The following is a 57,671-nucleotide window of genomic DNA, read 5'->3' on the forward strand; positions in this document are numbered from 1 at the left end:
CTTGCCGCGGTGCTGCACTACGCCAACTACTGGAGCCTGTTTCCCGGCGCGTTCCCGGCCTGGGGAAACATGAACTCGCCGCTGGGCATCACGTGGTCGCTGGCCGTCGAAGAGCACTACTACCTGATCTATCCCTTCCTGCTGGCCTGGCTGTTGCCGCGTCCCGGGCGGCTGATGGCGCTGCTGGGCGCGCTGATCGTGGCGGTGCTGGCCTGGCGCTTGTACCTGGCGCTGCATGTGGGCCTGGACGCGCTGCCGGCTTACCGCATCTACAAATCCACCGATACCCGGGTGGATTCCATCCTGTATGGCGCGCTGTACGCGTTGCTGTGGTCGCGCTGCGACCGCTTCGCCAGGATGGCGGGCACGTGGCCGCTGTTCGCGCTGGGCCTGGCGCTGATGCTGGTCTCGCTGCTGCTGCGCGACCCGGTGTTCCGCGAGACCTGGCGCTACAGCCTGCAGGGCGTGGCGCTGGCCGCCATGTTCGCCTGGCTGGCGCTACGGCCCAGCCGGGGCAGCCGGCTGCTGTCGCATCCCCTGCTGGTCTACATCGGGCGCATCAGCTACTCCCTGTATCTTTACCACTGGCTGGCGCTGGTCTGCGTCGAACAATTCATGCCAGAGTCGCCATTGCCGGCCAGGATGGCGGCGGTGAGCCTGGCATCGTTCGGCGCGGCGCACCTGTCGTATCGCTACGTCGAACGGCTGGGCCAGCGCTGGCGGCGCCGCTTCGGGCTATAGCGGTGCACGCCCCGCACCCGGCCGGCGACGGCATCCACCGACCGCATGGAGAACCGACATGGACATGACGCGAGCACTGATCCGGCGCGGCGGCCGCTGGCTGGCGCGGCACAGCCACCACGCCTGGCTGGCCATTCCCGACGGCCCGCCGGTGGTGAGCATCACCTTCGACGACGTCAACGCCTCCGCGTGCGACACGGGCGCGGCCATCCTGCAGCGCCATGGATGCCTGGGCACCTTCTACGTGGCGGGCGGGTTGACGGACGGCTCTGAACAGTCGCGCGCCACGCACAGCGTGGCGCAGCTGCGCACGCTGCGCCAGGGCGGCCACCAGCTGGGCTGCCACGGCTGGTCGCACCGGCACGCCACCCGCCTGCCGTTGGCGCAGTGGCAGGCCGAGCTGAAGCGGAACCACGATTTCCTGCGGGAGATCACCGGCGACGACGAGCCGCTGGACTTCGCCTATCCCTTCGGCGATTACGGCTACGGCGTGAAGCAGGCGTGCGCCGCCGTGCGGCGTTCCAGCCGCATCACGGGGGGCGGCATGCACCACGGCCGCGCCGACCTGAACCTGCTGGGCAGCTATCGCCTGTACGGCGAAGACATGGCCGCCGCCCGCTGGCGGGCCTTCCTGGATGGCGCCCGGCGCGGCAGCTGGGCCATCCTGAACACGCACGGCGTGGAGGCCGACTGCGGGCACTACGGCAGCACGCCCGAGGCGCTGGAAGGCGTGATCCGCTATGCGCAGGACAAGGGGTGCACCGTGCTGCCGGTGGGGCAGGCCATCGCGCACCTGCGTGCGCGACAGGCCTAGTGCGTGGCGGCCGGGATCGGCGGCAACCCCTTCGCGCGGCGCACCAGCCGCCGCAGCCAGGCCTGCCGGCGCGCCCACGCCTTGGCCTCGGAGGTGGCCAGGAAGACGCGGCCCGCCAGCGTCACCGCGTAAGACCACTCGTACAGCGCCAGGCTGTGGTCGGCCCAATCCTTCTTGTAGGCCTCTTCGCCCACCGTCAGGTCGAACACCTGGTAGCCATGCGCGATGCTCCATTCGATCATGGCACCCATGAGAGCGCGCCCGCACGAGTACCGCATCCAGTCGCCCGCGGCATAGGTCGGCAGGATCCAGTAATACCGCCCCCGATAGCTCGCGCCCCAATGCGCGGCCACCACCACGTCGCCGGCTTGCATGCCGTTGAGGACGACGTCCGCGCCCGTATCCGGGTCGAACGACAGCGTGCGGTAGAAGTCCAGATAGCCGGGCTCGCCGAAGAGGTCGCGGCTGCCCGACTCGCGCCAGCGCCGTGATTTCTGCTCGGCCAGCGCCTGCAGCACGGCCGGCCGCAATGCCGCATCGACCACCGGCGTGAAATGCACGGGCGCCTGCGCCTCCAACTGCCTGAGCAGCCGCCGCATGTCGCCCAGCTTCTTCGAGGACAGCCGCTTGCGGAACGCGTCCATATCCGAAGGCAGGCGCGCCGCGTAGGCGTTCTCGGCATGAATGGCGCCCGCCAGCGTGGTCATGGGGTTGACGATGTCGCCAGGGCCTTCCAGGCGCGCGGGCATGCGCCGCAGCGTCACCAGGTCCACACCGCGGATGCTGCGCACGATGGCGCGCCACAGGGCCTCGAACGCGCCGGCGGGCCAGGCCGCGACGACGTCCGGCGCCAGCACCGGCGCGCGGTAGTCGGTCACGACATCCCCCAGGAAGTCCAGCACGCGCAGCCGCGAGCGGCAATAGATGGCCAGCGGCCACAGCGCCACCGTGCGGCCGGCGGCATCGCGCAGGTCCACGATGCGCGGCTGCACCCCTTGCGCGCGGCCTATCGTGTTCTGCCACGTGTCGTTCCATTCCCACGTCTGGAACACGTACCCCCGGCCATCGCGCAGGGCCTGGCGCCAGGCGTCGCGCGCGGGCGCCAGCGATTCATGGACGCGCAGCGTATAGCCGCGGAACGGATCGCCGGCCAGTGCGGGAAAGGCGAAGGCGGCCGTCAATGTCCATACTCCTGGTACTGGCGGCCGCCGAGCGCCGTGAGCTTGCCCGCGTTGGCCGAGGCCGTGCGCAGCCACTGCACGGCCCGCGTGCGCGAGACCGGCAGGCAGGCCAGGGCCAGCAGGCCGGCCAGCGCGGCCTGGCCCGCGGCGCGCGCCGCCAGGTAGGCCCCGCGCATGGCGCGCCTGCCGCCGCGCAGCCGCTTCAGCTCCGCGCGCATGTACGTCTGTCCGCCGCGATAGGCGCGCCGCAGGATCCAGCCCAGCGTCGCCCGGTCGGCCGGCACGTCCTCTTCCACGGGAGCCTCGTCGCACCAGACCAGCGTGGCGCCGCGGTCCAGCAGCGCGCCGAACATGACGGTGTCCTCGCCGCCGGTGCGGCCGTAGGCGGGATCGAAGGGGCCGTCCAGCGCCATCATCGCGTCGCGGCGGATCAGCACGTTGCCCGTGCGCGCATCGCGCGTGGTGATCGGCGTGCCCGTGCGGTGGCGCGGCCGGTCGAAATAGCCGCCCTCGCGTATCCACCGCGGCGTGTCCTGTCGATAACGCGGAAGTACCGGGCCGAACACCGCATCGGCGCCGTATTGCGCCTGCGCCTGCAGCAGGCATTGCAGCCAGCCGGGCACGGGCTCTTCGTCGTCATCCACGAACACCACCCACGGCGCCCGCGCCGCATGCACCGCGGCGTTGCGCGCACGGGCGATGTTGGGCTCGGCGACGTGCACGGCCGTGATCACGATGTCATCCCGCGCCTGCCACCTGTGGAGAACCGCTTGCGCGGAATGCGCGGGATCGTTGTCGACGACCACGACCTGCAGGCGCAGCGTCCCGCGCTGCTGGGCGGCCACCGCCTGCAGCAGGCGTTCCAGCAACTGCGGACGCTTGAAGGTGCAGATGCAGACACTGATGTCCACGGCGTTTCCGGTTTCGCTCACTGGAATATCTCCGTGCTGCGCACTCCGTATTCGCCCTTGAGGCGGCTCGGCGGGCTCACTGGGGCGTCTCCGTGCTGCGCAGCGTGCGCCAGTAGAACCACCAGTTCAGGAACAGGCTGACCACTTCGACGAATGCCAGCGAGAGGATCGCGCCTTCGGTGCCGTACAGCGGGATCAGCACGTTCATCGACGTCAGGATCAAGGTCAGGCTGACGAACGCGATGGTCAGGGTATTGTCGTAGCGGTCGGCGCTCATCAGAGCGGCGGTGCCGATCCAGCGCGCCGCGTTGATGGCGAAGTACGCGCCCCAGATCAACACCAGTGCCTGCACGTTGGCATATTTCTCGCCCAGCACGTGATGCTGCAGCCAGGGCAGGGCCAGCCACAGAACCAGCACGTACGAGATCGTCAGCAGCTCGATGCCGACCACCGACCCGAACAGCAGCCGGCGCAGCCGGGCGCGATCGTGCCCGGCCAGCAGGCGCCCGATGAGGGGCCGCGCCACGCGCGACCAGGCCTGCACGCTCAGCGAGATCGGCATCAGCAGCAGCCGCGACGCATTCAGGTCGGCCGTCGCGGTCGCCCCCAGCCACGCCGCCACCACGTACAGGTAGCTGTAGTTGATGACCCAGGCCAGTATCGAGCCGGGCAGGCCCAGCCGGCCGCGCTTCCACGATTCGCGCACGGCCTCCGGATAGCTGGGCACGGCGCCTGGGCCCGGGACGGGGTGACGCGGCGCCCCCAGCAGCGCAACGAGGTTGCCCGCGCCCAGCACGGCGAACACCGCGGGAATCGTCAGCCAGCCGGCCCAGATCAGCACGCCCGTGCACGCCAGCACCGCCACGCCATAGCGCAGGTCCAGGGCCAGCACGCGGCGCGACGCGCCCTCGATGAAGAGCGTGCTGCGGCGGTACTCGCGCGTCGCATTGGTCTTGACGTACAGCGCGAAGCCCAGTCCCAGCCACAGGGGTTGCGCCAGGTCCAGCAGGCCCGCCACGCCCGCGCAGGCCACGCCGAACAGCACGGCCACCCACGTGCCCAGGCGGCTCTGGAAGCGGTCCATGTGCGCCATCATCGTGGCGCGCTGGTCGTCGGGATAGCGCGAGGCCAGGGTGGTCAGCGGATTGGACACCAGCGCCTCGGTGATGCCGGCGGCGAACAGGCCCGCCACGTACAACTGCGCGTAGGTGCCGTAGTCTTCCTTGGCCACCAGGCGGATCAGGATCAGGCCCACCGCGAGGTTCAGCATGCTCAGCCACGCCTGGTCGACGATGGACACCATGGCGCTGAACCACAACCGTGGGCGGGGCGAGGCAGTCGGCATGAAAGCCCTATTTTCCAGGCTTCGCGGCTGGGCAATCGGGCGTTCCCGCCGCCCCGGCTTCAGCCGTGTCGGTCAGCACGATCTCGTACCAGGGACTCAGTGCGCCGGCCGGCCCCGCCGACAGGTTCGCGGCGACGGCATTGCCCTGCTTCTGCATCAGCGCGGCATCCAGCGGCGCCATGCGCCTGCCCTGGCCATCCAGCGGGTAGAGCGCCGCCACCGGCGCGGCGCCGGCCAGGCGCACGCACAGCAAGGGACGCGAGATCCATGCCGGCGCATGGCCGTACAGCGTGCCGGACGGCTGGTCGAGCTTGCCGGGATCGGGTTCCAGCGTCCATTGTCCGCGCATGTTCTTGTAAGGCTGCACCTGCTTCGGCCGCGCGGGGATCGACCCCGGCTGCGATCCCACGGTGGGCCCGCCCACCGTCAGCAGCAGATGGCGCGACCGCGCCAGGGGCTGCTCGTCCAAGGGCGTCAACAACAGTTGCGCCGCGGCGTCCGGCGCCGTGGCCAGGCTGCGCGCCTGCAGCCCCGCGGGCCCGCGCCACTGTGCATCCAGACCGCCGAACAGGCCGCGCACGTTCGGCGCGTCCATCGTCAGATAACCGCGCTGCGCATCATGCTCGACCTGCACCGGCTGCGCGGCCGGCTGCGGCCTGGCGGGCGGCGCCATGGCCCGCGCCTCGGTGTCCATCACCACGCGATAGCGCCACGCATCGGCGGGCACCACGCCGGCCTGGGCGAGGGTCTTCTCCAGGCCTTCGTACACGTCGGACGCCGCGATGGCCGCTCGCGTATCGGCGGGCATCGGCACGTCCAGCTGCGTGCGCAACGGCGCGATCCACTGCTGGCGGAAGATCTGCGCGCTCTGGCCGGCCAGCGCGTACTTGCCCCACTCGCCGCGCAGCGTGAAGTTGGACGGCGCGGTGGACCAGGTCGAGCCGTCCAGGTAATCGAAGAAGAACAGGCCGTCCCAATCCTGCAGCGCGGCCACGGACGACACGATGGGCAGCACCTCGGCGGCCCGCTGGCTGGGATAGGGCAGGTTGAATTCGCTGAGCACGAACGGCTTGCGCCGGTCATGGCGGAACGACAGCGCCAGCAGCTTGTCCATCTCGTCGCCGGTGTACGACACATTGCGGATAAACCAGTCCGATTGCTCGCTGCCGGGCGTCGGATAGGTGGGATGATCGACGTAGCGGTGTTCGTCGATATAGTCCATGCCGGCCTGCGAATCGAAATTCATCACGCCGCCGTAGTACATCTGCGTACCCGTGACGGGCACGCGCGCGTCGGTCGCGTCGTGCACCACGGCGCGCATGCGGTCGAAGTACGCGCGATCGGTATCCGCCAGGAACGCCAGGAAATCCCGCAGCCGCAAGGCCTCGCCGGTGGGCTTGCCGTCATCCGGCATCCATTGCTTCAGCTTGGCCTGCGCGCGGTTCACCAGGGCGCCGAACGTGCTGCTGGCGCGCTCGGTGCTGTCGCGCGACACCAGTTCCAGCGGTTCCGAGCGGTCGGCGCTGCACGTTCCCCAGGCCTTGCACGCCGCGCCGATGCTGCCGTAGCGCGTGGCCGCCCAGCGGTTCCATTTTTCGCGCAGCACCGGCGCGTAGGCACTGGGCAACGCATACTCGACCCATTCCTTGCGGGTCCACGCGGCCATCAGCGACGCCTCGTTGCTGATCTCCACCATGGCCAGCGCGGGATTGTTCTTCAACCCGGCGGCGTCGATCACCTTGCGCGCATAGGATTCCTGCAGCTCCACCATCCGCGGATGGTAGACGTGCACCGACTCACCGATCGGCAGGCGATTGGACGGAGAGTCGAAGTTGGGCACGCCATCGACTTCCGGACGGAAGCGGTAGCTGACGTACAGGTTGAGGTTGACGTACAGGCCTTCGCGCGCAAGCACTTCGATGAAGTGGCGCAAGCGGTTCGCGGCCACTTCGTTCAGCGTGGGATACGGGTCGGGGGTGAGGATGCCGCGCGGCTTGTCCGTGTCGCGTCCCGGTGCGAAATCCATGTGATGCAGGCGCACCGCATTGAAACCGGCCTTGCGCAGCTGCCGCGCTAGGCGCACGGCGTCCTGGTCCGACGGAAAATTGGTGGCGAAGCTCAGGCTGATGCCGAACAGGCGCACCCGCTGGTCATCGGCCGTGCCTGGCTGGCCATCCGCGCCTACACGAAAGAAGTGGCCATCGCGTACGAACAGACGATCCGCCGGGCCCAGGGGATGGTTCAGAGCCGAACGGTCCGGCGCGCCCGCCAACGCCTCTTCGTCGATGGCGAACGTGAACTGCCGCGCGGTGTCGTCGACCTGGGCCTGAGCCTGCACGGCCACGGCGGCCGTGGCCGCCATCCATGCGCCCATGACCGCGAGACGGCGCAAGCCCCGCGCCAAGGTTCGTCGCCACGGCGCGATCATGCCCGTCCTTCGCCCGCGCCGACGGCGGTGCCCTGCGCATGGCGATGCAGGCGCAGGCGCGAGGAAACGATGATGGAGGAACAGATCAGCCACACGTACTCGAACTGCACGCCGCGGAACAGGATGCTTTCGGAGATGTTGCCAATGAGCACCAGCACGAAGAAGGCCCAGTGGAACGCGGCTTCGCCCCGGTCCACGCGCATCAGCCGCATCAACTGCCTGGCATGCACGAGGATGAAGCCCACCATGAGCGCCACGCCGATGATGCCCAGTTCGTTCAGCATGTCGAGGTAGCCGCTGTGCGCCTGCAGCGGAATGAAGTGCATGGCGTCGTAGATGTATTGCGAAGGACCGCCCACGCCCAGCCAGAATGCGCCATAGCCGATGCCGTGCCACGGGTGGCGCGCCACCTCCATCAGCACCAGCTGCCAGATCTCGGTGCGGCCCGTCAGGTCGGTGCTCTTGTTAAGCAGCGATGCCACCGGGCCCGCGATTTCTTCCCAGCGCGGCAGGCGGCCTTCCACGGAATAGAAGAAGTGCAGCAGCAGCATCAGCGCACACGCGGCGCCCAGCACGAGGATGATGCTGACGTGGCTGTTGGCAAGATAGCGCCGCGCCAGGTACAGGTAGAGGAACGATCCCATCGACGCCGTGATCAGCGACGTCGTGCTCCTGGCCAGCACCAGCATCAGCAGCGTGAACAGGATCGCGCCCACGCAGAGGCGCCAGTCCAGGCGCCGGATACGCAGTTCGCGCAGCCACAGCACCACGGTGAAGGCGCTGACGACGCCCAGCAGGTTCTTGTGCCAGAAAATGCCGCGCCACGCCGCGCCCAGCTCATAGTCCACGCCGACCTGCGGAACCAGCAGCGACACGAAGAAGCAGATCACCAGCAGGGGCGTGAACGTCGCCATCACCGTGGTGGCGAACTTCGACATGTTGCTGACCGGCGGCGCGATGGCCAGCCCTACCATGATGAAGCCCATGATCTGCACCACGCGCTTGAACGTGGTGACAGGGTAGGGCGACCACAGGATGGAACATGCGCTCCAGGCCAGCATCAGCAACAGGAACGGATTGACGGCGCGCAGATTGCGCCATGCGGTCTCGCGGTTCATCCACAGCAGCCAGGCGGCGATCAGGTAGACGCTGCCGAACACGACCGGCAGCTGCCAGGTGCCTTCGGCATAGCTGGTGTCCAGCACCGTGGAGGTCGCGAACAGGTTGGTGGTGCGGATGAGCGGAAAGCCGACGCTGAGCGCGATGATCAGCGTGATCAGCAGGCCCTGCAATGCCTGTCCGTTCAGGCCCTGCGCCACGGCGGGACGCGGCGGGACGTGCAGCACGGGCTTGCCGCTCAGCGTCGTCTCAGCCATCTGGCCCACCAGGATGTCCGGGCCGATCCGGCCTGCGGGCTGCCGTAGCTGTTGTAGACCGATCCCACCAGTTGCGCGCCCGCGCGCCGCATGCGCTCCTGCGTCTGGCGCAGGTCGGCCATCAGCGTCGCGTCCTGCCGGACCACCAGCATGCACACGTCGGTCTGGCTGGCGATGATCTGCGCGTCGGCCGACCGGTTGGCGGCCGGCGTATCGACCACGATCACGTCGAAGTCGTCCCGGAACCGGTCGATAAAGCGCTGCAGGGCCGGCGCCCCCAGGATTTCGGTCGGGTTGGGCGGCGTGGGCCCGCAGGAAAGCACGTGCAGCAGCGGAAAGCCCGGCACGCTCTGCCCCGGCGCGTGCGCCTCGCGGCCGGCCAGCATCGTGGACAGGCCGGCGCCGCCCTTCAGCTTGAACAGCTCGGAGCCCGCGCCGCCACGCAGATCCGCGTTGATCAGCAGCACGCGCTGGCCGGACTGCGAGTAGGCGACCGCCAGGCTGGCCGCCACGTACGACTTGCCGTCGCCATCGTTCGGGCTGACCACCGCCAGCGAGAAATGCTTGCGCGAATTCAGGCGCAGCGAGATCTCCGCGCGGATCTGCCGGATGGCCTCGGCCTCGCGGCCGAAGGGATTGTGCGCGATGGCCAGGCTGGTATGCAGCGTGGGGTGCGCCATCAGGGCGGTCGCGTAGTTGAACTGCTCGGACAGCGCGTTCTGCATGTCGCGCTCGGTCACGAAGCCCAGCCGGATCGCAGCTTCGCCGAAACGCAGGCCGGATTGCTGTTGCAGCTCGATGGTGCGTTGCACCTGTTCGGGCGTGAGCAGGCCGGCGCTGACCAGGCGTTCGCCCATCTTGCCGCCGCCGGCGGAAGCGCTTGGCGCAGGCGATTCGGACGCGGGGGCCTCGGGAGGCGCGCCATTCGCTTGCGATGCGGGCTCGAGCACGGCGGAGCCGGCGGGCATCGCCGGAGCAAGAAGCTCGGACGCCGCCGCGGCGGGCTCGGCGCGATTCGCGGGCGCGGCCGAGGCGTCGGACGGCGCACTGGCCGGGCAGACCGGAAGCGGCGCGTAGTCCACGGGCTGCGCATCCGGCGCGGAGCTGGATGCGGACGGCGGCGTCGCGGAGGGCAGCGTCGCAGACGCCGGCGCCGCTGCCGTGAACGGATCCTCATTGGCCGGCCGTGCCACCGCCGATTCAGGCGGCCGGGCAGGGATCTGGGGCGCGACCTGATCGCGCAGCAGGCTTGCCGGCTGCCAATCGACGAACGGCGACTGGGCCTGCCGCGCGGCCCGCGGTTCTGCCGAACCGGACGGATCGCGCGGCCGCGCCGAGTTGTTGAGTTTCGTCATGCCCGCATTCCCGCAGGCTCGGCCTCGGCGAAGCCTATCCGGCCCACCAACGGCATGGGGTCGCCCTGCTCGACGTCGCGCGCGCAGCGTATGCGGCGCGTGCGCAGTTCGAGCAGCAACGCCAGCATCACGCCGGCCGCCGCCCCCACCACCATGCTCAACAGCACGCTCTGTGTCTTGCGCGGCTTGGAAGGCCTGGTCGGCATTTCCGCGGCGCGCAGGATCGACAGGTTCGGCGTGGTGACGTTGCTGGCCATCAGAAGGCTGTCGTACTTCTGCAAGGCGGTGTTGTAGACCTGCTCGACGCCCGCCAGCTGCCGCTGGTAGGCCACCAGGCGGTCGCGCTGCGCCAGGCGTTCGATGACCTTGGCGCGCTGCGCATCGATGTCGCGCTGCAAGGCCTCGATCTGCCCCTGCAGCCGGGCCGGTTCGTCGCGTTCGGCGGCAAGCGCGGCACGAGCCTGCCGCGCGATGTTGCCCTGCAATTGCTGGCGCTCGGCCATCAGTCCCAGCATGGTCGGGTGGTTGGCGCCGATGGAGCCGCGCACTTCGCCGATCTGCCGATTGACGATGTTCAACGCTTCCTTCATGTCGTTCAGGGACAGCAGCTGCGCCACCTGCGGCAGGTCTTCCGGGCGCATGCCGGCCTGCAGCAGGCGGTCGTTGGCCTGGCTGCGCGCCTGGGCGGCCTGCAGCTGGTTCTGCAGGGCCAGCAGGTCCGTCGTCATCTGGTTGAGCCGGCGGGCCTCCAGGTCATCGGTCTGCTGGGCATCGATCAGCCCGGTCTCCTGCTGGTAACGCGTCAGCTTCTCCTGGATGTTGTCGACTTCGTTGCGCAACTCTTCCAGCTGGGCGTTGTATTGCTCGCTGCGCTGGCGTGCCGCGCGGGACGCCAGGTCCTGGCTGACCGCGATGTACGAATTCACGATGGCGTTGGCGTAGTCGCGCGCCTTCTCGGGCGTTTCGGCGGAGAAGGCCACGCTGAGCACGCGGCTGGTGCGCTGGCTGCTGACTTCGACGTTGCGCAGGATGGATTCGATCAGCTTGTCGTGCGCCTGGGGATCCTCGGCGCGGTTGCCCTTGGACAGTCCCAGGGTGCGGATCAGGCGCTCGGCGACCGCCTGGCTCTTGATCATGTCGACCTGCGTCTGCATGTAGCTCTCGTCCAGCATCGCGGAGAAGGAACGGCCGTTTACCGGGTCGTTTTCCTTGTAGTCGATGAAGACGTCGGCCGCCGACGTCCAGACCCGCGGGATGGCCAGTACCACGATCACTGTCAGCAGGATCACGCCCAGCGCCACCCCGACGATCAGCCGCAGGCGCGCCGCGAGCATGGCCTGCACCTGCGCCAATGAAAGGAGGCTGGAATCGGAGGACGAGGAATCCACGAGACGGCGGAGCGCCCATGGCGCAGGAAAAGGTCAACGAACGATTCTAACCGGACCTATTCGCACATTCGATGAAAACGGGGAGGCATCCTGCGCACCGTCGTATGGCCGCTGCAGTATCGTGCAGGCCGTCGCGCGGACCGCCTGTGGATAACTGCTATGAGGCCGAGTTGTGCACAGGGTGTGGAGCCGAATTGAACAAACCCGGTTTTCGGCCGCCTGTGGAAAAGTTGTTCAACTTCGACTTATCCCCAGAACAGACTTCGTGCACAAGCAAAAAAGGCTGCAAGCCGATGAAATAGAATCGCTTTTTCGGGTTGATGCAGTTATCCACAGTCCTTATCCATTACCAATCTTTTTATAAAGAACAACATAAGAGAAAACCTAAACCATGCCAGCCAGCCGCCACTCCTCCCTGGGCACACCACCATGCGTATCCTGCTGATAGAAGACGAAGCCGAGCTTGCGCACTGGCTGGCTCGTAGCCTCGCCCGCCATGCGGGCTTCGTCGTCGAATGGGCCAACGACGGCGTCGTGGCCGAGCGCCGGCTCACCCTGGAAGAATTCGACGCGGTCGTGCTGGACCTGGGGCTGCCTGGCATGGACGGCCACAGTCTCCTGTCGCGCATGCGCGCCAGGGACGACCGCACGCCCGTGCTGGTGCTGACCGCGCGCGACTCACTGGCCGAACGCATCGGAACCCTGCACGAGGGCGCCGACGATTTCCTGCCCAAACCGTTCGTCCTGGAAGAGGTCGAAGCGCGCCTGACGGCCCTGATCCGTCGCAGCCGGGGTCGCGAGCATCCGCGCATGGCATTGGGAAACCTGGTCCTGGACACCGCGTCGCAGCGTTTTACCGTGGCCGGCCAGGTGCTGCCGCTGTCTCCGCGCGAACACGCCGTGCTGCGCGTACTGATCCAGCGCAGCGGCGAACCCGTGGGCAAGCAGCAGATCCTGGACCGCATCCAGCCCGACGACAGCGAAGTCAACCTGGAAGCCGTGGAAGTCCTTGTCCACAGGCTGCGGAAGAAACTGGCCGGCACCGGCGTGCAGATCGTCACGCTGCGCGGCATGGGCTACAGCCTGGAGATCGCGGTTGAAAACCCCGCAGACGGCACGCCCCCGTAACCGCACCCTCAAGGCCGTCCTGCTGGGACGGCTGATTCCGGCGCTGGTCTGCGTGATGCTGGCCGCGCTGTACCTGTCCAACCACCAGCTGCGCGACCAGGTCGACCATGCCTACGACCGGTCGCTGTCCGGCGCGCTGCGCTCGATCGACCACAACATATCCACGGCAAGCGGCGGCCTGGCCATGGAGCAGCCTTATCTGCTGCTCGAGTTCTTCCAGTTGACCGCCACGGGCCACGTCTACTACCGGGTCGCCACCGAGGACGGACTGGCCGAGATCGGCAATCCTGGCCTGCCGCTGCCGAGCGAACCCCTGGTATCCGGCGAGCCCCGCTTCTTCTATGCCCAGTACGGCGAAGAGCTGGTCCGGGTGGCCGCTCTGGCGCGGCCGATGGATCCGCCGCTGTACAACGACAAGGGGGGCAGGGTGATCGTCCAGGTCGCCGAAAGCCTGGAAAGCCGCACAGAGGTCCTCCAGAGCGCTTTGGTGACTTCGGTAGGGCGGGACCTTGCCGTGGTGCTGATCAGCGTCCTGGTGGTCATCTGGAGCGTCTTCAGCGCCCTGGATCCCCTGGAACGCCTCAAGGAGGATCTGGAGACCCGTCCCGCGGACGATCTCAGCCCCGTCAGCGCTTCCGGAGTGCCGGGTGAGGTCCGACCCCTGGTCGATGCCGTAAACCTTCACATGGCCCGTTTTACGGACCAGGCGAGGGTGCAGCGGCAGTTCCTGGACGACGCCTCCCACCAGTTGCGCACACCCCTGTCGGTCCTGCGTACCCAGACGGCCTATGCGCTGCGCGAGGAAGACCCCGCCGAAATCCGCGCCGCCCTGTTGGGCATGCAGGAGGGGCTTGACCATGCGGTCCGCACCACCAACCAGATGCTGTCCCTGGCCCGGGCCAAGGACGCCACCCTGGCGGAAGGGGGCGCGGCCTTCGAGTCCGTGAATCTCGTGGAATTGGCGAACACGGTCGTCCGGGCCCTGCTGCCCGCCGCCCGGGCACGCAGGCTGGACCTGGGCCTGGACTTGCCCGACGCGGCCGTCATGGTCAAAGGCCTGGAGTGGCTGCTGCGCGAGGCCCTGAGCAACCTGCTGGACAACGCCATCCGCTACACCCCGGACGGCGGCGAGATCACCGTGCGCGTCGTGCGCGAGGCCAACGCGGCCTGCGTGGTGGTCGAGGACAGCGGCGCGGGCATGTCGCAACTGGACATCGAACGGGCCGGCGTGCGCTTTCGCCGGGGGGCGGCCGGGAAGAACAAGGGTGGCGCCGGACTGGGCCTGGCCATCGTCGGCACCATCATGGAAATCCACGGCGCCAGACTGCTGATCGAGAACCGCCCAGGGCGCGCCGGACTGCGCGTGGCACTAGTGTTTACCCTCGATTCGCCCCGGTTTGGTGCGACGCACCAGAAAAATGCATTGAGTTGAAAGGGTCCGGAAAGGGACGGTTATGTACGGTTGCGCTCCAGCGGGAGGCGAAAGGCCCCTCCGCACGACATACATCTACAAACCTGACGGAGACCGCAAGATGCAGATCCCGCTGAAATCGCGCCTGGGCGCGGCACTGGGCGCGTTCGCGCTGACCCTTCTCTCGCTGGCCTCGTCGGCCCAGGCCGCCGACGAACCCCGCCGTCCCGAATGCATCGCTCCCGCGCAGCCCGGCGGCGGCTTCGACCTGACCTGCCGCCTGGCCACTGAAGGCCTCAAGAGCAGCGGCGCGCTGAAGGCCCCGATGCGCGTGGTCTATATGCCCGGCGGCATTGGCGCCGTGGCCTACAACAACATCGTGGCCCAGCACCCGAACGAGCCCGGCACCATCGTGGCGTATTCGGGCGGCTCGCTGCTGAACCTGGCCCAGGGCAAATTCGGCAAGTACTCGGTCAACGACGTGCGCTGGGTCTCCGGCATCGGCACCGACTACGGCGTGGCCGTGGTGCGCGCCGACTCGCCGTACAAGGACCTCAAGAGCCTGATGGACGCCTTCAAGGCCGACCCGACCAAGATCGTGCTGGGCGCCGGCGGCACCGTGGGCAGCCAGGACTGGATGAAGGCGGCGCTGACGGCCAAGGCCGCCGGCGTGGATTTCAAGCGCATGCGCTTCGTGGCGTTCGAAGGCGGCGGCGAAGCCGTCACCGCGCTGCGCGGTGGCCACATCCAGGCCTACATGGGCGATGCGGCCGAGGCGTTCACGATGCTGGAAGGCGGCGCGCCGATCCGCATCCTGGCCGTGTTCAACAGCGACCGCCTGCCGGGCAAGCTGGCCGACGTGCCCACCGCCAAGGAGCAGGGCTACGACATCGTGTGGCCGATCATCCGCGGCTTCTACGTCGGCCCCAAGGTGTCGGACGCCGACTATCAGTTCTGGGTCGACGCGTTCAACAAGATGATGGCCGATCCCCAATACGAAAAGCTGCGTAATCAGCAGGGCCTGTTCCCGTTCAACAAGACGGGCAAGGAACTGGACGACTACGTCAAGCAGCAGGTCAAGCAGTACACCGAACTGGCCGACGGTTTCGGCCTGATCAAGAAGTAAGACGCGCATCGGCGACGGACGCGCGGCCGCGGGCCGCCGTCCCGTCGCGCGACGCGCACGTGGCCTGAAGGCGCCGTGGGACGGCGCGCGGGCGGCGCTGTGCGCCAACTCCAGGAATACGGATCATGAATGATCGAATTTTGGGCGTCTTCGCCCTGTTCCTGGCCGCCTTCATCACCTGGGGCGGCTGGGACATCGAGGCGCCGTTCTCGTACGAGCCGGTCGGTCCGCGCGCCTTCCCGATGCTGCTGGCCGTCATCATCGCCCTCTGCGGGCTGTGGCTGGTCTTCAAGGGCGGCGCCCGGCACATGGAAACGAACCCTCCCGGCGCCAACGGCCGCATCTTCATGATGGTCGTGTACGCCGCGATCTATGCCGTGCTGTTCCAGTGGCTGGGTTTCGTGTTGTCCACGGCGCTGATGACGGTCTTCGTCGGCCGCCTGTTCGGCGGCGGCTGGGGCAAATGCGCCCTGGGCGGCGCGGTGATGGGCGTGCTGTTCTTCCTGTTGTTCGACAAAGTGCTCGACGTCGTGTTGCCGGCGGGCGTCCTGGGAGGCTTGCTATGAGCCCCACACTCACCATGTTCGTTGCCCCCCGTGGGGGCGTCGGCCTCTTTGCGGCGGCCATGCGGAGGCTGAAATGAGCGGCATCTTCGACCACCTCGCAATCGGCTTCGGCGTTGCGTTCTCGCTGACCAACCTGCTGGTCGCGGCCATCGGTTCCTTCTTCGGCACCATGGTCGGCGTGCTGCCCGGGCTGGGTCCCATCAACGGCGTGGCCATGCTGATCCCCATCGCGTTCGCGATGAATCTGCCGCCCGAGACCGCGCTGATCCTGCTGGCCGCGGTGTACGTGGGCGCAGAGTACGGCGGCCGCATCACCTCGATCCTGCTGAACGTGCCCGGCGAAGCCAGCGCGATCATGACCACGCTGGATGGCTATCCGCTGGCCCGCCAGGGCCTGGCCAGCGTGGCGCTGTCGCTGTCGGCCTGGTCGGCGTTCTTCGGCGCCATCGTGTCGGTCACCGGCATCATCATCCTGGCGCCGCTGCTGGCGCAATGGGCGCTGGCGTTCGGCCCTGCCGAGTACTTCGTGCTGATGGTGTTCGCGTTCTGCTGCCTGACCAGCCTGCTGGGCAAGGAGCCCGTCAAGGGCGTGCTGGCCGCGATGATCGGCCTGTTCATCTCGGTGGTGGGCGTGGACGCCAACTCGGGCGTGTACCGCTACACCTTCGACATGGTCCACCTGTCCGACGGCATCGACTTCGTGGTCGTCGTGATCGCGCTGTTCGCCGTGGCCGAGATGCTGGAAATGCTCGAGAAGGTGGCGGGCGGCCAGAGCGTGGAGGTCAAGCCCAGCGGCCGCAAGCTGTTCAACCTGGCCGAGATGGCGTTCACGTGGTGGAGCGTGGTGCGCAGCGCGCTGGTCGGTTTCGTGGTCGGCGTGCTGCCGGGCGCGGGCGCCAGCGTGGCCGCCGCCGTGGCCTACTCGCAAGAGAAGCGCATCATCGAGAACAAGGACCCCAACGCCAAGTTCGGCAAGGGCGACATGCGCGGCCTGGTCGCGCCCGAAGCCGCCGCCACCGCCTCGGCCATCGGTTCCTTCGTGCCGATGCTGACGCTGGGCGTGCCGGGCTCGGGCACCACCGCCGTGATGATGGGCGCGCTGACGCTCTACAACATCACGCCGGGCCCGGTGCTGTTCGACACCAAGCCCGAGCTGGTCTGGGGCCTGATCGCGTCGCTGTTCATCGCCAACGTGCTGCTGTTCGTCATGAACGTGCCCATGGTGCGCGTGTTCGCCAAGGTGCTGTCCGTGCCGGGCTGGCTGATGGTGCCGGGCATCCTGTGCATCAGCTACATCGGTGTGTATGCGATCAACGCGGGGTCGTTCGATCTGCTGATGGTGGTCGCGCTCGGTACGCTGGGCTATTTCCTGCGCAAGTTCAACGTACCCATGGCGCCGATGGTGCTGGGCGTGGTGCTGGGCGACATGATGGAGCAGAACCTGCGCCGTGCGCTGTCGATGACCAATGGTGAAGTCTCCGTGCTGTACGCCAGCGGCGTATCGCAAGGTCTGTGGATTGCCGCCGTAGCCGTGGTGGGTGTGCCGATGCTGATGCGTGTGCTGCGCCGCAAGCGCAAGCAGGACGCCGCGGGCTGATCCGCCTGGCTGACGTTTGCAGGGGCCGCTGTCGCGGCCCCTTTTTTATGCGTCGATCGTCGTGAGCCAGTGATGCGGCATGGCTCCGCATCCGGTCATCGGGACCGCGCCGATGGCCGCTTTGCCTGTCGACATGGGCAGCTCGGGCGTGGAGCGCGGCCTCCTTGCCGGTATTGGCGATGCTTGAAGTGTCAAGCAGATTGTTCAGGCTTGGACCTTCTTCAGCCGCTCGATGGCGGCGTCCAGCGTGGCGTCGCGCTTGGCGAAGCAGAAGCGTACGATGCGATGGTTGGATTCGGCCGCGTTCGGGTCGCGATAGAACGCCGATACCGGGATCACCGTCACGCCGTGTTCCACGGTCAGCTGCCGCGCGAAATCCGCTTCGTTCTGCTGCGACAGCGCGCCGTAGTCCGCCAGCAGGAAGAAGGTGCCGGGGCTGGGCAGCGGGCGGAACTGCGTGCCTGCCAGGCCCGCCGACAGGCGATCGCGCTTGGCCTGGTAGAACGCCGGAAGGTCGAGATACGGCTGCGGGTCCTGCATGTACTCGGCCAGCGCGAACTGCATCGGCGACGGTACGGTGAACACCATGAACTGGTGCACCTTGCGCAGTTCGGCGCTCAGCTCGCGCGGCGCGCAGCAGTAGCCGATCTTCCAGCCCGTGGTGTGATAGGTCTTGCCGAAAGACGAGATGATGAAGGCGTGCCGGGCCAGCAGCGGCCGGCGCGCCAGGCTGTTGTGCGGCACGCCGTCGAACACGATGTGCTCGTACACCTCGTCGGACACCAGCAGGATGCCCGTGTCGCGCACGATGGCCTCCAGCGCGTCCAGGTCGCTCTCCTGCAGCACCGCGCCCGTCGGGTTGTGCGGGAAGTTCAGCATCAGCAGGCGCGTGCGTGGCGTGATGGCGTCGCGCACGCGTTGCCAATCGACCCGGTAGTACGGATCAGCCTCCGTAGGCGGGCGCAGGGGCACGGGCACGGCCGTGCCGCCGGCCAGGCGGATGGCGGGCAGGTACGAGTCGTAGCAGGGCTCGATCACTACCACTTCGTCGCCGGTATTCACCGCCGCCAGCACCGTGGCCATCAACGCTTCCGTGGCGCCGCTGGTGACCGTGATCTCCGTCTCCGGGTCATAGGCATGGCCGTACAGTGTCTGTACCTTGGCGGCGATTGCGGCGCGCAGCGGGGCCACGCCGGGCATGTACGGGTACTGGTTGTGTCCGTCGGCCATCGCCTTGGACACCAGCCCGCACAGCCTCGGATCCGGGTCGAAATCAGGAAATCCCTGCCCCAGGTTGATGGCCTGGTGCTCGATGGCCAGGCGGCTCATCACGGTGAAGATGGTGGTGCCTACGTCGGGAAGCTTGGAGCGGATCATGGTCTGGGGTGTCGGCGCGATGCGGTAGGCCGGGCAGGGCTTCTCTGGCCCAGGCCGGGGTTGGCAAGAATGATACGTCTTCCCGCCGCCGCCGCCGCGATGCACAACTGCCTGATAGGGGACTGAAAGAAATGCGACATTGGGGTAAACAACCAGTTGTATACCGCCAGGGCCGTGAGTATGCTGCCTCTGCAGTTGACTCAAGCAGTGCGCAAGCTTGGTTGCAGTGTCCAGATTGGCCTTACGCCACTTCCATGGGCGTCCGCCCGCCAGGTGTAGGTCTCAGCGTCCTTGATTCACTTGCATTTCGTTTTCATCATCTGGACGCAATACAAATGGCACAAAAAGGCAAGGTCAAGTGGTTCAACGCTGACAAGGGCTATGGTTTCATCACTCCGGACGAGGGCGGCACTGAAGTGTTCGCCCATTTCTCGGCTATTCAAGGCCGTGGCTATCGCAGCCTGAACGAAGGCCAGGAAGTCGAATACGAGGTGAAAGACGGCCCCAAGGGCCCGCAGGCCGCGGAAATCCGCCCCCTGTAAGCCCCACCGGTTTTCCCGATCCGGTGCTTCGCGTGCCGGTCTTTGACGCCCCACCGCCCATGGCGAGTGGGGCGTTTACATTTGTACAGGTACAAATCCAGGTGCGTCCAGGTGCTGCCAGCACGGCTACACCGCTCGGGCCGTTTCTGTGGATAACTTTATTTTCTCAGGCTGCCAGCCGGTAGCCGGCCACCGTTCGAACACCGCAGGCCATCTCTCGCGTAATACAGTTTTACACATCCTCGATTGTGTTTTGACCACAGTCGGCCGCTGTGAGCATTCTTCTTGGGGATATCAAAAAATGGGATGGAGCCTCAATTGCTGTGTGGTTTCTTCGAATTATGCTGCTCCGCACATAGCGATTATGGCTAATAGTGGGATTTTTCTCATTTTGAGTGTTACCTCGTCCGGTCTGCCTGTCGCCTCCCATATACTTTTTCCACCAGGTTGCTCACATAGATATCCACAATCTTGGCGGCTTTCATCGGACCTTATTTTGGTACATCACGGGGCTTGGCGGGGTGTGGATATCGTTGGGGATTACGGCCACGTTGGGTGTTCAACATGGAGCACCTATGTAGATGGTGTCTTCGGCATTTTGCCCGGCGGGATTCAGATGTGGAGGAGAAAGCTGCCGGGTGTTGGCATGTCAGTTTGCTTACTGAAGTTCGCCAAGATACTGCCGTTCGGAAAGCAATAGTGCGATCGGCTTAGGAGTTACGGCTATACCGCTGCCACAGACGGTTCCACGTGGAACGATACATTTTGTATATATATTGTATCTAGTTGTATTTTATCGGTTCTATCGCGTTTGTGCCCTCTCCAGAGCGCGTGTTGAAGCTGTCAGCTACCGGGCTGTGGATATCTGAAAAGCGAGCTTAGGCTGGCTTGGCGAGTCTGCTTATCAACAGGCAACGTTGGCAACCTGGCGCACGGGTGACCAGTTGTCCCCAGCGAAGCATACAGACTCCCTGGAGCAACGGAGTTATCCCCACCGCCGCAGCTTCGAAGTATTCGATCTTTCCACAGCCTGCGTTGCCGGGGTCATGGAGCGCTGTGGAAAACTCGAACATCGTATCGTGTTGTGCGAATGCCGAGAGGGGCTGGGGGTACGTCTTCGCTGCCGGTTGCAGGCTTTGCTTGGACTGGCGCAGCCTACACCGCTTTTCTCGTTATCCACAGGTGGCCTCAGTCGCTTGGTATTTCACGTGAAATCCCATTTCGGTTGCGTCCTGGTCTAGCCGGGTGAGGGGATCGACCAATGAGGCTGTCGGGTTCGATTCTCGATGATGCATTCCCGGACCGGTGTGCATTGCGACGCGAGGGAGCGAATGGGGGCCAGCGCGCATGCTGTCGCATTCATGTGGGATAGGTCCGTCGCACCGCCAAGCGCCCTGCATGGGAAGCATTGGTGGTTGACCGCTGCGGCCCTACGGCGGCTTGAGATGACGGGGCCTGGCCGGCCGACGCCGGCTGGACGAGGATCGACGACGGGTGAGTCGTCTGGCCGGCGTCACAGCACAGGCGTCGACCTCGCTGCCGTACTCTTCATGGGAGATGCTGCGCCGGAATGTAGGACTGTCATGGCGGCATGGACAGGAGGCCTTTGAGGGACGCTGGGATATCTCTCGTTGGGCAGCCATCCGCAGGCCGACAATACGCGGTGCGTCGCTGGGTTCCCCGCATAGCCTTGCGGTAGGTATTGAAGCCACGCCGTACTCTTGCATATGTGGTGCGAGAATGGGGGTGATGACGTCACCGACGTCCATAGCGGTACTTGTAGCAACGTTCAAAGCATGCCGCTGATGCGGGCACTGCTGTAGCTGGCAGCCCGGCTGCGAAATGCTCGTACCTGGCGTATATAAGCCAGTGGCCGGGGATTGTTTGGCCTGCCAGCTGCTTTGGAGGGGCCGCCCACGGCGAACTAAGGTGGAGTCCTGTCCCACCAGGGAAGGGCGGTTATACGGTCTTAGCAGGAGTCTGCTCATGCCGCTGCCGGATCCGTTCTGTCCAGGCATAAAACGTTGCCTGGTTCTTGATGCCGTCTGGGTCGGTCCCAGCCTGTCTCTCCAGCTGCTTGCGGTGGCCTACAAGCCCATTGTGTGGCGCCTGAACTTGGCCCTCCCAGGCCGATCTGCGCCGAGTTTGGCTCCCCTTTTCATGCTGTCCCGCCGCGGATTGGGTTTGGTCCGGCTCTCGACCTGGGTACTGTCCAATAACATCCGGCTGGTTCCTCAAGTTTTTGACAGCGGTAGCGCTTGCTATCACCGGGCTCCAACGGGGATTAGTTCTGAACAGGTCGTTGCCCTGCGGGCAGGCATACATGCCCAAGCCGGAGTTAGGCACGGATCAGGCCCAGACCGAGCTCAGGCCAAGTGCAACTAGCCCAGAGACAGGTCCAAGCCAGGCCCGAAAGATAGAGCTAAGCCAATACCGACCACGGCCTCAGCGCCTTACCCTGGCCCAGGCCATACCCAACCATGACCTCGATACCGGGCCAAATCCGCGCCCGTTACATCCCAGCCTCAGTCCCAGGCCTCGGCACATGACCAATTCAGACTCAGATCAGGCCGACGTCCGACCCAAGGTTTCCGGTCCGGGCTCGCTTGGCCAAGCCTGCCGTAGGCTAGGCCCGCATCCGAATCCTAATCAATCTGCTGGTCAGGGCTGGGCCAAGTTTGGGTTCGCACTTCGTGTCTGTACGCCCGCAAGGCTCAGGATGGCGAAGCTTTTCAGCTACTTCTCGACAGGCATCAGCTCAGCCTGGATTCTCCGTAGCCAAAAATGCCTGGGATTCACCTGCCGAGAATTAGGGGCCCACAGCTGGGTTGAAGACAGGGTAGCCATGAATCCGCATCGGGAGCTGACATCGCGGTTTAGTGAATTCGCTGGCTCATCAAGGCCGAATTGTCCCTCAGTTGAGAGCTACGCTGGGGCGCATTTGCCTATCAAGGCATGCGGTACACGAAGACAAGAGCTTTCGGTTCGCCCTTGCTCGCCACCTCTACCTTGCGCCCCGGCACCTTGTTGCCCGGGATCGGGACGGCCGGTTGTGTGCATCCGCGTTAAGGGCAGGGTGGCTCTTTCTACCCCTTGCTTACTGCGGGGTGATGCGCATTGTGGTTGGAGATCGAAGCTGAGCCGGGTCCTTTTTCCATGGCAGCCTCTGGGGCACAAGGTGCGTGAATCTTGTGAACCGTAGCCGCTTATAGGTTAGAGCTTGCATAGCCGCCGGACAGTGACGACGGCCTGGCGGACATCTGTTGGACCTATCTGGTACTGCACCTGCCGCTGTCGTAGCCTGATCGCATCGCTCTTCTAAACGGTGGAATCGCACTTACCGTCGTGAAACGTCCGATGTTTCACGTGAAACATCGTAAGCTCGAATCGCTGTGGCGTTGCTGCTCTGCCTCTTCCGAACCTCCGCCGGGCCTCAACCTGACCCTAACCCCCACGGAGTTCGCCCCCTTTCCACGTGCTGCAGACTGTCGTGCGCCATCGCTAGCCCGCGAAGTCACTCGCGGTAAGCGTTGATTGGACCGCCCCTCCAGTCGCGGGCCGGCAGGCTGGCCGAAAACCGAAACGGGCCCGATGAGAATTTGCGTCGAGCGCATGAGTTGAAGGCCAGCAGGTGGGCGGGTGAGGGCACGGCGACAGCGGACCCATACGTCGGCACGCCGATGACGGAATCGCTAAGCACGACTGCTGTAGTCACTTTTGGATGATGGCCGTGGATGGACGTCGCACAGGTCATGAGACTGTGTCCGTCCGCCCATGTGGATCTGCGCATGGCTCTTATCTACAGTAGTTGCAACCGGCTGACCAGCTTTATCTGTCCCTATAATTCCAACCCGATCTCACGGGCCCGTAATGTTTCACGTGAAACACCGCATTCCAAGCCACCGTGTCAAAGTCCCCACGCTGTGCTACAGACATCCATGTTCCACGTGAAACATCAACTCGCTGCGCCTATAATGAGCACTGAGCTCTTTATCTCTGCCCATCATGGATTTCCCCCGCGAATTTGATGTGATCGTCGTTGGTGGCGGTCACGCTGGTACGGAAGCCGCCCTGGCCTCTGCCCGTACTGGCGCAACCACCTTGCTTCTTACCCACAATATCGAAACGCTAGGACAGATGTCCTGCAATCCTTCGATTGGTGGGATAGGGAAGGGTCACCTTGTGAAAGAGGTGGATGCGCTTGGGGGCGCCATGGCCATTGCCACGGACGAGGCCGGCATCCAGTTCCGCATCCTCAACGGTTCAAAGGGCCCAGCCGTTCGCGCGACCCGCGCCCAGGCCGACCGTGTGCTGTACCGCAAGTCCATCCGTACCCGGCTCGAAAACCAACCCAACTTGTGGCTGTTCCAGCAGGCAGTGGATGACCTGATGGTGGAAGGCGACAAGGTGGTCGGCGCCGTGACGCAGATCGGCTTGAAGTTCCGGGCCCGTTCGGTAGTCCTGACGGCAGGGACGTTCCTTAATGGCCTCATCCATGTCGGTTTGCAGAATTACTCCGGTGGCCGCGCTGGCGATCCTCCGGCAATCTCATTGGGCGCACGACTGAAGGAATTGCAGTTGCCCCAAGGGCGATTGAAGACCGGTACTCCGCCGCGCATCGATGGCCGCACCATCAACTACAGCGTCCTGGAAGAGCAACCCGGCGACCTGAATCCGATCCCGGTATTCTCGTATCTGGGCAACGCTGCGATGCACCCGCGTCAGGTGCCGTGTTGGATCACGCATACCAACGAACGCACCCATGACATCATCCGGGGCGGGCTGGACAGGTCGCCGATGTACAGCGGCGTGATCGAAGGGGTGGGGCCGCGGTATTGTCCCTCCATCGAGGACAAGATCCATCGGTTCGCGGACAAGTCTTCGCATCAGGTGTTCCTGGAGCCGGAAGGCCTGGACACGCACGAGGTCTATCCCAACGGCGTGTCTACCAGCTTGCCGTTCGACGTACAGCTCGATCTGATTCGTTCGTTGCCTGGCCTGGATCAGGCCCACATTCTTCGTCCTGGCTATGCCATCGAATACGACTACTTCGACCCGCGCGGCCTGAAGTCGACCTTGGAGACCAAGGCCATCTCCAACCTGTTTTTTGCCGGCCAGATCAACGGCACTACGGGTTACGAAGAGGCGGCCGCCCAAGGCCTGCTGGCAGGCGTGAACGCGGCATTGCTCGCGCAGGGCAAGGATCAATGGACCCCGCGTCGCGACGAAGCGTATCTTGGCGTGCTCGTTGATGACCTGGTAACGCGTGGCGTCACCGAGCCGTACCGCATGTTTACGTCGCGTGCCGAGTATCGGCTCAGTCTTCGTGAAGACAACGCCGACCTGCGTTTGACGGAAACCGGCCGCAAACTGGGCTTGGTCGATGACGTGCGTTGGGACGCTTTCAGCCGCAAGCGCGATGCCATCGAGAATGAATTGCAGCGCCTGAAATCGACCTGGGTCAATCCGCGGTTGTTGCCCGCTGAACAAGCGGAAGCGCTGCTAGGCAAAGCAATTGAACGTGAATACTCACTAACTGATCTTCTCCGGCGTCCCAACGTAAGCTACGCAAGCTTGATGCAGGCTCGCGGGGAAGACGGCGAGTTGCTGGCCGGGCCGGGTCTGGCCGCGGACGAGGTTCTGGCCGAGCAGGTCGAGATCCAGACCAAGTACGCCGGCTACATCGCGCGACAGCAGGATGAAGTCCAGAAGCACGCCGCGCATGAGCAGCAGCCATTGCCCGGCGACCTGGATTACGACGCCGTCACCAGCCTGTCGTTCGAGGTGCGCCAGAAGCTCAAGACGCATCGTCCCGAGACCATCGGCCAGGCGGCCCGCATCTCGGGCGTCACGCCCGCCGCGATTTCGCTGCTGTTGATCCATCTGAAGCGCCTGCAATACAGCGCGCGCAAGCAGGCGGCATGAGTCCGGCAGACACCATCTCCGCCGACGCCTCGAGTCGGCTGACGGCGGCTTGCCAGCAACTGGGGCTGGACCCACAGCCCCGGCAACGGGATACGTTGCTGCGTTACGTCGCGCAGCTGCAGCGCTGGAACCGCACCTACAACCTGACCGCCATCCGCGATGGCGAGCAGATGCTGGTGCATCACGTGTTCGACAGCCTGGCCGTGGTGCCGCCGCTTGCAAGCATCCTGGGCGAGCAGGCCACCATCATGGACGTCGGCTCTGGCGGCGGATTGCCGGGTGCAGTGTTGGCCGCGCTTCAGCCGGGCTGGCAGGTTACCTGCGTGGATGCCGTGGACAAGAAGATGGCGTTCGTGCGGCAGATGAGCGGCGCCCTCGGCTTGCCCAATCTGCAGGCCCGGCATGCCCGCATCGAATCGCTCGATCCCGCCGGCTGCGACATGGTCGTGTCGCGGGCCTTTGCGTCGCTCGAGGATTTCGCGGCCTGGTCCGGCCGCCACGTAAAAGAGGGCGGCGATCTCGTCGCCATGAAAGGCAAGATCCCCGACGCCGAAATCGACGCCTTGCATCAGCATGGCGTGTGGCACGTGCAGCGAATCGAACCGCTGGTCGTGCCCGAGCTGGATGCCCAGCGCTGCCTGATCTGGATGCGCCGCCGCTAAGGATTCACGAAGGAACCCCATGACCACCATTCCGCCCAGCAAGTCCGCCCGCATCTTCTGCATCGCCAATCAGAAGGGCGGGGTCGGCAAGACCACCACCGCCATCAATCTCGCGGCGGGCCTGGCCACGCAAGGGCAACGGGTGCTGCTGGTCGATCTCGACCCGCAAGGCAATGCCACCATGGGCAGCGGCATCGACAAGGGCACGCTGCGCGCGACCCTCTATCAAGTGCTGATCGGCGATTCGTCCATCGAGGATGCGCGCGTGCGCTCCGAGCCCGGCGGCTACGACGTGCTGCCCGCCAACCGCGAGCTGGCCGGCGCCGAGATCGACCTGGTCGAGATGGAGTCGCGCGAACGCCAGCTCAAGGCGGCGATCCTCACCGTGGCCGGGCAATACGATTTCGTGCTGATCGATTGTCCGCCCACCTTGTCCCTGCTCACGCTGAACGGCCTGGCGGCGGCCCACGGCGTCATCATCCCCATGCAGTGCGAATACTTTGCGCTGGAAGGCCTGTCCGACCTGGTCAACACCATCAAGCGCGTCCACCGCAACATCAACAGCGACCTGCGCGTCATCGGGCTGCTGCGCGTGATGTTCGACCCGCGCATGACGCTGCAGCAGCAGGTGTCCGCGCAGCTCGAATCGCATTTCGGCGACAAGGTGTTCAAGACCGTGGTGCCACGCAACGTGCGCCTGGCCGAGGCGCCCAGCTACGGCATGCCGGGTGTGGTGTACGACCGCGCGTCGCGTGGCGCGCAGGCCTACATCTCGTTCGGCGCCGAGATGATCGAGCGCGTGAAGACCATGGACGCTTCGATCTGACCATCATGCCCAGCGACGCCCTGGCCACGCCCGCCCAAGACTCACCATCTGCCGCGCCCATGAGGGACGCGGTGCCGGGGCAGTCGCTGCGCATCGAGGAGGCCGCGCTGAACGCCACCGCCGTGCGCCAGCAGATGCTGTACGACGGCTGGCTGGTGCGCTGGGCGCCATCGCGGGCCAAGCGCATGCGCTGCATCAGCGTGCTGGGCCCATCCACTGGCGAGCTCGACGAGCGTCTGGCGTACTGCGCCGGCTGGTATGCGCGCCATGGCCTCCCCATGCTGTTTCGCCTGACGTCGTTGTGCCCCGATCCCTCGCTGGACGCGGCATTGCAGGCGCGCGGCTTCGTCGCGTACGACGCCACGCGGGTGATGGCGGGACCGGTTCCGGCCGGCCTCTTGCCTTTGTCCACGGCATTGCGCGTGGAACACGTCGACGCGCAGGCGTTCTGCACAGCCGTCGGCGCCATGCGCGGCGCCAGCGCTGTGGACGTCTCCGAACACGCGGCGCGCGTCGCGGCACTGGCTGTGGATACCTTGCCGGTGCTGGCCTACGATGCCGACGGAACGTGCATCGCCGGCGCGCTTGCCGTGTTCGACGGCGGCCTGATGGGCATCTTCGACGTCATCACGTCGGTCCAGCGACGAGGGCAGGGCGTGGCCACGCGACTGATGCATTACCTGATGGCCTGCGCGGCGCGCCGGGGCGTGCGCCAGGCCTATCTGCAGGTCGAGTCGCAGAACGTGGCGGCGCGCGCGTTGTATGCGCGGTTGGGCATGTCCGACCGCTACGAATACTGGTATCGATCGTTGCCTGATGGCGCGGCCGCCTGAGCCCGCCGGGGACCCGTTGAAATAAAAGGAACTGCACTTTATGGCGACCAAAAAACCCAAGGGACTCGGCCGTGGCCTGGATGCATTGCTCGGCGCGGATTCGCCGGCCATCGACAACATAGGCAAGGCGCCCGCGCAGCCCGAAGGCCCGCCCACCGTGCTGCCCGTCACGCGCATGCGCGCGGGCAAGTACCAGCCGCGTACGCGTATGGACGAGGGCGCGCTGGCCGAGCTGGCCGAATCGATCCGCACCCAGGGCATCATGCAGCCCATCCTGGTGCGCGCGTTGCAGAACGAAGGCGAAGGCGAGTACGAGATCATCGCGGGCGAACGGCGCTTCCGCGCGGCGCAACTGGCCGGCCTGAAGGAGGTGCCCGTGCTGGTGCGCGAGGTGCCCGACGAGAACGCGGCCGTGATGGCGCTGATCGAGAACATCCAGCGCGAAGACCTTAACCCGCTGGAAGAAGCGCACGGCGTGCGCCGACTGCTGGACGAGTTCGGCCTGACGCACGAACAGGCCGCGCAGGCCATCGGCCGCTCGCGCTCGGCCACCAGCAACCTGCTGCGCCTGTTGAACCTGGCTTCGCCGGTGCAAACGATGCTGCTGGCCGGCGACGTGGACATGGGGCACGCCCGCGCGCTGCTGGCCGTGGACGCCGCCACGCAGATCCAGCTGGCCAACCAGATCGTGGCCAAGCGGCTGTCGGTGCGCGAGGCCGAGAAGCTGGTGGCCCGCACGCAGAAGGACGCCGAAGCCGCGCCGCGCAAGAAGAGCGCCGGCGCTTCGCGCGATGTGGCGCGCCTGGAAGAGGCGCTGTCCGACCACCTGGGCACGCGCGTCTCGCTGAAGGTCGGCGCGCGCGAGAAGGGCCAGATCGTGATCGACTTCCATGGCTGGGAGCACCTGAATTCGCTGCTCGAGCGCCAGGGCCTGTCCGGAGTGATCGATGCCTGACGCCGCATTGCCGGTCATCGCGCTGCTGGCCACTGGCGGCACCATCGCCGGCGCGCAGACCGGGCAGCCGTCCGGGGCGTATCGCGCGGGCTCGCTGCCCGTCGAGCAACTGCTTGCCGCGGTGCCGGGCCTGGATCGTCTGGCAAACCTGCGGGCCGAGCAGGTGGCCAGCGTGGGCAGTCAGAACATCGGTCTGGACACCTGGACCGTCCTGGGCACGCGCGTCGCCGCGCTGTGCGCCGACGATGCCGTGGATGGCATCGTCATCACGCACGGCACCGACACGCTGGAAGAGACGGCGTACCTGTTGAGCCTGGTGCTGCCCTGGTCCAAGCCGGTCGTGCTGGTGGGCGCCATGCGGCCCGCCACCGCATTGGGCGCGGACGGGCCCGCGAATTTGTACAACGCCGTCGCCCTGGCGGCGCATCCGCAGGCCGCCGGGCGCGGGCCGCTGGTGCTGATGAACGACGAGATCCACGAGGCCGAGTGGGTGCAGAAGATGTGCGCCAACGGGGTGGACGCCTTCGCATCGCCTGCCTGCGGCCGCGCGGGAGCCATGCATGCCGGACAGCCGCATTTCGTGCGGCCGGCGGCCCAGGCGCCCGCGTCCGCGCGCTACGCATTGCCGCAAGGCGAATGGCCGCGCGTGGACATCCTCTACGCCTATGCGGGCGTGGACGGCGCGTTGATCGATTTGGCGGCATCGCGCGCGCGTGGCCTCGTGCTGGCGGGGGTGGGCGACGGCAATGCGTCGGACGCGGCCCTGCAGGCGTTGCAGCGGGCGGCGCAACAGGGGGTTGCCGTGGTGCGCGCGACCCGCACCGGCTCAGGCAGGGTTGGCCGCAACGTCGAGGTGGACGACGATGCCGGCGGTTTCATCGCCGCGGGCGCGCTGAATCCGCAGAAGGCGCGCGTGCTCCTGATGCTGGCGCTGGCGGCGGGCATGGAACCGGCCGCGCTGCAGGCGATTTTCAGCTAAGACAGAAATTTTTTGCTTCAAGAGGCGGAAAACCCCTGACTTGGTTTGACACGCCTTTTTGAAGTGTGCATAATCTCAAGTTCTCCGCTGGAGGGGTGCCCGAGTGGTTAAAGGGGGCAGACTGTAAATCTGTTGGCCTTGCGCCTACGTTGGTTCGAATCCAACCTCCTCCACCAGAGTCTCTTGTAGTTGGCTGCGGTGTCCGTTTGAAGGCAGGTTAGGTTGGCCGCCTCGAACAGATTCCAAGGTAAACAGGCCCAGGTGCAGTCTGCCTGGTTTTTGTTTGCCGTTGTGTTTATCACCGCGGACGGCGACAGGACATTGGTTAAAAGCAGGGTGAACGGGTAACGCCGCGGGTGTAGCTCAATGGTAGAGCAGAAGCCTTCCAAGCTTACGACGAGGGTTCGATTCCCTTCACCCGCTCCAGGTTTTACATGCCCATGTGGCTCAGTGGTAGAGCACTCCCTTGGTAAGGGAGAGGTCACGCGTTCGATCCGCGTCATGGGCACCACAAATTCTCGCTAGTCCTTCTCTTCAAGTCAGAAGCTTCAATCCCAGGTCAGGAGTCAGCCATGGCAAAAGGCAAGTTTGAACGTACCAAGCCGCACGTGAACGTGGGTACGATTGGTCACGTTGACCACGGCAAAACGACGCTGACGGCAGCGATCACGACGGTTCTGTCGACGAAGTTCGGCGGCGAAGCCAAGGGCTACGACCAGATCGACGCGGCGCCGGAAGAAAAGGCGCGCGGCATCACGATCAACACGGCGCACGTCGAGTACGAAACGGAAACGCGCCACTACGCGCACGTTGACTGCCCGGGCCACGCCGACTACGTGAAGAACATGATCACGGGCGCGGCGCAGATGGACGGCGCGATCCTGGTGGTGTCGGCCGCTGACGGCCCGATGCCGCAGACGCGTGAACACATCCTGCTGAGCCGCCAGGTGGGCGTGCCTTACATCATCGTCTTCCTGAACAAGGCCGACATGGTGGACGACGCCGAGCTGCTCGAGCTGGTGGAAATGGAAGTGCGCGAACTGCTGTCGAAGTACGACTTCCCGGGCGACGACACGCCGATCGTCAAGGGTTCGGCCAAGCTGGCGCTCGAAGGCGACAAGGGCGAGCTGGGCGAGCAGGCGATCATGTCGCTGGCGCAAGCGCTGGACACGTACATTCCGACGCCCGAGCGCGCGGTTGACGGCGCGTTCCTGATGCCCGTCGAAGACGTGTTCTCGATCTCGGGTCGCGGCACGGTGGTGACCGGCCGTATCGAGCGCGGCGTGGTCAAGGTCGGCGAAGAAATCGAAATCGTCGGTATCAAGCCGACGGTCAAGACGACCTGCACGGGCGTGGAAATGTTCCGCAAGCTGCTGGACCAGGGCCAGGCTGGCGACAACGTCGGCATCCTGCTGCGCGGCACCAAGCGCGAAGACGTCGAGCGCGGCCAGGTGCTGTCCAAGCCGGGTTCGATCACCCCGCACACGGACTTCACCGCCGAGGTGTACATCCTGTCCAAGGAAGAAGGCGGCCGCCACACGCCGTTCTTCAACGGCTATCGTCCCCAGTTCTACTTCCGCACGACGGACGTGACGGGCACGATCGACCTGCCGGCCGACAAGGAAATGGTTCTGCCGGGCGACAACGTGACGATGACCGTCAAGCTGCTGGCCCCCATCGCCATGGAAGAAGGTCTGCGCTTCGCCATCCGTGAAGGCGGTCGTACCGTCGGCGCCGGCGTCGTCGCCAAGATCCTCAAGTAAGACCGGCTGACGACGAATCCGTCGTTGCCCACATGGATAGGGTGGCCTTTCGGTCCCTCTATCCATGTTTGCTGTAAAAGTAGTATCATGTATGGTTCCGTGACCTGTCAGGCAGCGGCAAGTGCCAAAAACGGCAACTGCTCCAGCCGCGCAGCGCGGTCGGTAGATCGATGGTCCGCAATCGAGGCCGATTGCAGTAAATCAGGAACCATGCAAGCAAGTTCTAGGGGTATAGCTCAATTGGCAGAGCGTCGGTCTCCAAAACCGAAGGTTGTAGGTTCGATTCCTACTGCCCCTGCCACCGATCGGCACCCTCCAGCCAACACGCCGGAGTATGGCGCGAACGCCTGAGAATCGGGTTCGCGTAGCAAAATGTCTACCAATACCAACGTAGAAACCGTAACCAGCACTGCCGACCGGGTCAAACTCGGCTTGGCCGTCCTCGTCATCATTGCCGGCATCGTCGGGTTCTCCGTGCTCAGCGCGCAGCCCCTGGCCGCGCGCGTTGGCGTGTTCATTGGCAGCCTGGTCATCGCCGCAGTCATCGCCTGGTTCAGCGAGCCTGGCCGCCGCACCATCAGCTTCGGCCAAGAGTCGTACAACGAAGTGAAGCGGGTGTCCTGGCCGACGCGCAAGGAAACCATGCAGATGACGGGCATCGTGTTCGCCTTCGTCGCCGTCATGGGACTCTTCATGTGGCTGCTGGACAAGGGCATCGAATGGATCCTGTACGGTCTCTTGCTGGGTTGGAAATAACAAGGACGACGCGATGAGCAAACGTTGGTATGTCGTCCATGTCTATTCCGGCATGGAAAAAAGCGTTCAGAAGGCCTTGAACGAACGCATCGAGCGCGCTGCCCTGCAGACCTCGTTCGGCCGCATCCTGGTGCCTTCGGAAGAAGTCGTCGAGATGAAGGGTGGCCAGAAGTCCATCAGCGAGCGTCGTATTTTCCCGGGCTACGTCCTGGTCGAGATGGACCTCACCGACGAGACCTGGCACCTGGTCAAGAACACCAACCGCGTCACCGGCTTCCTGGGTGGCTCGGGCAACCGTCCCACGCCGATTTCCGAACGCGAAGTCGAGAAGATCCTCTCCCAGATGGAAGAGGGCGTCGAGAAACCCCGCCCCAAGGTGCTGTTCGAAGTGGGCGAGATGGTTCGCGTGAAGGAAGGTCCTTTCGCAGACTTCAACGGCAACGTCGAGGAAGTCAACTACGAAAAGAGCAAGGTGCGTGTGTCCGTGACCATCTTCGGTCGCGCCACCCCTGTCGAGCTCGACTTCAGCCAGGTCGAAAAGACCTGACCTGGCTTTTTCATTAACCCCGGGGAGCCTGGCGCGCACCGCCCGGCGTTCGTACCCGTAAGGAGCAAAGCATGGCGAAGAAGATCGTCGGCTTTATCAAGCTGCAAGTCCCGGCTGGTAAGGCAAACCCGTCCCCCCCGATTGGCCCGGCTCTGGGTCAGCGCGGCCTGAACATCATGGAATTCTGCAAGGCGTTCAACGCCAAGACGCAGGGCCTGGAGCCCGGTCTGCCGATTCCGGTGGTGATCACCGCTTTCGCCGACAAGAGCTTCACCTTCATCATGAAGACCCCGCCCGCGACGGTCCTCATCAAGAAGGCCGCCGGCGTGCAGAAGGGTTCGCCCAAGCCGCATACCGACAAGGTCGGCACGCTGACGCGCGCCCAGGCTGAAGAAATCGCCAAGACCAAGCAACCCGATCTGACCGCGGCCGACCTGGACGCCGCCGTCCGCACGATCGCTGGCAGCGCCCGCAGCATGGGCATCACCGTCGAGGGCATCTGATCATGGCAAAACTGTCCAAGCGCGCCGCCGCAATCGCTCAGAAGATCGATCGCGTCAAGCTGTATCCCGTCTCCGAAGCCCTGACCCTGGTCAAGGAAACCGCCACCGCCAAGTTCGATGAGTCCATCGACGTGGCCGTGCAGCTGGGCATCGACCCCAAGAAGTCCGACCAACTGGTCCGTGGCTCCGTGGTGCTGCCCGCCGGTACCGGTAAATCCGTCCGCGTGGCCGTGTTCGCCCAGGGCGACAAGGCCGAGCAGGCTCGTGCCGCCGGCGCCGACATCGTCGGCCTGGAAGACCTGGCTGAACGCATCAAGGGCGGCCAGATCGACTTCGACGTGGTCGTGGCCTCGCCCGACACCATGCGCGTGGTCGGTACCCTGGGCCAGGTGCTGGGTCCCCGTGGCCTGATGCCGAACCCCAAGGTCGGCACCGTGACGCCCGACGTCGCCACCGCGGTGAAGAACGCCAAGGCGGGTCAGGTGCAATACCGTACCGACAAGGCCGGCATCATTCACGCCACCATCGGCCGCGCCTCGTTCGGCGTGGAACAGCTGCAGACCAACCTGGCCGCTCTGGTCGACGCCCTGCAAAAGGCGCGTCCCGCTGCTGCCAAGGGTATCTACCTGCGCAAGCTGGCCGTCTCGTCCACGATGGGCGGCGGTGCGCGTGTGGAAATCGCTTCGCTGACCGCTGCGACGGCTGCCTAAGCCTCGCATCGACAGCACGTACTGTACTTTGGGCCGTGTCCGGGGGGGAACCTCCGGATGCAGCTGTCAAAGACCGCTGGAGCACCTCGCCCGGGCAGCATCAGGGCAAGGCGCTTAATCCCGAAGCTCGTCATGTTCGGATCCAGCGTAGACGGCGTCCCCAGGAAGAATTCTTTACCCGAAGAACTCGACCAGGCGCCGCATTCGGTTGACGTGCAAGGCTCTTCGCCCCAAGCGTCTTTTGATGGAGTGTTCAAACCGTGAGTCTCAATCGCCAAGAGAAAGCGGTCGTGATCGAGGAAGTGGCAGCGCAAGTCGCCACCGCCCAATCGATCATCATCGCTGAGTACCGTGGTCTGGACGTCGCCTCTGTCACCGTACTGCGCAAAACTGCGCGTGAATCGGGCGTTTACCTGCGTGTTCTGAAGAACTCGCTGGCCCGTCGTGCTGTTGCCGGCACGGCTTTCGAGCCGCTGTCCGAGCAACTTACCGGTCCGCTGATCTATGGCATCAGCGCTGACCCGGTCGCGGCAGCCAAGGTGATCGCTGGCTTCGCAAAGAGCAACGACAAGCTGGTCATCAAGGGCGGTTCGCTGCCCAACAGCCTGTTGAACGCTGAAGGTGTGAAGGCCCTGGCCACCATGCCGTCGCGTGAAGAGCTGCTCTCGAAGCTGCTGGGCACCATGCAAGCCCCGATCGCGCAATTCGTGCGTACGCTCAACGAAGTTCCGACCAAGTTCGCCCGCGGCCTCGCTGCCGTGCGCGACCAGAAGGCCGCCGCTTAAGGCACCTGGTCCGGACCTCGCTGAACGACCAAGCGACAACCAAACCTGGCATTACCCAATTTTGGAGTTCTAAAGAAAATGGCACTTAACAAAGCTGAAATCCTTGACGCCATCGCTGGCATGACCGTGCTCGAACTGTCCGAGCTGATCAAGGAAATGGAAGAGAAGTTCGGCGTGTCGGCTGCTGCCGCCGCCGTGGCCGTGGCCGCTCCCGCCGCTGGCGGCGCTGCCGCTCCTGCTGAAGAGCAGACCGAGTTCAACGTCGTCCTGCTGGAAGCCGGCGCGAACAAGGTCAGCGTCATCAAGGCCGTTCGCGAACTGACGGGCCTGGGCCTGAAGGAAGCGAAGGATCTGGTTGACGGCGCTCCGAAGCCCGTCAAGGAAGCCGTGGCCAAGGCTGACGCCGAAGCCGCCAAGAAGAAGCTGGAAGAAGCTGGCGCCAAGGTCGAAGTCAAGTAAGACCTTGCCGTACGTGCCCGGGGACAGCGAAGTTTGCAGTCCCCGGGCTTTTGCGTTTCCAGGAAGCCCCTGCTGAGGGGATGGATTTCAGAAGGGCTTCCTGGAGTCGTATCACCCCGGGCCGTGGTTGACGGCCCATGCAACCTCGAGTCGGAGTGCTCATGCCTTACTCGTACACCGAAAAAAAGCGCATCCGCAAAAGCTTCGCCAAGCGTGAGGACGTTCAGAACGTACCCTTCCTGCTTGCGACTCAGCTTCAATCCTACCTAACTTTCCTGCAATCGGATACGCCCTCGGCTGAACGGGCCAACGACGGTCTGCAGGCGGCGTTCACGTCGATTTTCCCGATTGTCAGCCACAACGGAATGGCGCGCTTGGAGTTCGTCAGCTATGCGCTGGGCGAGCCGGTGTTCGATGTCAAAGAGTGCCAGCAACGTGGCCTGACCTTCGCGTCGCCGCTGCGCGCCAAGGTCCGCCTGGTGCTGCTGGACCGCGAAGTCAGCAAGCCGACCATCAAGGAAGTGAAGGAACAGGAAGTCTACATGGGCGAAATGCCGCTCATGACGACCACCGGTTCGTTCGTCATCAACGGCACCGAACGCGTCATCGTGTCGCAGCTGCACCGTTCGCCCGGCGTGTTCTTCGAGCACGACCGCGGCAAGACGCACAGCTCGGGCAAGCTGCTGTTCTCGGCCCGCGTGATTCCTTACCGCGGCTCGTGGCTGGACTTCGAATTCGATCCGAAGGACGTGCTGTTCTTCCGCGTCGACCGCCGCCGCAAGATGCCGGTGACGATCCTGCTCAAGGCCATCGGCATGACGCCGGATTCGATCCTGGCCCACTTCTTCGACTTCGACAACTTCGATCTGAAGAGCGAAGGCGCGATGATGGAGTTCGTGCCCGAGCGCTGGAAGGGCGACATGGCCCGCTTCGACATCTCCGACCGTGACGGCAAGGTCATCGTCGAGAAGGACAAGCGCATCAACGCCAAGCACCTGCGCGACATGGCCACCGCCGGCATCCAGTACGTGTCCGTGCCGGAAGACTTCCTGTTCGGTCGCGTGCTGGCCAAGAACGTGGTCGACCCCGACACCGGTGAGATCGTGGCGCACGCCAACGACGAGATCACCGAAAGCGTGCTGGCCACGCTGCGCGCGGCCAACGTGCTGGACATCCAGACGCTGTACACCAACGACCTGGATCGTGGTCCGTACATCTCGCAGACGCTGCGCACCGATGAGACCGTCGACCAGATGGCTGCCCGCGTGGCCATCTACCGCATGATGCGCCCCGGCGAACCGCCCACCGAGGAAGCCGTCGAGGCCCTGTTCCAGCGCCTGTTCTACAGCGAGGAGACGTACGACCTCTCGCGCGTGGGCCGCATGAAGGTCAACAGCCGTCTGGGCCGTGGCGACGACGCCGAAGGCCCGATGACGCTGACCAACGAGGACATCCTCGAGACCATCAAGGTGCTGGTCGAACTGCGTAACGGCCGTGGCCTGATCGACGACATCGATCACCTGGGCAACCGCCGCGTGCGCTGTGTCGGCGAACTGGCCGAGAACCAGTTCCGCGCCGGCCTGGTGCGTGTCGAGCGCGCCGTCAAGGAACGTCTGGGCCAGGCCGAGACGGAAAACCTGATGCCGCACGACCTGATCAACTCCAAGCCGATCTCGGCCGCCATCAAGGAGTTCTTCGGTTCGAGCCAGCTGTCGCAGTTCATGGACCAGACCAACCCGCTGTCGGAAATCACGCACAAGCGCCGTGTTTCCGCACTGGGCCCGGGCGGCTTGACGCGCGAACGCGCCGGCTTCGAGGTGCGCGACGTGCACCCGACGCACTACGGCCGCGTGTGCCCGATCGAAACGCCGGAAGGTCCGAACATCGGCCTGATCAACTCCATGGCGCTGTACGCTCGCCTGAACGAGTACGGCTTCCTGGAAACGCCTTACCGCAAGATCATCGAAGGCAAGGTCAGCGACCAGATCGACTACCTGTCGGCCATCGAGGAAAGCCACTACGTGATCGCGCAGGCCAACGCCGCGCTCGATGACGAAGGCCGTTTCACCGACGACCTGGTGGCTTGCCGCGAAGCAGGCGAAACCATGCTGACCTCGCCGGCCAACGTGCACTACATGGACGTGGCGCCGTCGCAGATCGTGTCGGTCGCGGCCTCGCTGATCCCGTTCCTCGAGCACGATGACGCGAACCGAGCACTGATGGGCGCCAACATGCAGCGCCAGGCCGTGCCCTGCCTGCGTCCCGAGAAGCCGCTGGTCGGCACCGGCGTCGAGCGCACCGTCGCGGTCGACTCGGGTACCACCGTGCAGGCCCTGCGTGGCGGCATCGTCGATCACGTCGACGCCGAGCGCGTGGTGATCCGCGTCAACGACGACGAGAACGTCGCCGGCGAAGTGGGCGTGGACATCTACAACCTCATCAAGTACACCCGTTCCAACCAGAACACGAACATCAACCAGCGTCCCATCGTCGCCCGCGGCGACCTGGTCGCCAAGGGCGACGTGCTGGCCGACGGCGCATCGACCGACCTGGGCGAGCTCGCGCTGGGCCAGAACATGCTGATCGCGTTCATGCCCTGGAACGGCTACAACTTCGAAGACTCGATCCTGATCTCCGAACGCGTCGTGGCCGATGACCGCTATACCTCGATCCACATCGAGGAACTGACGGTCGTCGCGCGCGACACGAAGCTCGGGCCGGAAGAAATCACGCGCGACATCAGCAACCTGGCCGAGACCCAGCTGAACCGCCTGGATGACTCGGGCATCGTCTACATCGGCGCGGAAGTCGGCGCCGACGACGTGCTGGTCGGCAAGGTCACCCCCAAGGGCGAGACCCAGCTGACCCCCGAAGAAAAGCTGCTGCGCGCGATCTTCGGCGAGAAGGCCTCGGACGTGAAGGACACCTCGCTGCGCGTGCCCTCGGGCATGGTCGGCACCGTCATCGACGTGCAGGTGTTCACGCGTGAAGGCATCGTGCGCGACAAGCGCGCCCAGTCCATCATCGACGATGAACTGCGCCGCTATCGCCAGGACCTGAACGACCAGCTGCGCATCGTCGAGAACGACCAGTTCGACCGTATCGAGAAGATGCTGGTCGGCAAGGCCGTCAACGGTGGTCCGCGCAAGCTGGCCAAGGGCGCGGCCGTCACCAAGGAATACCTGGTCGACCTCGACCGCTGGCAGTGGTTCGACATCCGCCTGGCCGACGAGCAGCATGCGGTCATCCTCGAGCAGGCCAAGGAATCGCTGGAGCAGAAGCGCCACCAGTTCGACCTGGCCTTCGAAGAGAAGCGCAAGAAGCTGACGCAGGGCGACGAGCTGCCCCCGGGCGTGCTGAAGATGATCAAGGTCTACCTGGCCGTGAAGCGTCGTCTGCAGCCTGGCGACAAGATGGCCGGCCGCCACGGCAACAAGGGCGTGGTCTCGCGCATCACCCCGGTGGAAGACATGCCGCACATGGCCGACGGCACCCCCGCCGACATCGTGCTGAACCCGCTGGGCGTGCCGTCGCGGATGAACGTGGGCCAGGTGCTGGAAGTGCACCTGGGCTGGGCCGCCAAGGGCGTGGGCCATCGCATCGCCGACATGCTGCGCGACGAGCGCACCGCGCAGGTCAAGAGCATCCGCGGCTACCTGGAGAAGGTCTACAACACGACCGGCTCCGGTGCGCACCTGGAAGAGCTCTCCGACGAGGAAATCCTCGAAATGGCGCAGAACCTGAAGAACGGCGTGCCGCTGGCCACGCCCGTCTTCGACGGCGCCACCGAGGATGAGATCGGCACGATGCTGGAACTGGCGTATCCCGACGACGTGGCCAAGCGCATGCAGCTGACGTCCTCGCGCACGCAGGCGTGGCTGTTCGACGGCCGCACCGGCGAGCAGTTCGAGCGCCCGGTCACCATCGGCTACATGCACTACCTGAAGCTGCACCACCTGGTCGACGACAAGATGCACGCGCGTTCGACCGGCCCGTACTCGCTGGTCACCCAGCAACCGCTGGGCGGCAAGGCGCAGTTCGGCGGCCAGCGTTTCGGGGAAATGGAAGTGTGGGCCCTGGAAGCCTACGGCGCGTCGTATACGCTGCAGGAAATGCTGACGGTGAAGTCCGACGACATCACCGGCCGTACCAAGGTTTACGAAAACATCGTCAAGGGCGACCACGTCATCGATGCCGGCATGCCGGAATCGTTCAACGTGCTGGTCAAGGAAATCCGCTCGCTGGCCCTGGACATGGATTTGGAGCGTAACTGATGAAAGCGCTACTCGACCTCTTCAAGCAAGTCTCTCAAGACGAGCAGTTCGATGCCATCAAGATCGGCATCGCCTCGCCTGAGAAGATCCGTTCGTGGTCTTTCGGCGAAGTCCGCAAGCCCGAGACGATCAACTACCGTACCTTCAAGCCCGAGCGCGATGGCCTGTTCTGCGCCAAGATCTTCGGGCCGATCAAGGACTACGAGTGCCTGTGCGGCAAGTACAAGCGCCTGAAGCACCGTGGCGTGATCTGCGAAAAGTGCGGCGTCGAAGTCACGGTGGCCAAGGTGCGCCGCGAACGCATGGGCCACATCGAGCTGGCCAGCCCCGTCGCGCACATCTGGTTCCTGAAGAGCCTGCCGTCGCGCCTGGGCATGGTCCTGGACATGACGCTGCGCGATATCGAACGCGTGCTGTACTTCGAGGCCTGGTGCGTGATCGAGCCCGGCATGACGCCGCTCAAGCGCGGCCAGATCATGTCCGATGACGACTTCCTGGCCAAGACCGAAGAGTACGGCGACGATTTCCGTGCCCTGATGGGCGCCGAAGCCGTGCGCGAACTGCTGCGCACCATCGACATCGACCGCGAAGTGGAAACGCTGCGCGCCGAACTGAAGGCGACCAGCTCGGAAGCCAAGATCAAGAAGATCTCCAAGCGCCTGAAGGTGCTGGAAGGCTTCCAGAAGTCCGGCATCAAGGCCGAGTGGATGGTCATGGAAGTGCTGCCAGTGCTGCCGCCGGACCTGCGTCCGCTGGTGCCGCTGGACGGCGGCCGCTTCGCGACCTCCGACCTGAACGACCTGTACCGCCGCGTCATCAACCGCAACAACCGTCTGAAGCGCCTGCTGGAGCTGAAGGCCCCTGAAATCATCCTGCGCAACGAAAAGCGCATGCTGCAGGAAGCCGTCGACTCGCTGCTGGACAACGGTCGCCGCGGCAAGGCCATGACGGGCGCCAACAAGCGCCAGCTGAAGTCGCTGGCCGACATGATCAAGGGCAAGAGCGGCCGCTTCCGCCAGAACCTGCTGGGCAAGCGCGTCGACTACTCGGGCCGTTCGGTCATCGTGGTGGGTCCGCAGCTCAAGCTGCACCAGTGCGGCCTGCCCAAGCTGATGGCCCTGGAACTGTTCAAGCCGTTCATCTTCAATCGCCTGGAGATGATGGGCCTGGCCACGACCATCAAGGCCGCCAAGAAGCTGGTGGAAAGCCAGGAACCGGTGGTGTGGGACATCCTCGAAGAGGTGATCCGCGAGCACCCGGTCATGCTGAACCGCGCGCCGACGCTGCACCGCCTGGGCATCCAGGCGTTCGAGCCGGTGCTGATCGAAGGCAAGGCCATCCAGCTGCACCCGCTGGTCTGCGCGGCGTTCAACGCCGACTTCGACGGCGACCAGATGGCCGTTCACGTGCCGCTGTCGCTGGAAGCCCAGCTCGAAGCCCGCACGCTGATGCTGGCCTCGAACAACGTGCTGTTCCCGGCCAACGGCGAACCGTCGATCGTGCCGTCGCAGGACATCGTGCTGGGCCTGTACTACACGACCCGCGAGCGCATCAACGGCAAGGGCGAAGGCATCTTCTTCGCCGACGTGGCCGAAGTGCAGCGCGCCTATGACAACCGCGAAGTCGAACTGCAGACGCGCATCACCGTGCGCCTGACCGAGTACGAACGCGACGACCAGAACGAGTGGCAGCCGGTGCTGCGCCGCCACGAGACCACGGTCGGCCGTGCGCTGCTGTCCGAGATCCTGCCCAAGGGCCTGCCCTTCACGGTGCTGAACAAGGCGCTGAAGAAGAAGGAGATCTCGCGCCTGATCAACCAGTCGTTCCGCCGTTGCGGCCTGCGCGACACCGTGATCTTCGCCGACAAGCTGATGCAGTCGGGCTTCCGCCTGGCCACGCGCGGCGGCATCTCGATCGCGATGGGCGACATGCTGATCCCGTCGGCCAAGGAAGGCATCCTGGCCGAAGCCAGCCGCGAAGTGAAGGAAATCGACAAGCAGTACTCGTCGGGTCTGGTCACGTCGCAAGAGCGCTACAACAACGTGGTCGACATCTGGGGCAAGGCCGGCGACAAGGTCGGCAAGGCGATGATGGAACAACTGGCTACCGAACCCGTGGTGAACCGCCACGGCGAAGAGGTGCGCCAGGAGTCGTTCAACTCGATCTACATGATGGCCGACTCGGGCGCGCGGGGTTCCGCCGCCCAGATCCGCCAGCTGGCCGGCATGCGCGGCCTGATGGCCAAGCCGGACGGCTCGATCATCGAGACGCCCATCACCGCGAACTTCCGCGAAGGCCTGAACGTTCTCCAGTACTTCATCTCGACCCACGGCGCTCGTAAGGGCCTGGCCGACACGGCACTGAAGACCGCGAACTCGGGTTACCTGACCCGCCGTCTGGTCGACGTGACGCAGGACCTGGTCATCATCGAAGACGACTGCGGCACGTCGCAAGGCTACTCGATGAAGGCGCTGGTCGAAGGCGGCGAAGTCATCGAACCGCTGCGCGACCGCATCCTGGGCCGCGTTGCCGCCATCGACATCGTCAATCCGGACACGCAGGAAACCGCCATCGTGGCCGGCACCCTGCTGGACGAAGACCTGGTCGACTCGATCGACCGCCTGGGCATCGACGAAGTCAAGGTGCGCACGCCCCTGACCTGCGAAACGCGCCATGGCCTGTGCTCGCACTGCTACGGTCGCGACCTCGGCCGCGGCGTGCACGTGAACGTCGGCGAAGCGGTCGGCGTCATCGCCGCCCAGTCGATCGGCGAACCGGGCACGCAGCTGACGATGCGTACGTTCCACATCGGCGGCGCCGCGTCGCGTTCGGCCCTGGCCAGCGCGGTGGAAACGAAGTCCAGCGGCAACGTGGGCTTCGCCAGCACGATGCGCTACGTCACCAACGCCAAGGGCGAGCGCGTGGCGATCTCCCGTTCGGGCGAAATCGTGATCAGCGACGACAACGGCCGCGAACGCGAACGCCACAAGATCCCGTACGGCGCGACCGTGCTGGTGGGCGATGGCGAGGCCGTCAAGGCCGGCGCGCGCCTGGCCACGTGGGATCCGCTGACCCGTCCGATCGTGTCGGAATACGCCGGCGCGGTGCGCTTCGAGAACATCGAGGAAGGCGCGACGGTGGCCAAGCAGGTCGACGAGGTCACCGGCCTGTCGACCCTGGTGGTCATCACGCCCAAGACGCGCGGCGGCAAGGTGGCCATGCGTCCGCAGATCAAACTGGTCAACGAGGCGGGCGAGGACGTCAAGATCGCCGGCACCGATCACTCGGTGAACATCTCGTTCCCGGTCGGCGCGCTGATCACCGTGCGCGATGCGCAGCAGGTGTCCGTCGGCGAGATCCTGGCGCGTATCCCGCAGGAATCGCAGAAGACCCGCGACATCACCGGCGGTCTGCCGCGCGTGGCCGAGCTGTTCGAAGCCCGGTCCCCGAAGGACGCCGGCATGCTGGCGGAAGTCACCGGCACGGTCTCGTTCGGCAAGGACACCAAGGGCAAGCAGCGCCTGGTCATCACCGACCTGGAAGGCGTCAGCCACGAGTTCCTGATTCCGAAGGAAAAGCAGGTGCTGGTGCACGACGGCCAGGTGGTGAACAAGGGCGAAATGATCGTGGACGGCCCGGCCGATCCCCACGACATCCTGCGCCTGCAGGGCATCGAGAAGCTGGCGACGTACATCGTCGACGAAGTGCAGGACGTCTATCGTCTGCAGGGCGTGAAGATCAACGACAAGCACATCGAAGTGATCGTGCGTCAGATGCTGCGCCGCGTGCACATCGTCGATCCGGGCGATACGGCGTTCATCCCGGGCGAGCAGGTCGAGCGTTCGGAACTGCTCAACGAGAACGACCGCGTCACGGCCGAGGAAAAGCGTCCCGCGATCTACGAGAACGTGCTGCTGGGCATCACCAAGGCCTCGCTGTCCACGGATTCGTTCATCTCGGCTGCGTCGTTCCAGGAAACCACGCGCGTGCTGACCGAAGCCGCCATCATGGGCAAGCGCGACGACCTGCGTGGCCTGAAGGAAAACGTCATCGTCGGCCGCCTGATCCCGGCCGGTACCGGCCTGGCCTATCACCTTGCCCGCAAGGACAAGGAGACGCTGGAAGCCGCCGAACGCGAGGCCGCCCGCCAGCTGGCCAACCCGTTCGAGGAAGCGCCGGTCACCGTGGGCTCCGAGTCCGACGCGCCGTCTTCCGAAGACGCATCGGGCGACGCCGAATAAGCCTTCGGACGTTATTGCCGCCTCGTCCGGCCCCTGCGGGCCGGACGTCCCGAAAGGGCTGCCGATGCAAGTCGGCAGCCCTTTTTGTTTATGCGCCGGATGCCGGTGCGTTTGCGAATACCGCCACTGGCGTAGCCCTTTTGCACGCTTCGCGGCCGCCGCGGCCGAACTCGTGTCGAATGCTTCCAAGCGTTGATGTTTGCTTACCAGCGCGGCGGCCCGCTTGGTATATTCTTGCCCCTTCGAAGCGCATCCCGACGGCCGGATGTCCGGATGGTTTATCCGTAATGCATGCCCGCGGCGTACCGTCTGAAGCGGCCGGCGCGGCCCCTGTTGCCAGATATTCACGCTCATGTCTGCTACTGCCGGTTATTCGACGCAGCGCAATCCCTTCGCCGGTGCGGCGCCCCTGGCGTATCGTCCGCTCAGCGCCATTGCCGCCACCACGGCCGGCGGCGTGCCGCAGTCCCGCATCAAGCGGGTGCTTGCCGAACTGGTGGCTCCCCTGCAGACCCTGCATGACCAGGGTCTGATCCGCGCCGACATCAGCATGCATTCCGTGGGGCTGGACGAGACCGGCCGCGCGCACCTGATGACGGTCAGCGGCCCGCCGTATACCGCCGAACCTCCCTCGGGCGTGCCCGAGCCCGGCTACGCGCCGCCCGAACTCTATGCCACCGGCCCGCAATGGCCGCGCGGCCCCTGGACCGACGTGTACGCGCTGGCCGCGGTGGCGCATTCGCTGGTGACGGGCATGCGCCCGCCGCCCGCGTCCGAACGCATCAACGACGACGTGTACCGGCCGCTGGCCGATCGCGACCTGCCCAAGTACGACACCGGTTTCCTGCGCGCGCTGGACGTGGCGCTGGCCGTCGATCCGCGCAATCGTCCGCAGACCCTGGAAGAGTTCGCCCAGCTGATGGAAATTCCCGCCGCGCTGGTTGCCAGTTCTGCCGAGCCCCTGCCGCCCATGCCGCCGCCCGCGCCGCCCGCCGTGGTGCATGCCGAGCCGGCCCGCGCCGGCTGGCGCACGCTGCTGCTGGTGTTGCTGGTGCTGGCGGTGGGGGCCGGCGTGGGCGTGTACTGGTGGAACCGCTTCGCCACGCCGCCCAGCAGCCTGATCATCACGCGTTCGGAAGTGGCGCCGCCCGGCAGCCCGCACGCCAATGATCCGTCGCGCGGCGGCCAGCGCGCCGCGGAAACCGCCCCGCCCGCGGTCAACGACGGCGAGCCTCCCGAGCCGCCCGGCCTGGCGACACTGTCGGCGCGGGCGCTGGATGCGCAGACGCGCACGGCGGATGCGCCGGCCGCGCAGCCCGAAGCGGCCCCGCAAGGCGACGAGAAGGACGACGACGCCGAGGTGCAAGAGCCGCCCGCGCCCATCACCTCGCCGGTGCCGTGGGTGCGCGTGCGGGTCAACATCCATCCATGGGGCGAGCTGTGGGTCAACGGCGTACGGCGCGGGGTGAGTCCGCCGTTGAAGGAGATCCGCCTGCCGCCGGGCCAATACAGCGTGGTGGTGCGCAATGCCAACCTGCCGCCCTACCGTGGCACGCTGACCGTGAGGGAAGGGCGTCCGGCCACGCTGTCGCACAGCTTCGACTGAAAAGCCCATGGCGGGCCGCCGCGGTCAGCGCGGACGGGCGATGTCGTCCTCATCGTCCGCCATGTCGGCGGGCAGGCTCAAGGTGAAGGTGGAGCCAGTCCCGTGCCGGCTGGATACCTGCACGCCGCCGCCGTGGCGCGTGGCCACCGTGTGCACGAACGCCAGGCCCAGGCCCGCACCCGCGGTATCCGAGCGGGTCGAGCCCACGCGAGAAAATGCCTGGAACAACCGCGGGACGTCCTCGGGTGCGATGCCCACGCCATCGTCGGCGACGGCCACCACCCAATGGGCGCCGTCAGCGCGCAACGCGGCGCTGACGTGGCCGCCCTCGGGCGTGTACTTGATCGCGTTGTCCAGCAGATTGTTCAGCGCGCGTCGCAGCAGGGCATGATCGCCGCGCACGAAAGCCTGCGGCATGTCCTGCGGCTCCAGGGCGATGCCGCGTGCCCGGGCCAACGCCCATACGTCGTCCATGGCATCCAGCACCAGCGCGGTCAGGTCCACGCGCGTCTCGCCGATCTTCAGCGACTCGGCGCGCGTCAGGTGCACGAAGTCGTCGACCAGGCGCAAGGTGCGATGCGCCTGCTGCTCGACGCGCGACCACGCTTCCCTGCCTTCCTCCGACTGCTGCAGGCCGCGGCTGAGATCCACCAGCGCCAGGATGGAGTTCTGCGGCGCGCGCATGTCGTGGGACACGAAGCGCAAGGTTTCTTCGCGCTTGCGCTCGGCCGCTCGGATCGCCGTGATGTCGCTGAGCGTCACCACGCTGCCGGCGAACGCGTCTTCGTCGTTGCGGATCGGCGCGCATTTCACCAGAAAGCTGCGGCCCGTGTAGTCGCGCACTTCCTGGTCCAGGCTCCAGGGCGCCTCGCGCTCGTCGGGATGCACGTCATGCAGCGCGCGGTTGATCTCGGCGCGCACCGTGGCGTCGGCCACGATCTTTTCCATCAACCACGCCGCGGGCTGGCCGTTGCGCGGCGCGCGCACGCCCAAGCCGCGGAAATAATCCAGCGCCGCGCGGTTGCAGAATTGCAGGCGGCCGCCCGCATCGAACACCAGCGTGGCGTCCGGAATGCCGTCCAGGCTGTCGGCCAGGAAGCGGCGCAGGTTGCGCACGCGGGTCAGGGCCTGGCGCAGCTCGTCCAGCCGGTCCTCCACCGACCAGCTGGTGGCCAGCGCCAGCAGGCGGGCCTCTCCCATGATGGGTGGATATTCCTGCCGCAGGCGCTTGAGCTCGGAGTCCATGTGGCGCAGCACCGCTTCCTGGCCGCGCCAGCTCCATAGCGGATAGCTCAGCGCAAGCCCCAGCAGCGCGGCCGACGGGGCGAACCACAGCTGCAGGTAGCGCAACATCAGGAACGCGCCTGCCAGCACGGCCACCAGCATGACGCCCGTCAGCAGCAACGCGCCGCGCGGCGGCAGATGCCGCAGGGCCAGGCACAGCAGCAGCACGGGCAGCGCGCAGGCGAGGGCGTTGAGCCAGGGAGCCGCGGGCTGTATCACGAGATCCTGCCGTGCTGCCTGCATCATGTTGCCCACCAGCTCCACGCTGGACATGCCGCCGGCCGGCGCGGAGCCCGGCGTCCGGTAGGTGTCGCCGCCGGTCGCCGCGGCGCGGCCCACCAGCACGTACTTGTCCTGGATCCAGGCGGCGGGCACGCGGCCCTGCAGCACCTGCAGGTACGACACCGAGCGCAGGTGGCCAGGCGGGCCCGAATAGGGGATGCCGCCTTCGCCGGAGCTGCCCAGTCGCCGGCCCAGGGTCCGCGCCAGCTCGGTCTCGCCGCCGATCTCCAGCATGGCCAGCGCCAGGTGCTGCCAGCGTTGCTCGCGCAAGCTGGTGCGCCAGACCGCCTGCCGGATGACGCCGTCGGTGTCGGTAGGCACGTTGACGAAGCCCACGCCGGCGGCCGCGCCGGCCAACTGGGACAACGGCTGCTCCAGCGACGTGGGGCGGGGCAGGGGCGTCAGCGATGCCGGCAGCACGACGCGGCCATGGCTGCGCAGGGCTTCGGCCAGCGCGACGTCGCCATTCGGGTCGATGTTGTCGTGTTCGCTCAGGCGGAAATCCAGGCCCACCGCGCGGGCCTCCTGCAGGCGTCCCAGCAGGGCGGCGTGCACGGCCCGGCTCCAGGGCCCGCGGCCCAGCGCCTCCACGGTCTGGGTGTCGATGGTGACCAGCAGGATGTCGTCCGAGGCCGGCCGTGCCGCGGCGATCACCGCGCGGTCGTAGAACGCCTGGTCGAAGCGGCCCAGGCCGTTCATCGAACCCAGCAGCGCTGCGATCAGCGTCAGGAAGCCGACCAGCAGGGGCGCGGAATGGATGCCCAGGCGCAGCCGAGGATTGCCGCCCGGCATCGGCTACCTGGCGTCGCCCGCGGCGCCGGCGTCCTCGGAAGCGACCAGATCGAGCCGGTATCCCAGCGCGTAGGACGAGGTCAGGCGCACCCCGTGTTGGGGACGCAATTGCAGCTTCTGGCGGATGTTGGACAGGTGCGTATCCAGCGTGCGCGAGGTCGCGGGGATCTCGCGGTTCCATACCCGCTCGGCCAGCACGTCGCGCGACAGCAGCCTGCCCAGGTTGCGGAAGAAAAGCAGCGCCAGTTCGTATTCCTTGGGCGCCAGCACGATCTTGCGCCCCTCCAGCTGCACGCTGCGCTCGCCGGGATCGATGCGGTAGGCCGCCACGGCGAACGCCGCGTGGGACGGCATGGCGGGCTGGGCGCGGCGCAGCAGGGCGCCCACGCGTGCCAGCAGCTCGGACGGCCGCAGCGGCTTGGGGATGTAGTCGTCGGCACCCGCCTGCAGGCCGCGCACCAGGTCTTCTTCCTGATTGCGGCTGGTGACGAAGATGACGGGAATGGCGAATCCGAAATTGCTGCGCAACTGGCGCACCACCTCGTCGCCGTCCATGTCGGGCAATTGCCAGTCCAGCACCACCAGGTCGTAGGCCTGGGCGCGCATGGCTGCCAGCAGGTCGAGGCTGAGCTGGAAGCTGTCGCAGTCGTACCCGGCGCCCCGGAGGGTCTGCTGGATGTGGCGGGCCTGGTCGAGATCGTCCTCGAGCGACGCGATCTTCATCGTTTTTGCGCTTTGGTCGGTGCGAGGGAGAGGTCGAAATCGCCGCAGCGATTCGCTTGCTTGCCGCCGATGATAACGCAAGCACTCCGTTACACAGCTGCTTGGTCGATACAAATGTCAATCATTGCAAAGTTGACGGACCTTGACTGGATGTATCACGCAATGACCGGCCACACTGTGTCAATTGCGTTGTACAGGAACCGCATCGACACATGGCCACCGATGCATACGGACTCAGCGAGATCAAAATGAAGCAACTCAGCATTCTGATCATGACCACGGACGAACCCTACCGCCAGCGAGCGCTGGCGGCCATGGGGCAGGCTGGCGTGGTCGCTCGCGGGTGCGCGACGCCGCTGGAGCTGTTCGGCTTGCTGGAAGAGGTCGACTGCCACATCGTCGCGCTGGATCTGTCCGACCTGGGCGAACTGGGCTATGCCGTGATCACGCGGCTGCGTGGTGCGGCGGACCTGGGCATCGTGGTCACTGGGGCCCAGCTGACACTGGAAGCGAGGTTGCGCTGCCTGCAGAGCGGCGCCGACGCCTGCCTGCCGGCGCCTGTCGACGAGCGCGAGCTTGCGTGCGTGACCGTGGCCCTGGCGCGCCGGCTGCTGCCCGCGATCGCGGCCCACGTCGAACCGGGCCCGCCCACCGAGACCGGCCGCTGGGAACTACGCGACCAGGACTGGACGCTGATCGCGCCCGCGGGCGTGCACCTGTCGCTGTCCGCCAACGAGCGCCTGATCGTGCGGGCGCTGCTGGACCTGTCGGGCCGCTCCATCGGCCGCGCCGAACTGGCCGCCCAGCTGGCCAGCGAAGGCGAGGCGGGCCGCACCACCGGCGCCCGCAGCATCGACGTCATCATCAGCCGCCTGCGCCGCAAGGCCGAGCTGGCGGGCGTCACCCTGCCGATCCGCACGGTGTACGGTAGCGGCTATCTGTTCGCCAACCCCTGATCGCCCCCGGGCGCGGCCGCCCGGCCGCGTTGCTTTACCGCCACTTTGACAACAGTGCCCTTTTGAGCTAACCTCTCGGGCTCGCTACTTCATCTGCGCGAAAAGGCTCGCCAGCAGGTATCAGGGTTTACCCTAGCAGGGGTAAAAAGGCTTCCCGGAAGCCCTCCAGAATCTGCAAGACGGCTCATACGTCCCGCGCGCACCAAAACCTGGCTAGAAGCACCTCCCGGCTGCACAACCCGGGAGCGAAATCGACGACAGGCGTGCAGATGAATTGTCATGCTAGTTGTGCAAGATAAGTTCATGCATCCCCGCAAGGCCCGCTCTTTTACGTATGCGACGTTCGAGGCGGTTTAGTGCGTGAACTGCCTCCGTCCAGCGCCACGGCATCCGGCGCCGGAGGAGTCGCCAGTACTCCAAAGTACTTCCAGTGGTACGTAAAAGGGATTTCAAAGGTCATGCCTACCATCAGCCAACTCGTGCGCAAGCCGCGCGAAGTCAGCACCATCAAGAGCAAGAGCCCTGCGCTCGAAAACTGCCCGCAACGCCGCGGCGTCTGCACGCGCGTCTACACCACCACCCCGAAGAAGCCGAACTCGGCTCTGCGTAAGGTCGCCAAGGTTCGCCTGACCAACGGTTACGAAGTCATTTCGTACATCGGCGGCGAAGGCCACAACCTGCAAGAGCACTCGGTGGTTCTGGTGCGCGGCGGCCGTGTGAAGGACTTGCCCGGTGTGCGTTATCACATCGTGCGCGGTTCCCTCGACCTGCAAGGCGTCAAGGACCGCAAGCAGGCCCGTTCGAAGTACGGCGCCAAGCGCCCGAAGAAGGCTTAAGCAGCAAACCGCAGTAATCCGCAACGGCAAGCCGTTGTCGGACAGTGCAAACGTGCCGGCCCGATGCCGGGTGGCGCGGACCGTAAGGGGTCGTCCGAATGGGCGGCCGTGGCCGTGTAGATAGACACGGTTCAACTGAACAGACACAAGGAAGCAAGAAATGCCCCGTCGTCGCGAAGTACCCAAGCGCGAGATCCTGCCCGATCCCAAGTTCGGCAGCGTCGAGCTCGCCAAGTTCATGAACGTGGTCATGCTGGACGGCAAGAAGGCCGTCGCTGAACGCATCATCTACGGCGCCCTCGACCAGGTCCAGAGCAAGACTGGCAAAGAGCCACTGGAAGTCTTCTCTCTGGCCATCAACAACATCAAGCCCATCGTCGAGGTCAAGAGCCGTCGCGTGGGCGGTGCCAACTACCAGGTCCCGGTCGAAGTGCGCCCCGTGCGCCGTCTGGCCCTGGCCATGCGTTGGCTGCGTGAAGCCGCGAAGAAGCGCGGTGAGAAGTCGATGGACCTGCGCCTGGCCGGCGAGCTCATCGACGCATCCGAAGGGCGTGGCGCCGCGATGAAGAAGCGCGAAGACACGCACAAGATGGCCGAGGCCAACAAGGCCTTCAGCCATTTCCGCTGGTAAATCAACTGGACTAATCCACCATGGCCCGCAAAACCCCGATCGAGCGCTATCGCAACATTGGTATCTCTGCGCACATCGATGCAGGGAAGACCACCACTACCGAACGCATCCTGTTCTACACCGGCGTCAATCACAAGATTGGCGAAGTCCACGATGGCGCAGCCACCATGGACTGGATGGAGCAAGAGCAAGAGCGCGGCATCACCATCACGTCGGCAGCAACGACGGCGTTCTGGCGCGGCATGGCTGGTAACTATCCCGAGCACCGCATCAACATCATCGACACCCCGGGCCACGTGGACTTCACCATCGAGGTGGAACGTTCCATGCGCGTGCTCGACGGCGCCTGCATGGTGTACTGCGCGGTGGGTGGCGTTCAGCCCCAGTCGGAAACGGTCTGGCGCCAAGCCAACAAGTACGGCGTGCCGCGTCTGGCCTTCGTCAACAAGATGGACCGCACCGGCGCCAACTTCTTCAAGGTCTATGACCAGCTGAAGACGCGCCTGCGCGCCAACCCCGTGCCCGTCGTGATCCCGATCGGCGCCGAAGATACGTTCGCCGGCGTGGTCGACCTGATCAAGATGAAGGCCATCCTGTGGGACGAAGCCAGCCAGGGCACGAAGTTCGACTACGTCGACATTCCGGCCGAGCTGGAAGGCGCCGCCGCCGAATGGCGTGAAAAGCTGGTCGAGGCGGCTGCCGAGTCGTCCGAGGAACTGATGAACAAGTACCTCGAGTCGGGCAGCCTGGACGAAGCCGAGATCAACCTGGCCATCCGCCAGCGCACGATCGCCGGTGAAATCCAGCCGATGCTGTGCGGCACCGCCTTCAAGAACAAGGGCGTGCAGCGCATGCTCGACGCCGTCATCGACTACCTGCCTTCGCCCGTGGACATCCCCCCGGTCGACGGCATCGACGACGATGGCAAGGAAGTCACCCGCAAGGCTGACGACAGCGAGAAGTTCTCGGCGCTGGCGTTCAAGCTGATGAGCGACCCGTTCGTGGGCCAGCTGACCTTCGTGCGCGTCTACTCGGGCACCCTGAAGTCCGGCGACACCGTCCTGAACCCCATCAAGGGCAAGAAGGAACGTATCGGCCGCATCCTGCAGATGCACGCGAACAACCGCGAGGAAATCAAGGAAGTTCTGGCCGGCGACATCGCCGCCGTCGTGGGCCTGAAGGAAGTCATCACCGGCGAAACGCTGTGCGATGTCGACTCGCCGGTCACGCTGGAACGCATGGAGTTCCCCGAGCCCGTGATCTCGCAGGCCGTCGAGCCCAAGTCGAAGGCCGACCAGGAAAAGATGGGCCTGGCGCTGTCGCGCCTGGCGCAGGAAGATCCGTCGTTCCGCGTGCGCAGCGACGAAGAATCCGGCCAGACCATCATTTCCGGCATGGGCGAGCTGCACCTGGAAATCCTGGTCGACCGCATGAAGCGTGAATTCGGCGTGGAAGCCAACGTGGGCAAGCCCCAGGTTGCCTACCGCGAAACGATCCGCAAGACCTGCGAAGAGATCGAAGGCAAGTTCGTCAAGCAGTCGGGCGGCCGCGGTCAGTACGGTCACGTCGTTCTGAAGGTCGAGCCCCTGCCCCCGGGCGGCGGCTACGAATTCGTCGACGCCATCAAGGGCGGTGTGGTTCCTCGCGAATACATCCCCGCGGTGGACAAGGGTATCCAGGAAACGCTGCCCTCGGGCATCCTGGCCGGCTACCCGGTGGTGGACGTGAAGGTCACGCTGTTCTTCGGTTCGTACCACGACGTCGACTCGAACGAAAACGCGTTCAAGATGGCCGGCTCGATGGCTTTCAAGGACGGCATGCGCAAGGCCAGCCCCGTGCTGCTCGAGCCCATGATGGCCGTTGAAGTCGAAACGCCGGAAGACTACGCCGGTACCGTGATGGGCGACCTGTCGTCCCGCCGCGGTATGGTGCAGGGCATGGACGACATCATGGGCGGTGGCAAGGTCATCAAGGCCGAAGTCCCGCTGGCCGAGATGTTCGGCTACGCGACCAGCCTGCGTTCGCAAACGCAAGGCCGTGCCACGTACACGATGGAATTCAAGCATTACGCCGAAGCACCCAAGAACGTCGCTGACGAAGTCATCGCCGCTCGGGCCAAGTAAGAGAACCGCCGCGGCCTTCATCCGAAGGGCGCGGCACCCCCAATATCCAAAGTCTCCTTGCAATCCAGAAGGATATAGATCATGGCAAAAGGCAAGTTTGAACGTACCAAGCCGCACGTGAACGTGGGTACGATTGGTCACGTTGACCACGGCAAAACGACGCTGACGGCAGCGATCACGACGGTTCTGTCGACGAAGTTCGGCGGCGAAGCCAAGGGCTACGACCAGATCGACGCGGCGCCGGAAGAAAAGGCGCGCGGCATCACGATCAACACGGCGCACGTCGAGTACGAAACGGAAACGCGCCACTACGCGCACGTTGACTGCCCGGGCCACGCCGACTACGTGAAGAACATGATCACGGGCGCGGCGCAGATGGACGGCGCGATCCTGGTGGTGTCGGCCGCTGACGGCCCGATGCCGCAGACGCGTGAACACATCCTGCTGAGCCGCCAGGTGGGCGTGCCTTACATCATCGTCTTCCTGAACAAGGCCGACATGGTGGACGACGCCGAGCTGCTCGAGCTGGTGGAAATGGAAGTGCGCGAACTGCTGTCGAAGTACGACTTCCCGGGCGACGACACGCCGATCGTCAAGGGTTCGGCCAAGCTGGCGCTCGAAGGCGACAAGGGCGAGCTGGGCGAGCAGGCGATCATGTCGCTGGCGCAAGCGCTGGACACGTACATTCCGACGCCCGAGCGCGCGGTTGACGGCGCGTTCCTGATGCCCGTCGAAGACGTGTTCTCGATCTCGGGTCGCGGCACGGTGGTGACCGGCCGTATCGAGCGCGGCGTGGTCAAGGTCGGCGAAGAAATCGAAATCGTCGGTATCAAGCCGACGGTCAAGACGACCTGCACGGGCGTGGAAATGTTCCGCAAGCTGCTGGACCAGGGCCAGGCTGGCGACAACGTCGGCATCCTGCTGCGCGGCACCAAGCGCGAAGACGTCGAGCGCGGCCAGGTGCTGTCCAAGCCGGGTTCGATCACCCCGCACACGGACTTCACCGCCGAGGTGTACATCCTGTCCAAGGAAGAAGGCGGCCGCCACACGCCGTTCTTCAACGGCTATCGTCCCCAGTTCTACTTCCGCACGACGGACGTGACGGGCACGATCGACCTGCCGGCCGACAAGGAAATGGTTCTGCCGGGCGACAACGTGACGATGACCGTCAAGCTGCTGGCCCCCATCGCCATGGAAGAAGGTCTGCGCTTCGCCATCCGTGAAGGCGGTCGTACCGTCGGCGCCGGCGTCGTCGCCAAGATCCTCAAGTAAGACCCTCTCGGGCTGGCAATCTCGCCAGCCCGGTCGCCGCACATTCGTTCTTTAGGAATCGTCATGAAAAACCAGAAGATCCGCATCCGCTTGAAGGCTTTCGATTACAAGCTGATCGATCAATCCGCCGCCGAGATCGTCGACACCGCCAAGCGCACCGGCGCCGTGGTCCGTGGCCCCGTGCCGCTGCCCACCCGCATCCGTCGCTATGACGTGCTGCGTTCGCCGCACGTCAACAAGACGTCGCGCGACCAGTTCGAGATCCGCACGCACCAGCGTCTGATGGACATCGTCGATCCGACCGACAAGACGGTCGACGCGCTGATGCGCCTGGACCTGCCGGCCGGCGTTGACGTGGAAATCGCGCTGCAATAAGCAACGCAAGCCATACCGATTGCATGGCGCGCCAGTCGCGCCATGACCCCGCGGCGGACTTCATCGAAGTCCGCCGCAGTCGTTTCCGGGTCTGGATCTTGTGCGGCGCCGGCCATGACGAGCAGGCCATTGCCGGGCGCGGGCAGCCGCGCTCAGCCGCCGATGAACACGGTCTGCGAGCCTTCCGCGACCTGGCCGCCGCACGAGATCGGATCGCCTATCCTGCCGGCGGGCTTGCCGTTGATGAACACCGAACTGGAGCCCGCCGCCAGGCTGCGCGCGTGATCGGATTCGTTCGGGCGGGCGTGCGAGGCGAAGGGATCGCCTTCGCGCACCGCGGCGCGGCCGTCGATGCTGACGTCGGGCGAGGCGCCGATGCACGGCGTCGGCGGCGCCCCATCGTGGTCGGAGGCTTGGTCGTCGAGTCTTGCTGCGGCTGGCATGGTCGTGTCGATATCCGGGGTTGGCCGTACGGACAGGCGCGGCGTTCAGCGCCTGGCGTCCGCCTGGACAAGCTTGATTTCCCGATGGGACAGGAACTGCTGGAAGTCCTTGGGCAGGGCATGCAGCGCCGCCGGCGAGCAGTCCATCGACACTTGCTCGCAGCGCGCCGCCAGCGATACGTACACCTTCATTTCGTCCGCCAACAGGTGGGGCACGAAGGACGACAGGGTCCGCTCTTCGAACAGGAACACCGGGTTCATCGACCGGGCCGCGATGAAGAAGGCATCCCCGGTGGGCACCACCGACGAGGTGGCCTCGGTCCATGCCTGCCATACCTGCTCCTCGGTGGCGCCATCGCACCAGGACAGCGAGGCGGCGCCGACGTGCGTCCAGCCGGCTGCCGCGCACAGGCTTACCCAGGACGCCGCGGGGATCGATTGCAATTCCCGCCGGATCGTCGCCTCTCCTTCGCCGATCATCTGCGAGATGCCTGCCGCCCGTTGCGGTTGCCCTGTCCTGACGAAGCGCGCGTACAGGTTGGCGTTCGAGTGTTGGATGCGCCACAGGTCGGGCATGCTCTGGCCACCCTTGGACAGTATGGCGCCGGCCAATGCGGGCTTGCTGGATTCGATGTCGGTCTGCGTGTTCATCGGGCTACGGGATCGGCTGCTGCATGAGGCGCGCGGGATTGAACTTGGTTTCCTCTATCGAGCAGCCCGCCGGGGGCAGTCCCTGCAGATAGGGATGAAGGTTGGGAATCTGCCGATAGGGCTGGTCGTAGCTCGGTGCGCTGTTCTCCACGGCGCAGCGCGCGCGCGAGCGGGCGGCCAGCTCCCAGTAGAGATTGCGAGGGCCCTCGACGCTCCAGACGCCCGCGGAGACTCCCACGCCGCCTGCGACCAACCCCGTCCCGGCGTTGGCGATCGTGGCCCGGAAGATGAAATCGCTCGTCAAGCCGCCTGATATGCCGTTGTAGCCTTCGATCCGGTATATGCCCGCGGCCCCGACGGCCTCGATCTCGGCGCCGGCGATACCGCCAGGCATGCCCGCCAGGTCGTCGAACGAAAAGGGCTTGGTGGCATAGACCAGCTGGGGGATCGCCTTCTTCATGCGCTCGTAGAGCGCCATGCCGCTACTGGCCTCGGCCTGCTCCCTTTCCATGGTGACGGCATCGTCGACCTTCTTGGCATTGCCGGCGAGATCGTTGACCTTCTCGAAGGCCAGGGCATCCCTGGCCGTGCCGCCCACGGCCTTGAATATCTTGCCGATGGGCGCACTGAGGGTGACGCCGCAGTTCAGGATGTTCACCACGCTGATGGCCATGCTGTCCAGGCCGAGAAAGATGAAGCTGTGGTAGCCGCATACGACCGCGAAGCTGCCTTCATAGGAAATGAGCCAGCGCTTCGATTTCGCGCCCATGGTGCCCACCCACTCGTCGGGCTTCATCAGGTCGTTGCCGAACGGAAATTCCGAATTGCTCATGTCATTGGTCCGCCGGCGTGAGGAAGCAATACTGCTTCTCCCTGAACTGCATCGCCAGATAGGAGCAGCCGTTCCAGTCGTCCGTCATGCACGCCTGCTCGGGCCTGGCCATTTCTTCCATCGTGCATTTTTCGTTCGCGCATACCGTCGTGTAGACCTTTCCCGTGGGAAGGTGGCCCGCGGCGACGATGGTCTTGTCGCGGGGCAGGCCGAGTGCCGCGTAGGCGTCGAGCACTTTCTGCTGCTGCTGGCGGGTGCCCGATGCCGGAATGCGGCCCACCGTCATCTCGCCCGCCAGCAGCATGTTCCTGTTGTATTCCTCGTACTGCGCGCTGTCGCACGTCAGCTGGCCGTTGGCAGATGCCAGCGCGGGCCTGCTTTTCTCGCCGTACAGCAACGACGCCACCAGCAGCCCGATCACCACCAGCAACAGGATCCCTCCGGAAACCAGGAACTGCCTTTTATTCAGGATCATGGAAATCAGTTCAGATTGATTTTCTTGGAAGAAAGCGCGATCTCGTTGGTGGCCTGCATCTCGATGCCGTTCTCGAAATTCAGGAAGAGCGTGTCTCCACTCAGCCTGATGAAGCCGTCGGCGGTCAGGCGCAATTCCGATTTGCCGACCTGGACATGGAACTCGCCATTCGAGGTCAGGGAAACGGTATTCGCGGCATCCGCCGAGAAATGCGAGCCGGACGTGAACTGTATGGAATGGCCCGCGCTCTCGACGATCGTGCCGCCGACCGTCACGGTCTTGGTCAGGCCCACGAACTGCGTCTTGACGCCGGCGGTGGCCTCGTTGATGGCCTGGTCGGCGAACAGCGAATAGACGCCGCGGCCCAGCTGGTTGATGCCCGGTATGGGCAACGACTTGGCCACGTCTGCGATGCCTTCCACCAGCTTGCGAAACGAACTGGACAGCACGCGGCCCACGCCGCTGGGGCCCACGTGCAGGGTCATGCTCCCGTGCACCGACTCGCTGTGATTGCCGTCGACTTCGATGGCCTTGTGGTGCCCCACGGATTGCACCCAGTTGTTGTCGATCCGCTCGGTGTGGTTGTTCTTGGTCTTCTCGTTGCGGTCCTTCTGCGCCAGGACGTAGATCTCTTCCTCTCCGGCCTTGTCCTCGAATCTCAGGGCATTGGCCGTGTGATAGTTGCCGCCCGGGCTGGAGCGCGTGTAGATGCCCATCTGGGTTTCGTTGTCGGGCAGCTTCCAGGGCGGCATCTTCGCCGCGTTGTATACCCGGCCCGTGATGATCGGGTAATCCGGATCGCCATTCAGGAAATCCACGATCACCTCGTCGCCGATGCGCGGCACCTGGATCGCGCCGAAATTGCCGCTGGCCCAGCTGCTGGACA

At 65.3% G+C, this 57,671-nt stretch carries 45 protein-coding genes and 4 tRNA genes (2 of these 49 running past the window's edge); 34 read left to right on the forward strand and 15 right to left on the reverse strand.

The annotated features are described in order from the left end of the window. Together FS845_RS16240 and FS845_RS16245 are read left to right on the forward strand one after the other, a co-directional pair. Positions 1-741, forward strand: the 3' portion of a protein-coding gene (locus FS845_RS16240) for an acyltransferase family protein (protein ID WP_144637158.1). 366 nt of this gene lie to the left of the window's left edge; 741 of the gene's 1,107 nt are visible here — the last part of the coding sequence; its start codon lies off the left edge, out of view; it ends in the stop codon at positions 739-741. 58 nt (positions 742-799) lie between these two features. Continuing rightward, positions 800-1,555, forward strand: a complete 756-nt coding sequence (locus FS845_RS16245) for a polysaccharide deacetylase family protein (protein WP_144637160.1) — start codon at positions 800-802, stop codon at positions 1,553-1,555. Here FS845_RS16245 and FS845_RS16250 read toward each other — a convergent pair. From FS845_RS16250 to FS845_RS16280, 7 genes are read right to left on the reverse strand one after another with little or no spacing between them, the layout of a single operon-like run. Next, on the reverse strand, positions 1,552-2,736 hold the full coding sequence (locus tag FS845_RS16250) for a GNAT family N-acetyltransferase (RefSeq protein ID WP_144637162.1): 1,185 nt from the start codon (positions 2,734-2,736) through the stop codon (positions 1,552-1,554). The two genes, FS845_RS16245 and FS845_RS16250, sit on opposite strands and share 4 nt — an antisense overlap. After that, complete coding sequence (locus tag FS845_RS16255) at positions 2,733-3,668, reverse strand: glycosyltransferase family 2 protein (RefSeq protein WP_260986311.1); 936 nt, start codon at positions 3,666-3,668, stop codon at positions 2,733-2,735. The genes FS845_RS16250 and FS845_RS16255 overlap by 4 nt, the downstream gene beginning before the upstream one ends. A 55-nt stretch (positions 3,669-3,723) precedes the next feature. Then, positions 3,724-4,992 (reverse strand): lipopolysaccharide biosynthesis protein, encoded by a 1,269-nt coding sequence (locus tag FS845_RS16260; RefSeq protein ID WP_186332309.1) that lies wholly within the window; start codon positions 4,990-4,992, stop codon positions 3,724-3,726. A 7-nt stretch (positions 4,993-4,999) separates the two neighbouring features. Beyond that, positions 5,000-7,384 carry a capsular biosynthesis protein gene (locus tag FS845_RS16265; RefSeq protein WP_144637164.1) on the reverse strand — a complete coding sequence of 795 codons (2,385 nt, stop codon included), beginning with the start codon at positions 7,382-7,384 and terminating at the stop codon, positions 5,000-5,002. Between the two features lie 32 nt (positions 7,385-7,416). Beyond that, entirely contained in the window at positions 7,417-8,796 is a 1,380-nt protein-coding gene (locus FS845_RS16270) for an O-antigen ligase family protein (RefSeq protein WP_144637166.1), read from the reverse strand. Next, positions 8,778-10,151, reverse strand: a complete 1,374-nt coding sequence (locus FS845_RS16275) for a polysaccharide biosynthesis tyrosine autokinase (protein WP_144637168.1) — start codon at positions 10,149-10,151, stop codon at positions 8,778-8,780. Before FS845_RS16275 ends, FS845_RS16270 begins: the two co-directional genes overlap by 19 nt. After that, positions 10,148-11,539 (reverse strand): GumC family protein, encoded by a 1,392-nt coding sequence (locus tag FS845_RS16280; protein WP_144637170.1) that lies wholly within the window; start codon positions 11,537-11,539, stop codon positions 10,148-10,150. The genes FS845_RS16275 and FS845_RS16280 overlap by 4 nt, the downstream gene beginning before the upstream one ends. Before the next feature lie 429 nt (positions 11,540-11,968). On the opposite strand from FS845_RS16280, the gene FS845_RS16285 reads away from it, so the two are divergent. From FS845_RS16285 to FS845_RS16305, 5 genes are all read left to right on the forward strand, one after another. Further along, complete coding sequence (locus tag FS845_RS16285; RefSeq protein ID WP_144637172.1) at positions 11,969-12,667, forward strand: response regulator; 699 nt, start codon at positions 11,969-11,971, stop codon at positions 12,665-12,667. Positions 12,668-12,722: 55 nt separating this feature from the next. Then, on the forward strand, positions 12,723-14,099 hold the full coding sequence (locus FS845_RS16290) for a sensor histidine kinase (RefSeq protein ID WP_144637395.1): 1,377 nt from the start codon (positions 12,723-12,725) through the stop codon (positions 14,097-14,099). A 100-nt stretch (positions 14,100-14,199) separates the two neighbouring features. Then, entirely contained in the window at positions 14,200-15,204 is a 1,005-nt protein-coding gene (locus FS845_RS16295) for a Bug family tripartite tricarboxylate transporter substrate binding protein (RefSeq protein WP_144637174.1), read from the forward strand. A 125-nt stretch (positions 15,205-15,329) separates the two neighbouring features. Next, positions 15,330-15,770 carry a tripartite tricarboxylate transporter TctB family protein gene (locus FS845_RS16300; protein ID WP_144637176.1) on the forward strand — a complete coding sequence of 147 codons (441 nt, stop codon included), beginning with the start codon at positions 15,330-15,332 and terminating at the stop codon, positions 15,768-15,770. A gap of 73 nt (positions 15,771-15,843) precedes the next feature. Continuing rightward, the gene (locus FS845_RS16305) at positions 15,844-17,367 is read left to right on the forward strand and encodes a tripartite tricarboxylate transporter permease (RefSeq protein ID WP_144637178.1); all 1,524 of its coding nucleotides are present in this window, start codon (positions 15,844-15,846) and stop codon (positions 17,365-17,367) included. Between the two features lie 204 nt (positions 17,368-17,571). Here FS845_RS16305 and FS845_RS16310 read toward each other — a convergent pair whose 3' ends face one another. Beyond that, complete coding sequence (locus FS845_RS16310; RefSeq protein ID WP_144637180.1) at positions 17,572-18,744, reverse strand: pyridoxal phosphate-dependent aminotransferase; 1,173 nt, start codon at positions 18,742-18,744, stop codon at positions 17,572-17,574. Between the two features lie 335 nt (positions 18,745-19,079). Here FS845_RS16310 and FS845_RS16315 point away from each other — a divergent pair, with 335 nt between their 5' ends. The 21 genes from FS845_RS16315 (at position 19,080) to FS845_RS16415 (ending at position 45,110) form a co-directional block, all read left to right on the forward strand. Beyond that, entirely contained in the window at positions 19,080-19,286 is a 207-nt protein-coding gene (locus tag FS845_RS16315; protein WP_066124644.1) for a cold-shock protein, read from the forward strand. Positions 19,287-23,291: 4,005 nt separating this feature from the next. After that, positions 23,292-25,211 carry a tRNA uridine-5-carboxymethylaminomethyl(34) synthesis enzyme MnmG gene (gene mnmG / locus FS845_RS16320; RefSeq protein WP_144637182.1) on the forward strand — a complete coding sequence of 640 codons (1,920 nt, stop codon included), beginning with the start codon at positions 23,292-23,294 and terminating at the stop codon, positions 25,209-25,211. Then, positions 25,208-25,873, forward strand: a complete 666-nt coding sequence (gene rsmG, locus FS845_RS16325; RefSeq protein ID WP_144637184.1) for a 16S rRNA (guanine(527)-N(7))-methyltransferase RsmG — start codon at positions 25,208-25,210, stop codon at positions 25,871-25,873. Before mnmG ends, rsmG begins: the two co-directional genes overlap by 4 nt. Positions 25,874-25,892: 19 nt before the next feature. Next, positions 25,893-26,699: a ParA family protein gene (locus FS845_RS16330; protein ID WP_144637185.1), complete on the forward strand. Its 807-nt coding sequence runs from the start codon at positions 25,893-25,895 to the stop codon at positions 26,697-26,699. Between the two features lie 5 nt (positions 26,700-26,704). Further along, positions 26,705-27,532 carry a GNAT family N-acetyltransferase gene (locus FS845_RS16335; RefSeq protein ID WP_144637187.1) on the forward strand — a complete coding sequence of 276 codons (828 nt, stop codon included), beginning with the start codon at positions 26,705-26,707 and terminating at the stop codon, positions 27,530-27,532. A 40-nt stretch (positions 27,533-27,572) separates the two neighbouring features. Continuing rightward, entirely contained in the window at positions 27,573-28,487 is a 915-nt protein-coding gene (locus FS845_RS16340) for a ParB/RepB/Spo0J family partition protein (RefSeq protein WP_144637189.1), read from the forward strand. Next, the gene (locus tag FS845_RS16345; protein ID WP_144637191.1) at positions 28,480-29,466 is read left to right on the forward strand and encodes an asparaginase; all 987 of its coding nucleotides are present in this window, start codon (positions 28,480-28,482) and stop codon (positions 29,464-29,466) included. The genes FS845_RS16340 and FS845_RS16345 overlap by 8 nt, the downstream gene beginning before the upstream one ends. Before the next feature lie 89 nt (positions 29,467-29,555). Next, positions 29,556-29,642 (forward strand) — tRNA-Tyr (locus tag FS845_RS16350). Positions 29,643-29,818: 176 nt separating this feature from the next. Continuing rightward, positions 29,819-29,892: transfer RNA gene (locus FS845_RS16355), tRNA-Gly, on the forward strand. Positions 29,893-29,902: 10 nt separating this feature from the next. Further along, positions 29,903-29,977: transfer RNA gene (locus tag FS845_RS16360), tRNA-Thr, on the forward strand. Between the two features lie 61 nt (positions 29,978-30,038). Continuing rightward, positions 30,039-31,229, forward strand: coding sequence for an elongation factor Tu (gene tuf, locus FS845_RS16365; protein WP_144637193.1), 1,191 nt, complete (start codon positions 30,039-30,041; stop codon positions 31,227-31,229). Positions 31,230-31,454: 225 nt separating this feature from the next. Further along, a tRNA-Trp gene (locus FS845_RS16370) sits at positions 31,455-31,530 on the forward strand. A 71-nt stretch (positions 31,531-31,601) separates the two neighbouring features. Next, the gene (secE, locus tag FS845_RS16375; RefSeq protein WP_144637195.1) at positions 31,602-31,985 is read left to right on the forward strand and encodes a preprotein translocase subunit SecE; all 384 of its coding nucleotides are present in this window, start codon (positions 31,602-31,604) and stop codon (positions 31,983-31,985) included. Between the two features lie 13 nt (positions 31,986-31,998). Continuing rightward, on the forward strand, positions 31,999-32,532 hold the full coding sequence (gene nusG / locus FS845_RS16380) for a transcription termination/antitermination protein NusG (RefSeq protein ID WP_144637197.1): 534 nt from the start codon (positions 31,999-32,001) through the stop codon (positions 32,530-32,532). A gap of 71 nt (positions 32,533-32,603) precedes the next feature. Beyond that, positions 32,604-33,035 (forward strand): 50S ribosomal protein L11, encoded by a 432-nt coding sequence (rplK, locus tag FS845_RS16385; RefSeq protein ID WP_066409498.1) that lies wholly within the window; start codon positions 32,604-32,606, stop codon positions 33,033-33,035. 2 nt (positions 33,036-33,037) lie between these two features. Continuing rightward, positions 33,038-33,745 carry a 50S ribosomal protein L1 gene (rplA, locus tag FS845_RS16390; protein ID WP_144637199.1) on the forward strand — a complete coding sequence of 236 codons (708 nt, stop codon included), beginning with the start codon at positions 33,038-33,040 and terminating at the stop codon, positions 33,743-33,745. Between the two features lie 260 nt (positions 33,746-34,005). Then, positions 34,006-34,530, forward strand: coding sequence for a 50S ribosomal protein L10 (rplJ, locus tag FS845_RS16395; protein WP_144637201.1), 525 nt, complete (start codon positions 34,006-34,008; stop codon positions 34,528-34,530). Between the two features lie 78 nt (positions 34,531-34,608). Continuing rightward, entirely contained in the window at positions 34,609-34,989 is a 381-nt protein-coding gene (rplL, locus tag FS845_RS16400; RefSeq protein ID WP_144637203.1) for a 50S ribosomal protein L7/L12, read from the forward strand. 161 nt (positions 34,990-35,150) lie between these two features. Next, positions 35,151-39,263, forward strand: a complete 4,113-nt coding sequence (rpoB, locus tag FS845_RS16405) for a DNA-directed RNA polymerase subunit beta (protein WP_144637205.1) — start codon at positions 35,151-35,153, stop codon at positions 39,261-39,263. Continuing rightward, positions 39,263-43,504 carry a DNA-directed RNA polymerase subunit beta' gene (gene rpoC, locus FS845_RS16410; protein ID WP_144637207.1) on the forward strand — a complete coding sequence of 1,414 codons (4,242 nt, stop codon included), beginning with the start codon at positions 39,263-39,265 and terminating at the stop codon, positions 43,502-43,504. The genes rpoB and rpoC overlap by 1 nt, the downstream gene beginning before the upstream one ends. Before the next feature lie 352 nt (positions 43,505-43,856). Then, positions 43,857-45,110: a hypothetical protein gene (locus tag FS845_RS16415; protein WP_144637209.1), complete on the forward strand. Its 1,254-nt coding sequence runs from the start codon at positions 43,857-43,859 to the stop codon at positions 45,108-45,110. Between the two features lie 24 nt (positions 45,111-45,134). Here FS845_RS16415 and FS845_RS16420 read toward each other — a convergent pair whose 3' ends face one another. Together FS845_RS16420 and FS845_RS16425 are read right to left on the reverse strand one after the other, a co-directional pair. Further along, the gene (locus FS845_RS16420; RefSeq protein ID WP_144637211.1) at positions 45,135-47,468 is read right to left on the reverse strand and encodes a CHASE2 domain-containing protein; all 2,334 of its coding nucleotides are present in this window, start codon (positions 47,466-47,468) and stop codon (positions 45,135-45,137) included. 3 nt (positions 47,469-47,471) lie between these two features. After that, entirely contained in the window at positions 47,472-48,191 is a 720-nt protein-coding gene (locus tag FS845_RS16425; RefSeq protein ID WP_144637213.1) for a response regulator transcription factor, read from the reverse strand. A 248-nt stretch (positions 48,192-48,439) separates the two neighbouring features. Here FS845_RS16425 and FS845_RS16430 point away from each other — a divergent pair, with 248 nt between their 5' ends. From FS845_RS16430 to rpsJ, 6 genes are all read left to right on the forward strand, one after another. Continuing rightward, positions 48,440-49,147 carry a response regulator transcription factor gene (locus FS845_RS16430; protein ID WP_144637215.1) on the forward strand — a complete coding sequence of 236 codons (708 nt, stop codon included), beginning with the start codon at positions 48,440-48,442 and terminating at the stop codon, positions 49,145-49,147. Positions 49,148-49,605: 458 nt separating this feature from the next. Beyond that, positions 49,606-49,983: a 30S ribosomal protein S12 gene (rpsL, locus tag FS845_RS16435; RefSeq protein WP_144637217.1), complete on the forward strand. Its 378-nt coding sequence runs from the start codon at positions 49,606-49,608 to the stop codon at positions 49,981-49,983. A 160-nt stretch (positions 49,984-50,143) separates the two neighbouring features. After that, positions 50,144-50,614: a 30S ribosomal protein S7 gene (rpsG, locus tag FS845_RS16440; RefSeq protein WP_066124678.1), complete on the forward strand. Its 471-nt coding sequence runs from the start codon at positions 50,144-50,146 to the stop codon at positions 50,612-50,614. A gap of 20 nt (positions 50,615-50,634) precedes the next feature. After that, entirely contained in the window at positions 50,635-52,737 is a 2,103-nt protein-coding gene (gene fusA, locus FS845_RS16445) for an elongation factor G (protein WP_144637219.1), read from the forward strand. Between the two features lie 81 nt (positions 52,738-52,818). After that, positions 52,819-54,009: an elongation factor Tu gene (gene tuf / locus FS845_RS16450; RefSeq protein WP_144637193.1), complete on the forward strand. Its 1,191-nt coding sequence runs from the start codon at positions 52,819-52,821 to the stop codon at positions 54,007-54,009. A gap of 63 nt (positions 54,010-54,072) precedes the next feature. After that, positions 54,073-54,384 (forward strand): 30S ribosomal protein S10, encoded by a 312-nt coding sequence (gene rpsJ / locus FS845_RS16455; RefSeq protein ID WP_003806903.1) that lies wholly within the window; start codon positions 54,073-54,075, stop codon positions 54,382-54,384. A gap of 152 nt (positions 54,385-54,536) precedes the next feature. On the opposite strand, the gene FS845_RS16460 is transcribed toward rpsJ, so the two are convergent. The 5 genes in view from FS845_RS16460 to FS845_RS16480 are tightly spaced (at most 50 nt apart) and all read right to left on the reverse strand, a layout consistent with a single transcriptional unit that may run on beyond the window. After that, the gene (locus FS845_RS16460) at positions 54,537-54,827 is read right to left on the reverse strand and encodes a PAAR domain-containing protein (protein ID WP_144637221.1); all 291 of its coding nucleotides are present in this window, start codon (positions 54,825-54,827) and stop codon (positions 54,537-54,539) included. A 45-nt stretch (positions 54,828-54,872) separates the two neighbouring features. Continuing rightward, positions 54,873-55,478 carry a hypothetical protein gene (locus FS845_RS16465; protein WP_144637223.1) on the reverse strand — a complete coding sequence of 202 codons (606 nt, stop codon included), beginning with the start codon at positions 55,476-55,478 and terminating at the stop codon, positions 54,873-54,875. 4 nt (positions 55,479-55,482) lie between these two features. Then, complete coding sequence (locus tag FS845_RS16470; RefSeq protein WP_144637225.1) at positions 55,483-56,310, reverse strand: hypothetical protein; 828 nt, start codon at positions 56,308-56,310, stop codon at positions 55,483-55,485. A gap of 1 nt (position 56,311) precedes the next feature. Beyond that, positions 56,312-56,740: a hypothetical protein gene (locus tag FS845_RS16475; RefSeq protein WP_144637227.1), complete on the reverse strand. Its 429-nt coding sequence runs from the start codon at positions 56,738-56,740 to the stop codon at positions 56,312-56,314. A gap of 50 nt (positions 56,741-56,790) precedes the next feature. After that, positions 56,791-57,671, reverse strand: partial view of a type VI secretion system Vgr family protein gene (locus FS845_RS16480; RefSeq protein ID WP_144637229.1) — the 3' portion only. Its footprint extends 1,321 nt past the window's final position; 881 of the gene's 2,202 nt are visible here — the last part of the coding sequence; the start codon falls outside the window, past its right edge; it ends in the stop codon at positions 56,791-56,793.

Origin of the sequence: Bordetella genomosp. 13, from assembly GCF_007679965.1 — a bacterium.
Taxonomy (GTDB): domain Bacteria; phylum Pseudomonadota; class Gammaproteobacteria; order Burkholderiales; family Burkholderiaceae_B; genus Bordetella.

What these genes read in the sequence shown, in the direction of transcription:
- secE (WP_144637195.1), top strand. Translation starts at nt 31,602, where the DNA reads ATGTCTACCAATACCAACGTAGAAACCGTAACCAGCACTGCCGACCGG.
- rpsJ (WP_003806903.1), top strand. Translation starts at nt 54,073, where the DNA reads ATGAAAAACCAGAAGATCCGCATCCGCTTGAAGGCTTTCGATTACAAG.
- FS845_RS16460 (WP_144637221.1), bottom strand. Translation starts at nt 54,827, where the DNA reads ATGCCAGCCGCAGCAAGACTCGACGACCAAGCCTCCGACCACGATGGG.
- rpsL (WP_144637217.1), top strand. Translation starts at nt 49,606, where the DNA reads ATGCCTACCATCAGCCAACTCGTGCGCAAGCCGCGCGAAGTCAGCACC.
- tuf (WP_144637193.1), top strand. Translation starts at nt 52,819, where the DNA reads ATGGCAAAAGGCAAGTTTGAACGTACCAAGCCGCACGTGAACGTGGGT.
- FS845_RS16315 (WP_066124644.1), top strand. Translation starts at nt 19,080, where the DNA reads ATGGCACAAAAAGGCAAGGTCAAGTGGTTCAACGCTGACAAGGGCTAT.
- FS845_RS16415 (WP_144637209.1), top strand. Translation starts at nt 43,857, where the DNA reads ATGTCTGCTACTGCCGGTTATTCGACGCAGCGCAATCCCTTCGCCGGT.
- rpsG (WP_066124678.1), top strand. Translation starts at nt 50,144, where the DNA reads ATGCCCCGTCGTCGCGAAGTACCCAAGCGCGAGATCCTGCCCGATCCC.
- FS845_RS16285 (WP_144637172.1), top strand. Translation starts at nt 11,969, where the DNA reads ATGCGTATCCTGCTGATAGAAGACGAAGCCGAGCTTGCGCACTGGCTG.
- FS845_RS16260 (WP_186332309.1), bottom strand. Translation starts at nt 4,992, where the DNA reads ATGCCGACTGCCTCGCCCCGCCCACGGTTGTGGTTCAGCGCCATGGTG.
- nusG (WP_144637197.1), top strand. Translation starts at nt 31,999, where the DNA reads ATGAGCAAACGTTGGTATGTCGTCCATGTCTATTCCGGCATGGAAAAA.
- FS845_RS16340 (WP_144637189.1), top strand. Translation starts at nt 27,573, where the DNA reads ATGGCGACCAAAAAACCCAAGGGACTCGGCCGTGGCCTGGATGCATTG.
- FS845_RS16305 (WP_144637178.1), top strand. Translation starts at nt 15,844, where the DNA reads ATGAGCGGCATCTTCGACCACCTCGCAATCGGCTTCGGCGTTGCGTTC.
- FS845_RS16335 (WP_144637187.1), top strand. Translation starts at nt 26,705, where the DNA reads ATGCCCAGCGACGCCCTGGCCACGCCCGCCCAAGACTCACCATCTGCC.
- rplA (WP_144637199.1), top strand. Translation starts at nt 33,038, where the DNA reads ATGGCAAAACTGTCCAAGCGCGCCGCCGCAATCGCTCAGAAGATCGAT.
- FS845_RS16300 (WP_144637176.1), top strand. Translation starts at nt 15,330, where the DNA reads ATGAATGATCGAATTTTGGGCGTCTTCGCCCTGTTCCTGGCCGCCTTC.
- FS845_RS16290 (WP_144637395.1), top strand. Translation starts at nt 12,723, where the DNA reads ATGCTGGCCGCGCTGTACCTGTCCAACCACCAGCTGCGCGACCAGGTC.
- FS845_RS16245 (WP_144637160.1), top strand. Translation starts at nt 800, where the DNA reads ATGGACATGACGCGAGCACTGATCCGGCGCGGCGGCCGCTGGCTGGCG.
- rpoB (WP_144637205.1), top strand. Translation starts at nt 35,151, where the DNA reads ATGCCTTACTCGTACACCGAAAAAAAGCGCATCCGCAAAAGCTTCGCC.
- fusA (WP_144637219.1), top strand. Translation starts at nt 50,635, where the DNA reads ATGGCCCGCAAAACCCCGATCGAGCGCTATCGCAACATTGGTATCTCT.
- FS845_RS16420 (WP_144637211.1), bottom strand. Translation starts at nt 47,468, where the DNA reads ATGCCGGGCGGCAATCCTCGGCTGCGCCTGGGCATCCATTCCGCGCCC.
- FS845_RS16465 (WP_144637223.1), bottom strand. Translation starts at nt 55,478, where the DNA reads ATGAACACGCAGACCGACATCGAATCCAGCAAGCCCGCATTGGCCGGC.
- rsmG (WP_144637184.1), top strand. Translation starts at nt 25,208, where the DNA reads ATGAGTCCGGCAGACACCATCTCCGCCGACGCCTCGAGTCGGCTGACG.
- FS845_RS16310 (WP_144637180.1), bottom strand. Translation starts at nt 18,744, where the DNA reads ATGATCCGCTCCAAGCTTCCCGACGTAGGCACCACCATCTTCACCGTG.
- FS845_RS16430 (WP_144637215.1), top strand. Translation starts at nt 48,440, where the DNA reads ATGAAGCAACTCAGCATTCTGATCATGACCACGGACGAACCCTACCGC.
- FS845_RS16470 (WP_144637225.1), bottom strand. Translation starts at nt 56,310, where the DNA reads ATGAGCAATTCGGAATTTCCGTTCGGCAACGACCTGATGAAGCCCGAC.
- rplK (WP_066409498.1), top strand. Translation starts at nt 32,604, where the DNA reads ATGGCGAAGAAGATCGTCGGCTTTATCAAGCTGCAAGTCCCGGCTGGT.
- FS845_RS16295 (WP_144637174.1), top strand. Translation starts at nt 14,200, where the DNA reads ATGCAGATCCCGCTGAAATCGCGCCTGGGCGCGGCACTGGGCGCGTTC.
- tuf (WP_144637193.1), top strand. Translation starts at nt 30,039, where the DNA reads ATGGCAAAAGGCAAGTTTGAACGTACCAAGCCGCACGTGAACGTGGGT.
- FS845_RS16345 (WP_144637191.1), top strand. Translation starts at nt 28,480, where the DNA reads ATGCCTGACGCCGCATTGCCGGTCATCGCGCTGCTGGCCACTGGCGGC.
- FS845_RS16330 (WP_144637185.1), top strand. Translation starts at nt 25,893, where the DNA reads ATGACCACCATTCCGCCCAGCAAGTCCGCCCGCATCTTCTGCATCGCC.
- mnmG (WP_144637182.1), top strand. Translation starts at nt 23,292, where the DNA reads ATGGATTTCCCCCGCGAATTTGATGTGATCGTCGTTGGTGGCGGTCAC.
- rpoC (WP_144637207.1), top strand. Translation starts at nt 39,263, where the DNA reads ATGAAAGCGCTACTCGACCTCTTCAAGCAAGTCTCTCAAGACGAGCAG.
- FS845_RS16275 (WP_144637168.1), bottom strand. Translation starts at nt 10,151, where the DNA reads ATGACGAAACTCAACAACTCGGCGCGGCCGCGCGATCCGTCCGGTTCG.
- FS845_RS16270 (WP_144637166.1), bottom strand. Translation starts at nt 8,796, where the DNA reads ATGGCTGAGACGACGCTGAGCGGCAAGCCCGTGCTGCACGTCCCGCCG.
- FS845_RS16425 (WP_144637213.1), bottom strand. Translation starts at nt 48,191, where the DNA reads ATGAAGATCGCGTCGCTCGAGGACGATCTCGACCAGGCCCGCCACATC.
- rplL (WP_144637203.1), top strand. Translation starts at nt 34,609, where the DNA reads ATGGCACTTAACAAAGCTGAAATCCTTGACGCCATCGCTGGCATGACC.